Origin of the sequence: Streptomyces sp. NPDC127129 (assembly GCF_042671585.1) — a bacterium.
Classification (GTDB): domain Bacteria; phylum Actinomycetota; class Actinomycetes; order Streptomycetales; family Streptomycetaceae; genus Streptomyces.
Map to the genome: position 1 here is coordinate 573,286 of NZ_JBHXTV010000002.1, position 55,595 is coordinate 628,880.

The window sequence follows — 55,595 nt, forward strand, 5'->3', positions numbered from 1 at the left end:
CGGTTCGACGAGGACGAGCTGGCCGTGGCGCTGCGGTTCCTGAGCGCGCTGAACGACGAACTCGGCGAACTTCGCGTACCCCGTCGCTGAAGCCCGGGCCGCCCCGTCCCCCGTGCCGTCCCGGGGCCGCCCCGTTCCGTCCCGCCGTCTCCACCATGGTTCAATCTCTCTCACTCATTGAGATACTTTGTCTTCGAGATATCTGCGTCCTGTGTGTCCCTGAGAGACCTCGTCCCTGGAGTCCGCATGTCCAGCCCCACACGATGGGCAGGCCGTCTGCTGCCCCTCGTCCTGCTCGTCGTCTGGCTCGCCGTCGGAGGCGGGCTCGGCCCGTACGCCGGCAAGCTCGGTGAGGTGGCCACCAACGATCAGGCCGCCTTCCTCCCCCGCAGCGCCGAGTCGACCCGGGTGATCGAGGCCCAGCGAGCCTTCCGCCAGCAGGAGACGCTCCCCGCGCTCGTCGTCTGGACGGCGCCCGGCGGTGGCTCGATCGGCGCGGAGCAGCGGTCCGCCGCCACCCGCGCGCTGGCCACGCTCGCCGGAGAGCCGGGGGTCGTCGGTACGCCGTCCCCGGCCCTGCCCTCCGAGGACGGGGAGGCGCTGCGCGGAGTCGTCCAGCTCCGCCCGGACCTGGGCGAGGAGTTGGCGCCCACGCTGCGGTCGATCGACCGGGCGGCGTCCTCGGTGCCGGGGACGACCGTCTGGCTCGCCGGCCCCGCCGCCACCCAGGCCGACCTGTCGGACGCCTTCGCCGGCATCGACGGACTGCTGCTCGCGGTCGCCCTGGTCACGGTGCTGCTCATCCTGCTGCTGGTGTACCGCAGCGTGCTGCTCCCTCTGGTCATCATCCTGGGTGCGGTGTTCTCGCTCGCCCTGGCCTGCGCCGTCGTGTACGTCCTCGCCGACCACGATGTCGTCCGCGTGGACGGTCAGGTGCAGGGCATCCTGTCGATCCTGGTCATCGGCGCCGCCACCGACTACGCGCTGCTCCTCGCCGCCCGGTACCGGGAGGAGCTCACCCGCCGCGACGGCGACCGGTACCCCGCCATGCGCGCCGCGCTGCGCCGGTCCGCCGGGCCGATCACGGCCAGCGCGGCCACCGTGGCGCTCGGCCTGCTCGCCCTGCTCTTCAGCGATCTGACGAACAACCGGGCGCTGGGGCCGGTGGGCGCCATCGGCATCGTCTGCGCCGTACTGAGCGCCCTGACCTTCCTGCCCGCCGTCCTCGTCCTGCTCGGCCGCGCCGCGTACTGGCCCGCCCGGCCGCGTCCGTCCGACTCCGGGAGCGGCGACTCCGCGACCGGCGGCCACGGCATCTGGCGACGGGTGGCCGCGCTCGTGGACCGTGCCCCGCGCAAGGTCTGGGCGGGGACGCTCGCCGGGCTCCTCGCCTGCGCCGCCTTCGCACCCACCCTGCAGTCCCAGGGGGTTCCGCTCGACGAGATCTTCGTCAACGACGCCCCCTCCGTCGCCGCGCAGGAGACCCTCGGCCGTCACTTCCCCGGCGGCGCGGGCAATCCGGCGATCGTGATCGCCGACGCCGCCGCGCTGGACGGCGTCACCTCGGCCGCCGAGGGCGTCGACGGCGTGGACTCGGTCACCGCGGTCACCGCCTCCGGCCGGCCGGGGGCCGGTGCGCCGCTCGTCGTCGACGGCCGGGTCCGGATCGACGTCACCCTGTCCGACGCCGCCGACAGCGAGGCCGCCAAGGAGGCCGTCGCCCGGCTCCGTACCGCCGTTCACGCGGTGCCGGGGGCGGACGCGCTCGTCGGCGGGTACACCGCGCAGCGGTACGACACCCAACGGACCGCCGAGCGCGACCGGATGCTCATCGTGCCGGTGGTGCTCGCGATCATCCTGGTCATCCTCGTCGGCCTGCTCCGTTCCCTGCTGATGCCCCTGCTGCTCGTCGCCACGGTGGCCCTGAACTTCGTCGCCACGCTCGGCGTCTCGGCGCTGGTGTTCCAGCACGTGTTCGGCTTCACCGGCACCGACTCCTCGGTCCCGCTCTACGGGTTCGTGTTCCTGGTCGCCCTCGGCGTGGACTACAACATCTTCCTGATGTCCCGGGTCCGGGAGGAGTCACTGCGGCACGGGGTCCGTGAGGGCGTGCTGCGTGGGCTGACCGCGACCGGTGGTGTCATCACCTCCGCCGGTGTCGTCCTGGCCGCCACCTTCGCGGCGCTGGGCGTCATTCCGCTGGCGTTCCTGGTGCAGATCGCCTTCATCGTCGCCTTCGGCGTCCTCCTGGACACCCTCGTCGTCCGCTCCCTGCTGGTGCCGGCCCTCGTGCGGGACCTCGGCCCCGTCGCCTGGTGGCCCGGCGCGCTCAGCCGCCGCCCGGACTCCGCCACCACCGGGTGAGGCCGTACCGCCGCCACCCGGCTCGGGGCGGGGTGGCGGCGGTTTCGGCGGGAACGGGGCGCGAGGAGGGCTCGGACTACTTCGGCATCAGCACCGTGTCGACGATGTAGACCGTGGCGTTGGCGGTGGGCACGTTGCCGCACACGACCTTCGAGGAGTCGTTGACCGTGTACTCCTCCCCCGAACCCGAGGTGGTGAGCGTGCTCTTCTGCAGGGTCGCGAACGAGCCGTTCTCCAGCTGCTGCGGCGTCAGCTTCTGGCCGACGACGTGGTACGTGAGGATGTTGGTGAGCTGCTCCTTGTCGGCGAGGACCTTGTCCAGGTCGGCCTTCGGGATCTTGGCGAAGGCGTCGTTCGTCGGCGCGAAGACCGTGATGTTCTCCGCGTTGTTCAGGGTGTCCACGAGGCCGGCCTGCTTGACGGCGGCGACCAGCGTGGACAGCTCCGGGTTGTTCGCGGCGGCCGTGGCGACCGGGTCCTCGGCCATCCCTTCGAAGGACCCGGCGCCCTCCTTCGGCACCGAGGCACAGGCGGGGCCGAAGGGCTTGTCGGCAGCCGTGCCGTCCGAGGCCGGCTGCGAGGTGGCGGCGTCCGGCGCTGCCGCGGCCTCGCTGTCCGACCCGCCGCCCGCGCAGGCGGAGAGGCCCAGCGGCAGCAGCACGGCAGCGGTGACGGCGACGGCGGCGCGGCGGTAGCTCTGGCTGTTCATGATCGCTCCTGAGTCGTCGGGTCCACCGGTCGGTGGCCCACGCCGGTTATTCGTCACGCGAGCGCCTCCGGATGGCTCCCTCACCCGAATGAGTCATGAGGAACGTTTGTCGCCCTCGGCGGCACGGGGCCGCGCCCGGACGCGTCCGGGACGCGACCCGTCCGGCGGGCCGACGGCTCCGAATGCTCCTCGTACCCGAGTGCTTCTGGAGGCCTTCCCGGTGAGAGAGAACGTGCAGATCGGCAGGGCGCCGTCCCCGGCTCCGGATCTACCCGAGGTGATGGCGCGCGTGGCCCACGGGGACCAGCAGGCGTTCGCGGCGGTCTTCGAGGCGGTCTCCGGGCCGGTCCTCGGCCTTGTCCGCAGGGTGGTGCGGGACCCCGCGCAGTCGGAGGAGGTCGCGCAGGAGGTGCTCGTCGAGGTCTGGCGAACGGCGGCCCGCTACGAGCCCTCCCGGGGGTCGGTGATGACCTGGGTCCTGACGCTCGCGCACCGCAGGGCGGTCGACCGGGTGCGCTCCGAGCAGGCGGCGAGCGACCGGGAGGCACGGGTGGCGCTGCTGGAACACACACCGGCGTACGACGAGGTGGTGGAACAGGTCGAGCTCCGGCTGGAGCGCGAACAGCTCCGGCGCTGTCTGCGCGGTCTGACGGAGCTGCAGCGCCAGTCGGTGACGCTGGCGTACTACCGCGGACTCACCTACCGGGAGGTCGCGGAACTGCTGACCCTGCCGCTGGGAACCGTCAAGACGCGGCTGCGCGACGGCCTCATCCGGCTCCGGGACTGCCTGGGGGTGGGCGCGTGAACGCGATGGATCCGCACACCCTGACCGGCGCCTATGCGCTCGACGCGCTGGACTCCGGGGAGCGCGAGGCCGTGGAGCGGCATCTGACGGGGTGCTCGTCGTGTGCCGAGGAGGTTCAGGAGTTCTCCGAGACGGTGACCAGGCTCGGTCTCGCCGTCGCGGTGACACCGACGGCGTCCCTGCGGACGGGGGTGATGGGCCGGATCGCGACCGTACGCCAGGAGCCGCCGCGGACGTCGGCGGAGCGCTCCCCGCTGGGGCGTCGCGGGCTGCGCCGGCTGTCCCACTGGGCCCTCGCGGCGTGCCTGGCGGGTGCCGCCGGGCTGGGGGGCGTCGCGGTCTGGCAGTACGGGCAGGCGGAGGAGGCGCGGCAGGAGGCCCGCCAGGCGCGCGGGGCGAACGACGCGGTCGCCGCGGTCCTGGCCGCACCGGACGCCCGGATCTCGGCCACCCGCGTCGAGGGGGGTGCCGTGGGTACGGTCGTCGTCTCCCGCTCGCTGGACCGGGCGGTGTTCGCGGCGTCCGGCATGTCGGCGCCGCCGAGCGGAAAGGTCTACCAGCTCTGGTACGACGACGCCGGCACCATGCGACCCGCGGGGCTGATGGACCCGCGCGCCACCACCGAGGCGACCCTGCTGGAGGGTCCCGTGAGCGGGGCGTCGGGCATGGGCATCACCGTGGAACCGGCGGGCGGCTCGCCCCACCCGACCTCGGCCCCGGTGGCCGTCCTCGCCTTCCCGCAGGACTGACCTCCCGGGGATCCAGGGGGCCCGCCGTGCCGTCACCTGGTCTCGTCGGTGGGGCCGACGTGTTCGCCCGGGGTGGCGAGTTCCTCCACCGCGCCCGCGCCGACGACCGCGCCCGTGGACTTCTTCGCGCGGCGCAGCCTGCGCTCCAGCCAGCCGGCGAAGGTGGTGAGCGCGAAGTTCAGGATCACGAAGATGACGGCGACGACGGTGAAGCTGGCGATCGTGTTGGCGCCGTAGTTCGCGCTCATCGGGCGCACGGACGCGAGCAGCTCGGAGAAGCCGAGCATGGCTCCGCCGAGCGCCGTGTCCTTGACGATGACGACGAGCTGGCTGACGAGCGCAGGGAGCATCGCGGTGACCGACTGGGGCAGCAGGACGTACGCCATGGTCTGGCCCTTGCGCATGCCGATCGCCTTCGCGGCGTCCGTCTGGCCGCCGGGCAGGGAGAGGATGCCGGCCCGGACCACCTCGGCGAGGACCGAGGCGTTGTAGAGGACGAGTCCGGTGACGACCGCGTAGAGCGGGCGGCTCTCCGGACTGATGTCGGTGAACTCGGAGTAGGCCGCGTTGGCGAAGAGCATCAGGATGAGCACGGGAATGGCACGGAAGAACTCCACCACCGTGCCGGCCGCGCCCCGCACCCAGCGGTGCTCGGAAAGCCGGCCGATGCCGAGAAGGGCTCCGACGGGCAGTGCGATGACCACGGCGAGCGCGGCGGCGACGAGGGTGTTCTTCAGGGCGGGCAGGAGGAACGTGGTCCACGTGCGGGAGTCCGTGAAGAAGGGGGACCACTTGTCCCATTCCAACTGCCCCTGGTCGACGAGGGTCACCACGACCCACCAGATCACCGCGCCCAGGCCGATCAGGAACAGCACGGTGTAGAGGACGTTGCGGCGCTTCGCGCGCTTCCCGGGGACGTCGAAGAGGACGGTGGGCTTGGCCTTCATCGCTTCACCGCCACCTTCTTGCTCACCCAGCCGAGCAACAGCCCCATGGGCAGCGTGAGGCAGATGAAGCCGACCGCGAAGATCACCGAGATGAGGATGAGCTGGGCCTCGTTCTCGATCATCTCCCGCATGAGCAGGGCGGCTTCGGCGACGCCGATGGCCGCGGCCACGGTGGTGTTCTTGGTGAGGGCGATCAGCACGTTCGCCAGGGGTCCGACGACCGAGCGGAAGGCCTGCGGGAGCACGATCAGGCGCAGCACCTGGGGGAAGTTGAGTCCGATCGCGCGGGCCGCCTCGACCTGACCGAGGGGCACGGTGTTGATGCCGGAGCGCACCGCCTCGCAGACGAAGGCGGACGTGTACGCGGTCAGTCCGAGGACGGCGAGCCGGAAGTTGATGGTGGTGAAGTCCTCCGCACCCATGTTGACCCCGAGCGTCTGGAACAGACCGAGCGAGGTGAAGACGATGATGACCGTCAAGGGAATGTTGCGGACGATGTTCACGTAGGCGGTGCCGAAGCCCCGCATCAGGGGGACGGGGCTGACGCGCATGGCGGCCAGCAACGTCCCCCAGATCAGGGAGCCGATCGCGGAGTAGACGGTGAGCTGCACCGTCACCCAGAAGGCTCCCAGCAGGTCGTACCCTTCGAGGAAGTCGAACACGTGGGCCTGCCGCTCACTTGACGACGACGCCGACCTCCGGCGCGGGCTCGTTCTGGTACTCCGCCGGTCCGAAGTTCTTCTTCACGGCTGCGTCCCAGGATCCGTCGGCGACCATCTTCTCGAGGGCGTCGTTGATCTGCGCCTTGAGCTCGCTGCCCTCCTGGACGCCGATTCCGTAGTTCTCGTTGCTCATCTCGAAGCCACCGAGCTTGAACTTGCCCTCGAACTCCGGCTGCGAGGCGTAGCCGGCGAGAATCGCGTCATCGGTGGTGACCGCGTCGATCACGCCGTTCTCCAGGCCGGTCAGGCACTCCGAGTACCCGCCGTACTCCTGGAGCTGCGCGTCGGGGGCGATCTTGTCCTTGACGTTCTGCGCGGACGTGGAACCGGTGACCGAGCAGAGCTTCTTGTTGTTCAGGTCCTCGGGCTTGGTGATGGAGTTGTCGTCGGCGCGGATCAGCACGTCCTGGTGGGCCAGGAGGTACGGACCGGCGAAGTCGACCTTCTCCTCCCGCTGGTCGTTGATCGAGTACGAGGCCGCGATGAAGTCGACGTCGCCGCGCTCCAGCATCGTCTCGCGGTCGGCGCTCTTGGCCTCCTTCCACTCGATGTCCCCGGGATCGCGGCCGAGCTGCTTGGCCACGTACGTCGCCACGTCGACGTCGAAGCCGGTGTACGTGCCGTCCGGCGTCTTCAGCCCGACGCCGGGCTGGTCGTACTTGATGCCGACGGTGATCTTCTCGTCGTCGCCGCTCGACCCGCTCCCGCTGTCGTCGCTGCAGGCGGCCAGGGAGAAGGAGAGGGCGAGGGCGGCGGCGGCCGCCACGACGGCTTTGGTGCGCTTGCGCGGATTCATGTGATCACCCCTGGGGCTGCTGGGCAGGGCGACCGCGGGTCAGTGGTGAAGGATCTTCGAGAGGAAGTCCTTGGCGCGGTCGCTGCTCGGATTGCTGAAGAACTGGTCGGGTGTGGTCTCCTCCACGATCCTGCCGTCCGCCATGAACACCACACGGTTGGCCGCGGAGCGTGCGAAGCCCATCTCGTGCGTGACGACGACCATGGTCATTCCGTCACGGGCGAGCTGCTGCATGACCTCCAGTACCTCGTTGATCATCTCGGGGTCGAGCGCGGAGGTCGGCTCGTCGAAGAGCATCACCTTCGGCTCCATCGCCAGCGCGCGGGCGATGGCGACGCGCTGCTGCTGGCCGCCGGAGAGCTGCGCGGGGTACTTGTCCGCCTGGGACGCGACCCCGACACGGTCGAGCAGCTCACGGGCCCGCTGCTCGGCGGCCTTCTTGTCCTTCTTACGGACCTTGATCTGGCCGAGGGTGACGTTCTCGAGCACGGTCTTGTGCGCGAAGAGGTTGAACGACTGGAACACCATGCCGACGTCGGCACGGAGCGCGGCGAGCTCACGGCCCTCGGCGGGCAGCGGCTTGCCGTCGATGACGATCTCGCCGGAGTCGATGGTCTCCAGGCGGTTGATGGCCCGGCAGAGGGTCGACTTCCCGCCGCCGGAGGGTCCGATGACCACGACGACCTCGCCACGGCCGACGGTCAGGTCGATGGACTGGAGCACATGGAGTTCGCCGAAGTGTTTGTTCACGTCCTTCAGCACGACGAGCGCGTCGGGCATGGCAGCCTCCTGGTTCGCCGCCCCCACCCTCCTCACGTTCATGCTCCGCCCTCGGCCGATGGACCGCACGCCGGGCGTACGCCGCACGGCCGACCCCCGCACGCGATGAAAACGATTGTCACATCGCCTGAAGGCCGGCAGCGGCGGTGCGCCGGGCCCCTCACCCCCCGGGCGGGGTCTCCTCCGCGAGGACGCGCTGGGCCACGGCGAAGGCCGCGTTGGCCGCCGGCACGCCGCAGTAGACCGCGGTCTGGAGCAGGACGGCCCCGATCTCCTCCGGCGAGAGCCCGTTGCCGCGGGCCGCGCGGACATGCATCGCCAGCTCGTCGAGATGGCCGCGGGCCACCAGCGCCGTCAGGGTCACCAGGCTCCGCTCGCGCCGCGAGAGCGTGGGGTCGGTCCAGATCTCGCCCCAGGCGTAGCGCGCGATGAAGTCCTGGAACGGTGCCGTGAACGCGGTCTGGCCCGCCTGCGCACGGTCCACGTGCGCGTCGCCGAGCACCTGGCGGCGGGCCTCCATGCCCCGCTTCGCGCCGCCGTCCGTGAGGTGGCCGCGCAGCGCGGCGAGTACGGCCTCGGGCCGTTCGGCCGGGGCCAGGTGGGAGGCGCCCGGGAGCTCGGTGAGCGTCGCGCCGGGGATCGCGTCCGCGATCTCCCGCAGATGTGCGGGCGGGGTCGCCGGGTCCTCCCGCCCGGCGACGAGGAGCGTGGGGGCGGTGATCGAGGAGAGCCGGTCCCGCAGGTCGAAGGCGGCGAGGGCGTCGCAGCAGGCGGCGTAGGCCTCGGGGTCCGCGCGGCGGTGGTCGTCGACGAGACGCGCAACGGTGAAGCCCGGGGTGAACCAGCGCGCGGGTGCTCTCTCCGCGAGTGCGGCCAGGCCCTCCCGACGGACGGTCGCCGCGCGGTCGGCCCAGTGCGCGGCGGGCCCGAAGTGCGCGGAGGAGCAGAGCACCGCGAGCCGCTCCACCCGCCGGGGGTGGTGGGCGGCGAGATGCAGACCCACCGCGCCGCCGAGGGAGACTCCGGCGTACGAGAAGCGGTCGGCGCCGAGCGCGTCGGCGAGGTCACGCACGAGACGGGCCAGGTCGGCGACGGTCGCTCCGGGGCCGATGAGCGAGGCGGGTGAGCCGCCGTGGCCGGGCAGGTCCCAGCGGACGATCCGGTGGGTGGCCGACAGTTCGGGCGCGACCGCGTCCCAGAGGGCGGTGGACGTGCCGAGCGAGGGCCCGAGGATCAGCACGGGCGCGCCGGGCGGCCCCTCGACACGGTGGTGCAGTCCCGCGTACGGCGACGGGGTGGCGGTGGTGGTCACGGTCGCTCCAGGGCGCGGTCGGTCAGGGCTCGGGCGGAGCCGGTGTAGCGGGTGGGGTCGGCGAGTTCGTCGAGGTCGAGGCCGGTCTCCGCCGTCTCGGGCAGTCCGGCGAGCAGTCCGGCGAGCAGTTCGGCGAGCAGTTCGGCGAGCGGGAGCCCCTCGGTGCGGGAGCGCCGGGCGAGTTCGGTGAGGAGCTCCTTCGCACGGTCGCGTCCGAGCAGGGGGGCGAGAGCGGCGGAGACCCGCTCGGAGACGATCAGCCCACCGGTGAGGTCGAGGTGGTGACGCATGACGTCGGCGTGGACCCGTAGCCCCGAGGCCAGTTCGGCGGCGTCGCGGGCCGCCCCGCCCACGAGCCGGAGCAGTTCGCGCAGCGGCTCCCACTCGGCGTGCCAGGCGCCCGCGGGCCGCTCGTCCTCGGCGGCCAGCGAGCCGTACAGCGCGGCGGCCAGGTGCGGGGCGCGCCGCGCGGCCGCGGCGACGAGCGTCGCGCGCACGGGGTTCGCCTTGTGCGGCATGGCGGAGGAGCCCCCGCCCGTCCCCTCTGTCACCTCCGCGATCTCGGTCCGGGAGAGGACGAGGACGTCGGCGGCGGTCTTCCCGAGGGCCCCGGCGGTGAAGGCCAGGGCTCCCGCCAGGTCGGCGACCGGGGTGCGCAGGGTGTGCCAGGGCAGCCCGGGCTCGGCGAGGCCGGTCTCCCGCGCGAAGGCGGCCACGAGCCGGCCGGCGCTTTCCGGCACGCCTTCGCCGTACGCGTCGAAGGCGGCCAGCGTCCCGGCGGCGCCTCCGAGTTGGGCGGGCAGCGAGGCCCGTACCGTGCGGAGGCGGTCGCGCGCGTCGAGGACGAGCGCCCGCCAGCCCGCGGCCTTGAGGCCGAAGGTGGTGGGCACGGCGTGCTGGGTGAGGGTGCGGCCCGGCATGGCCGTGTCCCGGTGCGCGGCGGCCAGCGTGCGCAGCGCCCGCTCCGTACGGCCCAGGTCGACCAGGATCAGGTCCAGCGTGCGGCGCGCGACCAGCATCGTCGCGGTGTCCATGATGTCCTGGCTGGTCGCTCCTCGGTGGACGTAGGGACGCCACCGCGCCGGGACCGCGGCGGCGAGGTCCGCGACGAGAGGGATCACGGGGTTGCCGCCGGACCGCGCGCGCAGGGCGATGTCGCGTGCGTCGAAGCGGGCGGTGTCCGCCGCCCCCGCCGTCACCGCCTCGGCGGCCTCGTGAGGTGCCTGCCCGGTGGCGGCCTGGGCGCGGGCGAGAGCCGCCTCCGCGTCGAGGAGCGCACGCAGGAACGCGGTGTCGCCGGTCGCGGCCTCGGCCGGTGAGCCCGCGCGCCCCGGCGCGAGGAGGCCCGCGTCGGTCGGTTCGGACGTCATACGAACTCCAGGAAGACCGTCTCGCCTTCGCCCTGGAGGCGGATGTCGAAGCGGTGGGCACGGGGCGCCGCCGCGGTCGCCTCGTCGAGCCTGGCGATCAGTGTGGCGCGGCGCTCGGGCGGGAGGGCGTCCAGCAGCGCGTCGGCGCCGTCCCGCAGGTACGCCCGGGTGAAGAGGTGGTGCAGCAGGCCGCGGGCGAAGACGCAGACGCTGACGTACGGCAGGCCCGCGTTGCCGGGCGGCAGCGTGGCGAGTGCGTAGTGGCCGTCGGCGTCCGTGGCGACACGGCCGAATCCGGTGAAGTCGGTTCCGTTGCGCCCGAGATGGCCGCCGGTGACGGGGTCGCGGCGCATCGAGCCGGGCGCACCGGTGAGGGAGCCGTCGGGCGCGGCCTGCCAGAAGTCCAGGAGCGCGTCGGGGACGGGGGCGCCCTCGCCGTCGTAGACGTGTCCGTGCAGGACGATCCGGTCGGGGTGGCCGTCGGGCGCCATCCGCTCCCCTTCGGGGAAGGGCAGGGCGTACCCGTAGAACGGGCCGACGGTGTGGGACGGGGTGGGGAGAGGAGTCATCGCGGGTCAGCGCCCTTCTTCGATCCAGGTGGCGGAGGGACCGTCGAGGACGATGTCCCAGGCGTAGCCGAGGGAGAACTCGGGCCGCGACAGCGCGTGGTCGTAGCGGGCGACGAGCCGTTCGCGGGCCGCGCGGTCGGTGACGGAGCGCAGGATCGGGTCGTGGGCGAAGAGCGGGTCGCCGGGGAAGTACATCTGCGTCACGAGCCGCTGGGTGAAGGCCGTACCGAAGACGGAGAAGTGGATGTGGGCGGGGCGCCAGGCGCCCGTGTGGTTGCGCCACGGGTAGGCGCCGGGCCTGACGGTGGTGAAGGTGTAGCGGCCCTCGTCGTCGGTGAGGGTCCGGCCGACGCCGGTGAAGTTCGGGTCGAGCGGCGCCGGGTGCTGGTCGCGCAGATGGGCGTACCGGCCGGAGGCGTTGGCCTGCCACACCTCGATGAGCTGTCCGCGTACGGGGCGGCCCGCCCGGTCGAGGAGGCGTCCGGAGACGGTGATCCGCTCGCCGAGGGGTTCGCCCCCGTGCCGGCGGGTGAGGTCGTTGTCGGTCTCGGCGATGTCGGTGGGGCCGAAGACGGGGCCGGAGAGTTCGACGGTCTCGGGGTCTCCGCCGTCCACGGCGACGAGCGGATGCCGGGGGTGGCGGAGCAGGGAGCTGCGGTACGGGGCGTAGGCGCGGGGCGGGTGGACGCGGGGCGCGGCGCCGGCGGCCAGCTCCTTGTCATAGGCGTTCTGGAGCTCGTCCATCTCGGTGTCGATGTCCGACTGGGTGAGGGCCATGGAGGTTCCCGGAGGTGTCAGCGGGCGGAGGTGTCGGCGGCGGGGGTGCCGGTGGGCGGGGCCTCCCCGGGCGGTACGTCGGCGACGCGGTGGACCGCGGCCGCCGTCCTGGCGAGGACGTCGGCGGGGTCGACGCCGGGTGCGGTCTCGATGAGGACGAGGCCGTCGTCGGTGACGTCGAGGACACCGAGGTCGGTGACGATCCGGTCCACGCAGCCGCGGCCGGTCAGCGGGAGGGTGCACTCCTCCACGATCTTCGGGGTGCCGTCCTTGGCGGTGTGGGTCATCACGACGATGACGGTCCGGGCGCCGTGGACGAGGTCCATCGCTCCGCCGATGCCCGTGACGAGCTTGCCCGGTACGGCCCAGTTGGCGAGGTCGCCGCGGGCGGAGACCTGCATGGCGCCGAGCACGGCGACGTCGATGTGGCCGCCACGGATCATCCCGAAGGAGAGCGCGGAGTCGAAGTAGGAGGCACCGGGCAGGACGGTGACGGTCTCCTTGCCCGCGTTGATGAGATCGGGGTCGACCTCGTCCTCGGTGGGGTACGGGCCGGTGCCGAGGATCCCGTTCTCCGACTCCAGGATCACCTCCACCCCCTCGGGGAGGTGGTTGGGGATCAGGGTCGGGAGTCCGATGCCCAGATTGACGTACTGGCCGTCCCGCAGCTCGCGCGCGGCGCGGGCGGCCATCTGCTCGCGGGTCCAGCTCATCGCGTGGTCCTCCTCTCTATGCGCTTCTCCCCGGCCTGTTCGGGGGTCAGGGCGACGACACGCCGGACGAAGACGCCGGGGAGGTGCACGGCGTCGGGGTCGAGCTCGCCCGGCTCGACCAGTTCCTCGACCTCGGCGATCGTGACCCTTCCGGCCATCGCGGCGAGGGGGTTGAAGTTCCGCGCCGACTTCCGGAAGACGAGGTTGCCGTGGCGGTCGCCGCGCGCGGCGCGGACGAGCGCGAAGTCGGTGCGGATGGCGCGCTCCAGCACGTACGGGACGCCGTCGAACTCCCGTACCTCCTTGGCCGGCGAGGTGAGAGCGACGCCGCCCTCACCGTCGTAGCGCCAGGGCAGGCCGCCGTCGGCGATCTGGGTGCCGACGCCCGCGGGGGTGTAGAAGGCGGGGATCCCGCAGCCGCCGGCCCGGAGCCGCTCGGCGAGAGTGCCCTGCGGGATCAGCTCCACCTCCAGCTCACCGGCGAGGTACTGACGGGCGAACTCCTTGTTGGCGCCGATGTACGAGCCCGTGACACGGGCGATGCGGCCCGCGGAGAGGAGGACGGCCAGGCCGGAGTCCATCGCCCCGCAGTTGTTGGAGACGATGCGCAGTCCGGTGGAGCCGCGCCGGTGGACGGCGTCGATGAGCACGGCGGGCACGCCGCTGAGGCCGAAGCCGCCGACGGCGAGCGAGACCCCGTCGCCCACGTCGGCCACCGCGTCGGCTGCGGTGGGGACGACCTTGTCCATACGGAGAGCCTCCGGAGTCGAGTCGAGAGATCGAGAGATCGAGGAAACGAGGAATGCAGGAATTAGTCAGTGCACTGAGCATCTGGAGCGATGCCGCCATGCTGGCATCGGGCCTCGTATGCGTCAATAGCCTTCGGGTGCGGGGGCGTATCGTTCAGTACACCGACGAACTCAACCGGAGGCAGACGATGGCCGCGGTCGATCTGACGACCCATCCCGGGCACCTGGCCCGACGGCTCCAGCAGGCGCACCACCTGCTGTGGACGATGATGGTCTCGGAGGAGATCACCTCCCCGCAGTTCGGCGTCCTCAACGCGCTGACCGCCGAGCCGGGGCTCGATCAGCGGACGGTGGGCGAGCGCGTGGGCCTGGACCGCTCCACGATCGCCGAGGTCGTCAGCCGGCTCACGCGCCGCGGTCTGCTCGACAAGGTGCGCGACACCGAGGACGGCCGCCGCTACCTGCTGCGCCTGACCGAGGACGGGCGCCGGACCCACCGTCGGCTGACGGTCCGCACGGCGCGGATGAACCAGGTCTTCCTGGCCCCCCTCTCGGCGGAGGAGCAGGCCCAGTTCATGAGCCTGATGCTGCGGGTGTCGGACGCGGCGGAACGCCTGCGGGACCCGTCGGAGGCCACGGACTCCTGACGGCTGTCAGGAAGGGGCGGCGGGACGCCCGTACCGCACGTGGCCCGGCCGGTCAGGCTTCGGGCACGTGGGTGAAGCGGCCCGCCGTGCGGAGGTCCTCCTCGATGCGGGCGGCCGTGGCGCGCAGTTCGGGGAGCACCTCGGCGACACACTCCTCCACCGTGCGGCGGCTGCTGTGCATGGCCACGTTCACGGCGGCCACCACCGCGCCCGCGCGGTCGCGCACCGGCACGGCGATCGAGCGCAGCCCCTGCTCCAGCTCCTCGTCGACGAGGGCGTACCCCTGCTCCCGCACCCGCTCCAGGACGGCGGCGAGCTCTGCGGCCGAGGTGAGGGTGTGCGGGGTGAGGGCCTGCGGCTCGGTCTCCGCCAGCCACGCGGCACGGGCGTCGGACGGCAGGTCGGCGAGCATCACCCGGCCCAGCGAGGTGGCGTGGGCGGGGAAGCGGGTGCCGACGGTGATGTGGACGCTCATGATCCGGCGCGTGGCGACCCGGGCGGTGTACCGGACGTCATGGCCTGCGAGCACCGCGAGGGACGCCGAGTCGTGGACGCGCCGCGAGAGTCCGGCCAGGTGCGGAGCCGCGATCTGCGGGAGCGGAAGTCGCGAGAGGTACGGGTAGCCGAGGGCGAGGACCCTCGGGGTGAGCCGGAACAGGCGCCCCTCGACGCCGACGTACCCGAGATGGTCCAGGGTGATCAGGGCACGCCGTGCGGTCGCCCGGGCGAGCCCGGTGGCCTCGGCGACGGCGCTCAGGGAGAGCGCGGCCCGGCCCTCGCCGAACGCGGTGAGGACCGTGAGTCCCCGGGCGAGCGACTCGATGAAGCCCCGGCCGAGCTCCTGCTTCGAGGCGTGGGTCCAGTCGGCGAGGCCGGGCGGAGGGTCCGCCGGGTCCCGCGGGCGGGAATGCGACCCCGTGGCCGCCTCGCTCCCCCGCCCCGCCAGCAGGGTCTCCCAGTCCGCGACCGCGCTCCGCAGGCGGGGCAGCATCGCCTCGCGCAACGACTCGGCCGTGTGGCGGCTGGTGTGGCTGACCACGCTCGCCACGCAGGCGACCGCGCCGTCCGCGTCCCGTACGGGCAGCGCGAGGGCGACGAGGCCCGGCTCGATGAGCTGGTCGTCCAGGGCCCAGCCGTGCTCACCGGCGCGCGCCGCGACCGCGGCGAACTCCTTCTCGTCCGGCCCGTCGCCGGGCGGGACGGCGGGAAAGCCCGCCGCCCGGGGGTCGGCCGCCCTGCGCGCCCGCCAGCTCGCCCACTCCGCCTCCGTCCAGTCGGCGGCCACCAGCGCTCCCGGGGCGGTCCGTTCGGCCGGGAGCAGGTCGCCGATGCGGAAGCTGAGGGACATCGCGCGCCGACGGGTTGCCTGGTGGACGAAGCGGACGCCGTCGCCGTCCGCGACCGCGAGGGACACCGACTCGTCCAGCGCGTCCGCGAGCGCGTCGGCGGGGCCTCCGAGCAGCCCGGGGAGCCCGAGGGCGGCCAGGTAGGCGTTGCCCAGATCCATCAGCCGGGGCGCGAGGAAGACGTCACGGCCGTCGAGGCGTACGTATCCCATGCGGGCGAGCGTGCCGGTCACCCGGTCGACGGTGGAGCGGGCGAGGCCGGTGATGCGCTCCAGCGCGCTGAGGCTGAGGACCCCGTCGGCGTCGGTGAGCCGGCGCAGCACCATGAGCCCGCGCATCAGCGGCGCGACGGCCTCGGGCGGCACTGTTCCGGTCGATGACATGGACCCTCCCTGACGATCTCGGGGACACCGTAGAGGACGGACGCCGACACGGCGTCCGGCGTCCACGCGGGGCGTTGACAGCCGGGCGCGGCGGGCGCAGACTCGGCCCACTCTTCGGTGAAGTTTATTTCACTATACGAACAAGGAGGCTCGATGCACACCACCGTCGGCATCATCGGCGGCGGCCCCTCCGGGCTGCTCCTCGCCCGTCTGCTGCGCAACGCCGGCATCGACAGCGTGGTCCTGGAGTCCCGCGACCGGGAGTACGTCGAGCAGCGGCAGCGCGCCGGGATCCTCGAGCAGGCCACCGTCGACGCCCTGCGCGCCGCGGGGGCGGGGGCGCGGCTGGACGCCGAGGGGATGGCCCACGACGGCATCGAGCTCCGATTCGACGGCCGCGCCCACCGGGTCGACTTCCCCGCGCTCACCGACGGCCGCCGGGTCTGGGTCTACGCACAGACCGAGGTGGTGAAGGACCTGATCGCCCTTCAACTCGCCGAAGGCGGGCCGCTGCTGTTCGGCGCCGAGGTGCGGTCCGTGGAGGACGTCGACACGGACCGTCCGGCGATCCACTACTCCCACGAGGGCCGCGAGCAGACCCTGACCTGCGACTACGTGGTCGGGTGCGACGGCTTCCACGGGGTCGCGCGCACGGCGGTGCCGGAGGGCGAGCGGACGACGTACGAGCGGACGTACCCGTACTCCTGGCTCGGCATCCTCGCCGAAGCCCCGCCCGTGTACGAGGAGTTGATCTACGCCCACTCCGAGCGGGGCTTCGCGCTCGCCAGCATGCGCTCCCCCGCCGTGAGCCGGCTCTACCTCCAGGTGCCGAACGGCACCGACCCGGCCGACTGGCCGGACGACCGGATCTGGGACGAGCTGGACGCCCGCTTCGCTCTCGGGGACGCGCCCGAGTGGCGGCTCCGGCGTGGCCCGGTCACCCAGAAGTCGGTGCTGCCGATGCGGAGTTCGGTGACGGAACCGATGCGGTACGGCCGGCTGTTCCTCGCCGGGGACGCGGCCCACATCGTCCCGCCGACCGGCGCGAAGGGGCTCAACCTCGCCGCCGCCGACGTGATCGTCCTGGCGCGGGCGTTCGCCCACCGGGCGGCGACGGGCTCGACGCGGCTGCTCGACCGCTACTCCGACGCGTGCCTGCGCCGGGTGTGGCGCGCCGAGCACTTCTCGTACGCCATGACGACCACCCTGCACCGCGATCCGGACCAGTCCGGTTTCGACACCCGGCTCCAGCTCTCCCAGCTGGACCGGATCGCGAGTTCGCCTCACGCCGCGGCGGAACTCGCCCAGAACTACGTGGGGTTGCCGATCGAGGAGGTCGAGGACGCCACGGGGGTCGAGGAGGTCGTGGTCCGCAGCGCCGAGGCGTAGATCTCGTCGGGGTCGAGCCTGCGCAGCTCCTCGGCGATCAGCTCGGCCGTCGTACGGACCTTGAGGGCGAGGACCCGGTTGGGCTGGCCGGGGATGGAGAGCCGGGCGACCGGGCCTTCGGGCCGGTCGATGCGGATCTCGCCGTCGGGGGTGCCGAGGCGCACGGCGGTGACGACCGGCCCGTCCGTGACGACCCGTTCGACCGGGACCCGCAGCCGGTCCTCGAACCAGCGGGCCAGCAGCTCGGCGCTCGGGTTGTCGGCCTCGCTCTCCACGGCTGCGGAGACGACCGTCGCGGCGGCCTGGTCGAGGGCGGCGGCCAGCATCGAGCGCCACGGGGTGAGCCGGGTCCAGGCGAGGTCGGTGTCACCGGGGGCGTAGGAGGCGGCGCGGACGGCCAGCGCGGCGAGGGGGTCCTCGACGGCGTACGCGTCGGTGATGCGGCGCTGCGCGAGTGAGCCGAGCGGGTCCTTGGCGGGGACGTCGGGGGCGTCGACCGGCCACCAGACGACGACGGGGGCATCGGGGAGCAGCAGCGGGAGGACCACGGAGTCGGCGCGGGCGCCGAGTTCGCCGTGCAGGCGGAGCAGGACGGTCTCTCCCGAGCCGGCGTCACCGCCGACGCGCACCTCCGCGTCCAGTCGGTCCTCGTACCGCCGCCGGGGTGAACGGCCGTGCCGCTTGATGACGACGAGCGTGCGCGAGGGATGCTCGCGCGAGGCTTCGTTGGCGGCCTTCAGCGAGTCGTAGGCGTTCTCCTCGTCGGTGACGATCACGAGGGTGAGCACCATGCCGACGGCGGGTGTGCCGACGGCCCTGCGGCCCTCGACGATCGCCTTGTTGATCTTGCTGGAAGTGGTGTCCGTGAGATCGATCTTCATGGCCCGCGCCCGTTCCCTCCGTCGCCCTGCGATCGCTGCGGCCTGTCCCCCCGAGCCTACGCGGGCGGAGGGGCTCCCGCCCCACCCGGCAGGCAGGCAGGGCGATCAGCGGGGTGAGGGCGACGACAAGAAGGCCCCCACCGTGGCGACGAACCCGTCGGGGTCGTCGATCCACGGGTAGTGACCTGCCCCCGGCTGCACGGCGAACGAGGCGCCGGGGAAGAGCGCGGCGAGTTCGGAGACCGGGCCGGGCGGGCTGTTCAGGTCGAACTCCCCGGCGAGCACGAGGACCGGGGCCTCGAAGGCGGCGAGCGCGGCGCGTGTGGACTCCGGGTCGAACGCGCCCTCGGCGGAGAAGCCCGCGACCGCCTCCGCGTTGGCCGGCCGCGCGTCCGCGTGGTGGCGGCGTGCCGCTTCGTCCCAACGGCCCCAGAAGAAGGGGGCGATGGCGTCCCAGTCGGCTCCCCTGCCCTCGTTGAGGGCCTCCAGGGCGGCGTACGCGCCGGGGAACCACGGCTCGCCCTTCCGGAGCAGCGCCGCCGTACGCCGTGTCTCACCGCGGACTTCGACGCCGACGGCCGCCGTTCCGGGGGTGATCAGGGCGAGGCGGCGCACCCGGTGCGGATACCGGGCGGCGTACGTGACGGCGGTGTTCGCGCCGCCGGAGTGGCCGAGCAGGTCGACGCGTTCCAGGCCGAGGTGGACGCGCAGCGCCTCGACGTCGTCGGCGACGCGGTCGCAGCGGTAGGAGGCGGGATCCTCGGGGACGGCGGAGTGCCCCGTCCCGCGCGGGTCGGGAAGGATCAGGCGGCGGTACGCGGAGAGGCCACCGAGGTCGCCGAGGTAGCGGGAGTCCGTGGGACCTCCGGGGACACAGATGACGGGACCGTCGACCGGTTCCGCACGGGCCTCCGCACGGATCTCCGTGCGGCCCTCCGTGCGGTCTTCCGTGCGATGGGCGAGGCGGGTGCCGTCCGGTGCGGCGAAGTAGGCGGGCATGGAGGGGACTCTGCCATCCACAACCGAGTAGTACAACCTGGTTATGACGAGGTATAACCGAGGCATGGAAAGTGAGGAGATCACCGAGGAACAGGCCGCGCGCATGCTCGCCGCCATGAACGAGGTCATCCGGGCGGGTGAGGAGATGCGGCGGCTGCGCGCCGAGATGATCAAGGTGTTCGTCGGCTACGGATGGACGCAGGAGCGCATCGCACGGCTCACGGAGATGAGCCAGCCCGCCGTGTCCAAGCAGGTCAGGGCCAGGTCGCCGGAGGCGCCGATGGCGCTCTCGCTCCGGCAGGACGACGCCCCGTGGCTCGAAGGGCGGCTGTGGGGTCTCGCCGAGGCGATTTCCGAGTCCTGCAGTGAGACCGCCCACTGCACGCCGTACGTCCACGCGTTCGCGCGCGGCCGGAAGCGCTTCACGCCCCGGACCGTCGACGAACTGCGCCGCCTGGTCGAGGAGGACCTCAGGACGCACCCGGACCGGTTCCCCGCCACCCGTCGAACCGCGTACCGGACGGCGTACGACGAGATCAGCCGCGGTCTCGACGTCCCCGCGAAGACCCCCGTGGCCCCGTCCGCCCCCTCCTCGGCCACCCCGTCCATGCGCCGCACCCTCGCCCACCAGCTGCAGCGCGACCGGCTCCGGACCGACGGCTGACCCTGCCCGGCCTGGCGCCCGGGGCCGCCGACGGGAGATCATCTCCGGATGACCACGGAAACGATCACCGCAGCCGCCTCGGGCACCTGGACACTCGGCGACCTCACGGTCAACCGGATCGGTTTCGGCTCGATGCGCCTGCCGCAGACCGGGGAGGCGCTCGTCGAGAACGCCGTCCCCCGCGACCGGGACCAGGCCGTCGCCGTACTGCGCCGGGCCGTCGAACTCGGCGTGAACCACATCGACACCGCCGCGTTCTACTTCTCCCCCCTGCGCTCCGCCAACGAGCTGATCAACCGCGCCCTGGCACCGTACGGGGACGACCTGGTCATCACCACCAAGGTCGGACCCTGCCGGGACGCGGCGGGGCGGTGGGCGACGCACGCCGCGACGGCGCAGGAGCTGCGCGGGCAGGTCGAGGAGAACCTGCGCCAGCTCGGCCGCGACCACCTCGACGTGGTGAACCTGCGGATCCTCGGCACCGACTCGATCGCCGAGCGCTTCGGGGCGCTGGCCGACCTGCGCCAGGCCGGGCTCATCCGCCACCTGGGCCTCTCCAACGTCCACCCGCACCACGTGGTCGAGGCCAAGGAGATCGCCCCGGTGGTCTGCGTGCAGAACCGGTACGGCATAGGGGTGCGGCCGGACCACGACACGTTCGTCCGCGAGTGCGGCGAACAGGGCATCGCGTACGTCCCCTTCTACTCCATCGCCGGAGCGGCGGGGCAGGCGGGCGCCGCCCAGGCCGCGGTGGACGCCGAGGTGCTGGCCGTCGCCCGGGCACACGGGGCGAGCCCGGCGCAGGTGCGCATCGCGTGGACGCTGCACCGGGGTCCGCACATGCTCGCCATTCCCGGCACGGGTGACCCGGGGCACCTGGAGGCCAACATCGCCGCGGGAGCACTGCGCCTCACGGAGGACGAACTGGCCACTCTGGACGCCCTGCACCGGCGCGGCGAGGCGTAGGCACCGAGGCGGTACGGCGGTGCTGCCACGCACCGCCGCACCACCTCGGTGACCGTACGTTCAGGCGCGCCCCGCGGCCTTCTGGCTGCGACGGGACAGCGAGTCGACGACCACGGCGGCCAGCAGGACCGCGCCGGTGATCATGAACTGGACGGCGTTGCTGACGCCCATGATGTTCATGCCCGACTGGATCGACCCGATCACCAGCGCGCCGAGCAGCGCGGACCAGACCGAACCGCGCCCGCCGAACAGGCTGGTGCCGCCGATGACCGCTGCGGCGATGACGTTCATCAGCAGGTTGCCGCCACCGGAGGTCTGGCTCGCGGACTGGATCTGCCCGGCGAGGAAGAGGCCGCCGACCGCCGCCATGGTGCCGGAGATCGAGAAGACGGTCATCCGGATGAACGGCACGCTGATGCCGGCCCGGCGCGCGCCCTCGATGTTGCCGCCGACGGCGAAGACCTGCCGGCCGTACGTACTGCGGCGCAGCACGAAGTCGATGACGACCAGGACGATCAGGAAGATCAGGAGCGCCAGCGGCAGCCCCTGGTACTGGTTGAGGATGTAGGCCGCGGCGAAGGCGATCGCGGCGATGACGACCGTGCGGATCACGATCTCGGCGATCGGCCGGAACGGCACCCTGGCCTTCTGACGGCGCCTGGCGTCGAGGAGGGAGGCCGCCAGGAACAGCCCCACGCCGACGGCGGCCGTCAGGTAGGAGGCCGCCGAGGAGTGGAAGATCTTCGAGTAGAGCTCGGAGACGATGCTCTCGCTCGGGATGTTGACCGTTCCACTGGTGCCGAGCACCTGGAGCATGAGTCCGTTCCAGGCCAGATTGCCGGCGAGCGTGACGACGAACGCGGGCACGCCGACCTTGGCGAAGAAGAAGCCCTGGATGAGTCCGACGGCGGCTCCGCCCGCGACGGCGACCAGGAGCGCCAGCCACTCGTTCATGCCGTTCAGGACGTTGAGTACGGCGAAGATCGCGGCGCACAGGCCGCTGACCGAGCCGACGGAGAGGTCGATCTCGCCGAGCAGCAGGACGAAGACGATCCCGATGGCGATCATGCCCGTGCCGACGATCTGCTGGCTCAGGTCGGACAGGTTCTGCGCCGAGAGGAACGCGCTGTCCAGGGAGCCGAAGACGGTCCAGATGATGATCACGGCGATGACCACCGGCAGGGAGCCCAGCTCACCGCTGCGCAGTTTGCGCTTGAACTCCCCGAGGTAGCCCTTGATGCCCTCTTCCCGGACGATCAGCCGCGCGTCCACGGCGGGCATGGCGTCATGGGCCGGTTCCTGGCCCGCCGCGTCACCGGATCCGGGTGTGGAGGGGTCGTGGCGGCCTCGGTCGCGCTTCATCGCTCCTCCTCCCGCTTCCGGGCCTGGCGGCGGGTCACGGCGCTGTCGCTGGCGCCGGTGATGGCGGAGATGATCTCCTCGGTGGTGGTGGAGCGTTTGTCGAAGAAGCCGTTGTTCCGGCCCAGGCGCAGCACGGCGATCCGGTCCGCGACCGCCATCACGTCCACCATGTTGTGGCTGATCAGGATGGTGCCGAGCCCCTGCTCTCGGAGCCGCTCGACGAGGTCGAGGACCTCGGCGGTCTGCTCCACGCCCAGCGCGGCGGTGGGCTCGTCCAGGATGACGACCTTCGGTGCGCCGATCAGGGAACGGGCGATCGCCACGGTCTGGCGCTGGCCGCCGGAGAGCGAGGCCACGGGGATCCGGACACTGGGGATACGGATGGAGAGCGTGTCCAGCAGTTCGCGCGAGCGCTGTTCCATGCGGACCTCGTCCAGCACACCCCACTTCTTCAGCTCACGGCCGAGGAAGAGGTTGCCGACGACGTCCAGGTTGTCGCAGAGCGCCAAGTCCTGGTAGACGGTGGCGATGCCGAGGGTCTGGGCGTCGTGGGGCCGGTGGATGGAGACCGGCCTGCCCTCCCAGGCGATGACTCCGCCGTCCGGCGGGTTCACCCCGGCGATCGCCTTGACGGCGGTCGACTTGCCGGCGCCGTTGTCGCCCACGAGGGCGACGACCTCTCCGGAGTGAACCTCCAGGTCGAACTCCGATAGGGCCTGGACGGCTCCGAACCGCTTGGAGATTCCCCGAAGACTGAGCACTGGTGTTCCGAGCACCGTCAACCGCCTCCTGCCGGGACCCCGTTGGACACACTCGTGATCCTGTCCGGCCGGTACGGCTCGCGCCGCGGGCGACCTCGCGGTCGCCGCGCGCCGCGGGCTCCCTACTCCAGACCGGCCTCCGCGCAGGCGGCCGCGTACGCGGGCGTGCAGATCTCGTCGACCGTGTACAGGCCGTCCTTGACGACCGTGTCGTCGATGTTGTTCTTGTCGACCACGATCGGTGTCAGCAGATTGGCCGGAACCTTCTCACCGCTGCCGCTGGTGACGGTCGTCGGCACCAGGGACGCGGGCAGCTCCTTGCCCTCGGCCAGGTTGACGGCCATGGTGGCGGCGATGTCGGCCTCCGGCTTGTACGGCTTCATGATCGTGATGGTCTGAGTGCCGAGCAGGATCCGCTGGATGGCGTCGAGTTGAGCGTCCTGCCCGGTCAACGGCACGTTGATGCCGGACGCCTTGAGCGCGGTGGCGATGCCGGCGGCAAGACCGTCGTTGGCCGAGTACACGCCGACGATGTTGTCCTTGCCCAGCGCACTGATCGCGCCCGACATCTGCTGGTTGGCGTTGTTGGGGTCCCAGTTCGGCGTGTCGTACTCCTTGCCGATGTCGACCTTGCCGTCGAGGACCGAGTGCGCACCGGCCTTGAACTCGGCGGCGTTGGGGTCCGTGGGAGACCCGTTGTGCATGACGATCTGGCCGCTGTCGGCCTTGTCGCCGAGCGCCTTCAGAAGTGCCTGACCCTGCAACTCGCCGACCTTGAAGTTGTCGTACGAGACGTAGGCGTCGACGGGCCCCTGCGCGAGCCGGTCGTACGCGACGACCTTCACGCCCGCGTCCTTGGCCTTCTGCACGGACGACTGGATCGACTTGGAATCCACGGCGTCCAGGATCAGCACCTGATCGCCCTTGGCGAGTGCGGTGTTGACCTGCTGCTGCTGAGTGGTGGCGCTCTCGGCCGCGTTGTAGTAGTCGATCTGGGCGTCGGGCGCCAGTTCCTTGATCTTCTCTTCGATGTACGGCCGGTCGAACTTCTCGTAGCGCGTGGTCTTGCTCTCGGGGAGCAGCAGGCCGATCTTGATGTCGTCCTGCTGCGCGGCGCCGGGCTGGGCGCTGCTGACGGAGACCGCTCCCAAGGAGAGGGCCGCGGCTCCGACAAGGGCTATCGCGCCACGCAATGTGCGGGTCATCGGGGGCTCCTTCCGTACGCCCCCTTCCCTTCACCAGGTGAACGCGGGAGTCGAAGGGGTGTACTTATGGCCTTAATACGACATTAGCCGCAACTGGAGGACCGGCAAGCGGGTGACCGTGCCGGGCGCCGCCTCGGGGGCAGCTGGCCTGCGACGATCGAGGCGAGCGCGAGCCCGAACCCCAGCAGCTGGACCGGGCCCTGTGTCTGGCCGAGCAGCGCGGCGCCGAGCACGGCCGCGACCAGCGGCGAGAGCAGGACGAGCACCGCGACGGAGGTGACGGGCAGGGTCGTCAGGCCGCGGAACCAGAGGACAAAGGCGAGCAGACCGCCGACGCCGCCGAGCCACAGGTAGCCGAGGGCGGCCGGCCCGTCGACGGCGGGGGGCGCGCCTTCGACGAGGAAGGTGAGGGGCAGCAGGAACAGACCTCCCGCCGTGAGTTGCCATCCGGCGAAGGCGGCGGGCCCAGCCTCGGCGGGGCGGCCCCAGCGCTTGGTGAGCGTCACGCCGAGGGCCATCGTGACCGCACTGCCGAGGCCCGCCAGGATCCCGACGAGGTCGAACGCCGCGGCGGGCCCGATCACCACCAGCCCCACACCGGCCACGCCGACCACGCCCCACGCGACTCGCCAGGCGCTGAGACGCTCGCGGAGTACGGCCACGGCGAGACCCGCGACGGCCAGCGGCTGGGCCGCGGCCAGGGTGGCGGCCACGCCGCCAGGCAGGCGTTCGGCCGCGACGGTCAGCAGCGGGAAGAGCAGCCCGATGTTGAGCACACCGAGCAGCGCGGCCTTCCCCCACCACGCCCCGCGCGGCAGCGTCCGGCCGATCGCCAGCGCGATCAGACCGGCGGGCAGCGCGCGCAGGAGACCGGCGAACAGCGGATGTCCGGGCGAGAGCAGTTCGGTGGTGACGACGTAGAAGGTGCCCCAGGATGCGGGGGCGAGCGCCGTCAGGAGCGTGCGGGAGAGATGCCCCCGCAGGTGCCCCCCGTGCGCGGCTGGAGTGGTCATGTCCGGAAGTCTCGGCCCCCGGCGATCGATGAGTCCAACACATGTTTGTCAGCGGATCGATCGTGATTCACGATGGATCCGTGGATCTCCAGCAGATGCGGTACGTCGTCGCCGTCGCCGAGACGAACAGCTTCACCCGGGCCGCGGAGCGGTGTCTGGTCGTCCAGTCCGCGCTCAGCCACCAGATCGCGCGCCTGGAACGGGAGCTGGGCGCGCGGCTCTTCGACCGCACGAGCCGCCGGGTCCGGCTGACCCTGGCGGGTGCGGCGTTCCTCCCCGCCGCACGCCAGTGTCTGGACGCCGCCGAGCGTGCGGCCGCCGAGGTCGCGGCGGCGGTCGGAGAGGTACGGGGACGGCTCGCCGTCGGACTGATCCCCACCGTCGGCGCGGTCGACGTCCCCGGCGCGCTGCGCGACCTCCGACGGCGGTACCCGCAGGTGCGCATCGGCCTGCGGGTGGGGGCGAGCGAGGACCTCGCCGAGCAGGTCCGGCAGGGCACTCTCGACGTGGCCTTCCTCGGCCTTCCGACGACGGCGCGGCCGCAGGGCGTCGCCGCCCGTGAGCTGGCGCGCGGCCGGCTCGTCGCCGTGGTGGCACCCGACCATCCCCTCGCCGGCGAGCCGGCGACCGACCTCCGGACGCTCGCGTCGGAGGTGTTCGTGGACCTGCCGGCGGGGACGGCCGGGCGCCTCCAGTCCGACCAGGCCTTCTCGGCCGCCGGACTCCACCGGGACGTCGCCTTCGAGGTCAGCACCGCGGACCTCCTCATGGCCCGGCTCGTCGCCCAGGGGCTCGCCGTCGCCCTGCTCCCGGCCGCCTTCGTGCCCCAGCTCCCGGGCGTCACGGCGGTCGAGGTGACCGACGCGCCGACGCGCGTGGAGTACGTGGTCTGGAGCCGCACCGGACGCACTCCCGCGGCGACCGCGTTCCTGGCGCTTCTCGGCGTCCCGGACCCGGACCCTGATCCCGTCGCGGGACCGGTCAGGAATCGAGAAGCGCCCGCTCCGGGCCGCACGTAGCGTGGCTGTCGTGGGCGGACGAGGGCCGCGGAGCGGCCCTCCGGACAACGGTTCCGACTCCCACGAGCCACCGGGTCCCAGGGGACCCCCGACCCCAGGAGTGACCATGAGCGCCTCTTCCACGCAGGGCGTCAAGACCGTGCTGCACCCCGTCTCCGACCTCGCGAAGGCCAAGGCGGTGTACGCCGCGCTGCTCGGCACCGACCCCCAGGTCGACGGGGAGTACTACGTCGGATTCGAGGCCGGGGGCCAGCACATCGGGCTGGTTCCGAGCGGTGGACCGCAGGGCATGACCTCGCCCGTGGCGTACTGGCACGTACCGGACATCGAGGCGAAGATCGCCGAGGTCACGGCCGCCGGTGCCACCGTCAAGGAGCCGGCGCACGACGTCGGCGGCGGCCGTCTGGTGGCCACCGTCACCGACACCGACGGCAACGTCCTCGGGCTCGTCCAGGACCGGTGAGCGCCGGCGCCCCGGCCGCGGGCGTTGCCGCCGGGGCGCCGACGACGTAGAACGACGACGTAGCACCACGACGTAGCACCAGAAGCGACGCCGAAGCACCCGAGACGTACCCGCTCAGAGAGGGAGACACGATCAGCATGGCCACGAGGAAGGGCGCGCGGCCGACGGCGCCGCACGGTGCCGACAGCCACGACGTGATCCGCGTGCACGGCGCGCGCGAGAACAACCTCAAGGACGTCAGCATCGAAATCCCCAAGCGCCGGCTGACGGTGTTCACCGGGGTCTCCGGCTCGGGCAAGAGCTCGCTGGTGTTCAACACCATCGCCGCGGAGTCGCAGCGGCTGATCAACGAGACGTACAGCACCTTCGTCCAGGGCTTCATGCCGACGCTCGCCCGCCCCGAGGTGGACGTGCTGGACGGTCTGACGACCGTGATCACGGTCGACCAGCAGCGGATGGGTGCCGATCCGCGCTCGACCGTCGGCACCGCCACGGACGCCAACGCGATGCTGCGCATCCTCTTCAGTCGGCTCGGCAAGCCGCACATCGGGCCGCCCAGCGCGTACTCCTTCAACACCGCCTCGGTCCGGGCGAGCGGGGGCATCACCGTCGATCGCGGCGCCGCGAAGACGAAGACCGTGAAGGCGACGTTCCAGCGCACCGGCGGCATGTGCACGCACTGCGAAGGCCGGGGCAAGGTCTCCGACATCGACCTCACGCAGCTCTACGACGACTCCAAGTCGCTCTCCGAGGGCGCGTTCACCATCCCCGGCTGGAAGTCGGACAGCCAGTGGACCGTGCAGCTCTACGCGCAGTCCGGCTTCGTCGACCCGGACAAGCCGATCCGCAGGTTCACCAAGAAGGAGATGCAGGCCTTCCTCTACGGAGAGCCGACCAAGATCAAGGTCAACGGCATCAACCTCACCTACGAGGGACTGATCCCCAAGATCCAGAAGTCGTTCCTGTCGAAGGACAAGGAGTCGATGCAGCCGCACATCCGGGCCTTCGTGGAGCGCGCGGTCACCTTCACCACCTGCCCCGAGTGCGACGGCACCCGGCTCAGCGAGGGCGCGCGGTCGTCGAAGATCAAGCGGATCTCGATCGCCGACGCCTGCGCGATGGAGATCCGGGACCTCGCCGAATGGGTCCGCGGACTCAAGGAGCCGTCGGTGGCACCGCTGCTCGCCTCGCTGCAGCGGACGCTCGACTCGTTCGTCGAGATCGGCCTCGGCTATCTGTCGCTCGACCGGCCCGCCGGCACGCTCTCGGGCGGTGAGGCCCAGCGCGTGAAGATGATCCGTCACCTCGGATCCTCGCTCACGGACGTCACCTACGTCTTCGACGAGCCCACCATCGGGCTCCACCCCCATGACATCCAGCGGATGAACGATCTGCTGCTGCGGCTGCGCGACAAGGGCAACACCGTCCTCGTCGTCGAGCACAAGCCCGAGGCGATCGCGATCGCCGACCATGTGGTGGACCTCGGTCCCGGCGCCGGCACGGCGGGCGGCACCGTCTGCTTCGAGGGCACGGTCGACGAGCTGCGGGACGGCGACACGATCACCGGCCGTCATCTCGACGACCGGGCCTCGCTCAAGGAGTCGGTGCGCACGCCCACCGGCACACTGGAGATCCGCGGCGCGACGGCGAACAACCTGCGGGACGTCGACGTCGACATCCCGCTCGGCGCGCTGGTCGTCGTCACGGGTGTCGCCGGCTCGGGCAAGAGCTCCCTCGTGCACGGGTCGATCCCGGCCGGTGAGCCCGTCGTGTCCGTCGACCAGACGCCGATCCGGGGCTCGCGGCGGAGCAACCCGGCGACGTACTCGGGCCTGCTCGACCCGATCCGCAAGGCGTTCGCGAAGGCCAACGGCGTCAAGCCGGCGCTGTTCAGCGCCAACTCCGAGGGTGCCTGCCCCACCTGCAACGGCGCCGGGGTCATCTACACCGACCTCGCGATGATGGCAGGCGTCGCCACCCCCTGCGAGGACTGCGAGGGGAAGCGGTTCCAGGCGGAGGTGCTCGAATACCACCTCGGCGGCCGGGACATCAGCGAGGTGCTCGCGATGTCGGTGTCGGAGGCCGAGGAGTTCTTCGGCTCCGGCGACGCGGCCACGCCGGCCGCACACAAGATCCTGGAGCGGCTCACCGACGTCGGGCTCGGCTACCTCACGCTCGGCCAGCCGCTGACCACCCTCTCCGGCGGCGAGCGGCAGCGGCTCAAGCTGGCCACCCACATGGGCGACAAGGGCGGCGTCTACGTCCTCGACGAGCCCACCACCGGCCTCCACCTCGCCGACGTGGAGCAGCTGCTCGGCCTGCTCGACCGGCTCGTCGACTCGGGCAAGTCGGTCATCGTCATCGAGCACCACCAGGCCGTCATGGCGCACGCCGACTGGATCATCGACCTCGGCCCCGGCGCCGGCCACGACGGAGGCAAGATCGTCTTCGAGGGCACGCCCGCGAAGCTCGTCGCCGACCGCTCCACCCTCACCGGCGAGCACCTCGCGGCGTACGTCGGGGCCTGAGCGGGACTCCACGGACACGAGCCCCGTCGCCGCCGGGAGGGCGGTGACGGGGCTCGTGTCGCGTCGGCGCGTCCGCGTTCGCGTCCGCGCGTCAGCGGCGGCTGCGGACGAGGAGGTAGAGGAAGTACGGCGTCCCGATGACGGCGGTCACCATGCCCGCGCCGAGCTGGGCCGGGGCGATCACCGTACGGCCCAACAGGTCCGCCGTGCAGACGAGTACGGCGCCCAGGAGGACGGCGACCGGGACCACGCGCACGTGCTGCCTGCCCACGAGGGCGCGGGCCGCGTGCGGGGCGACGAGGCCCACGAAGCCGATCGTTCCCGCGGCGGCGACGGCGGTGGCGCTGAGCAGGACGCTCAGGACGAGGAAGCCGAGGCGTCCGCGCTCCACACCGAGGCCCAGGAGCCGCGGGGTGTCCTCGTCGAGCGACAGGAGGTCGAGTTCGGTGCGCCGCAGGACGGCGACGACGACACCCACGGTCAGCACGGCCGCCAGCGGCACCACGTCCGGCAGGGTCCGCCCGTAGGTGGAACCGGACAGCCATGTGAGGGCCTTGGTCGCGTTGAACGGGTCGGTGAGGACGATGAGCAGGGCGATCAGCGCGGCCGAACCGGTGGCGACGCCGAAGCCGACCAGGACGAGCCTGTTCTGCTGGAAGCCGCCGCGCGCGGCGAGCCCGAAGACCACCACCGAACTGATCGCGGCGCCCACGAAGGCGGCACCCACCACGCTCCACGAACTCGCGAGCGGAACGGTCGTGACGAGGAGTACGGCGCCGAGCGCGGCGCCGCCGGAGACGCCCAGGGTCGCGGGCTCGGCGAGCGGGTTGCGGGTGACGGCCTGGACGACCGTTCCGGCCAGGGCGAGTGCCGCGCCGGCGAGGAGCGCCGCGAGGACCCGGGGCACCCGGCTGTCCAGGATGAAGGAGATGGTCTGACCCGCCCTGCCCTGCGCCCAGTTCGTCACGTCGCCGAGGAGCAGCTTGCTGTCGCCCAGCAGGACGGCGGCAATCGTCACGCCCACCAGCACCGCCACCAGTACGGCGGTGGTGGTCAGGAAGACGGCCCGGCTCCGGATGCGCAGGCGGTCGGCCGCGGCGGCTCCGGCGGTGTCCCGGGCCCGGGTCGCCATCACGATCAGGAAGACGGCGCCGACCAGGCTGGTGACGACGCCCGTGGGCACGGCGACCGCCGTGTCCGCCGGCACGACGGCGCGCAGCAGCACGTCCGAGCCCATGACGAGGGCGGCGCCGACGAGACCGGCCACCGGAAGTGCGGCCCGCGCGCGGGAGAAGCCGCGGTAGCGGCGGACGAGCGGACGGACGAGGGCGGGGGCGCACAGACCGACGAAGCCGATGGGGCCGGCGAGCGTGACGGCCGCCGCGGAGAGCAGCGCCGCGAGGACGACCGCCGTGACGCGGGTGGAGCGCACGGGCACGCCGAGGCCACGGGCCGCGTCGTCGCCGAGCGCCAGCGCATCGACCCTGCGGGCGATGAGCAGCAGCCCTGCGACGCCCAGGAGTCCGATCGGCGCCATCTGGAGCACCCCGTCGAACCCGTTCTGGGAGATGCTGCCCTGGTTCCAGTCGAAGAGGCCCTCGGTCTGCTGGGGGAACAGCAGGAGCAGCCCGTCGGTGATGGCGGTCAGGCCGAGCATGAGGGCGCTGCCCGCGAGCACCAGCCGCACGGTGCCCGCGCCCAGACCGGAGAGTCCGAGGACGACGGCCGCCGCGGCGAGTCCGCCGACGAAGGCGACGCCGGACGAGGCGAGCAGCGGCAGCGAGACTCCGCTGACGGCGGCCACTCCGAGGGCCAGGTAGGAGCCCGCGTTCACGGCGAGGGTGTCGGGCGAGGCGAGCACGTTGCGGCTGACGGCCTGGAGGGCGGCGCCCGCCATGCCGAGGACGGCGCCGACGAGCAGTCCGGCGGCCATCCTCGGCAGGCGCGAGGCGATGACGACGGACGCGTCGGACGGGTCGGCACGGCCGGTGAGGGCCTTCCAGACCTCGGGCGCGCCGACGGAGGCCGTGCCCTGGGTGATGTCGACGAGCGCGAAGCCCGCGACGAGGAGGACCAGTGCGGCCGTCACCGCGGCCGCGCCCGTACGGGACACGGCCGCCGACGGAAGGGTGGCGGAGGAAGGTGCGGTGACGGCCATGGGGGTTACTTCGTCAGCGCCTTGACGACGGAGTCGACGTACTGGTTCATCGACTCGGTCCCGCCGAACATCCAGATGCCGTCGGGCAGCCGGTGGGTGTCGCCCTTCTTCACGAACGACAGCGAGGTCCACACCTTGTCCTTCTTCAGGACCCCGTCGAACGGGGTGCTGCTCGGGTCGCCGTTGTTGCTGATGTACGCGAAGTGCGTGCCCTCGCCGAGCTTGGTGAGGCCTTCGACGTCGGTGGTGCCGAGGCCGTAGGCCGGGTCGCCCTCCACCGTCCAGGCGTTCTTCAGGCCGAGCTTCTCGTTGACGGCGCCGATGAGCGAGCCGCTGGTGAAGGGGCGGATCGAGACCTGGTTGGAGACGACGTAGCCGTCGGCGAAGGCGTACGGCTTGCCGGCCAGTCCGGCGTCGGCCAGGGCCTTCTTGCCCTCGGCGAGCTTCGCCTCGAACTCCGTCTTCAGCTTGCCGGCCTTCTCGGTGGTGCCGGTGGCCTGGGCGATGAGGTCGAGGTTCTTCGTCATCTGGCCGATCGGGTCGGCGGCGTCGGCGGCCTTGACCTCCAGGACCGGAGCGATCTTCCGGAGCTGCTTCACGGCGGCCGGCGGCAGGTCGTTGGTGGCGACGATGAGGTCGGGCTTCAGGCCGGCGACGGTCTCCACGCTCGGCTCGCCGCGCGTGCCGATGTCCTTGGGGTCGTTCTTCAGCGGGACGGCGGTGTCCCACGTCTTGTAGCCCTTGACGTCGGCGACGCCGACGGCGTCGACGCCCAGGGAGATCAGGGTCTCGACGACGTTCCACTCGGTGCCGACGACCTTCTTGGCGGGTCCGTCGAGGGTCACCTTCACACCGGTGGAGTCGGTGAGGGTGATGGGCTCCGCGGACTTCTTCGCGTCGTCCTTGGCGGGCTCGGTGGTCCCGCAGGCGGTCAGGGTGAGCGCCGCCGTGGTGGCGACCGCGGCGGTGAGGAGGAGGCGTCTCATGAGGTGGTGCTGAGCCTTTCGCTTCGCGTGTGATGGCGGCCGATGGCGCGGGTGCGCAGCCGGCCTGTCGTGGGGTCGGTGTCGACCTCGATACGGATGCCGTACGTGTCCGTCAGCCGCGGTGCGGTCAGGACGTCTTCGGGGCGGCCCTCGGCGATGATCCGTCCCGCCCGGAGCAGAACGATCCGGTCGGCGACGGCCGCGGCCTGGTCGAGGTCGTGCAGGACGACGCCGACGGCGATGCCGTGGTCGTCGGCCAGGTCGCGGATCAGGTCGAGGAGTTCGATCTGGTACCGCAGGTCGAGATAGGTCGTCGGCTCGTCGAGGAGCAGGACGCCGGTCTCCTGGGCGAGGCAGCCGGCGAGCCAGACCCGCTGGAGCTGGCCTCCGGAGAGGAACTCGGCGCCGCGGTCGGCGAACTCCTCGACGCCCGTCATGACGAGCGCGCGGTCCACCGCCACGCTGCCGCCCGGGTCCGCCTTGCCCCAGCGGCCACGGTAGGGGTACCGGCCGAACTCGACGACGTCCCGTACCGTCAGACCGCTCGGTGTGGGGCGACCCTGCGTCAGCAGGGCCACGTGCCGCGAGAACTCGCGGGGCGTCAGGGCGAGGCCGTCCGTGTCGGCATCGATGGTCAGCGTGGCGCTCCGGGGCCGCTGCAGACGGGCGATCGTCCGCAGGAGCGTCGACTTGCCGCTTCCGTTCGGCCCGACGAGCACGGTCACTTCGCCGGGTCGCAGCGTCACGGACGCGTCGTGCACGACGTCGACACCGTCGTAGGCGACGGTGACCTCTCGGGCCGACAGGGCATGACCGCGCACGGCCGTGGCCTGCGGGCTTTCTTCACCAACTCTCACGCCATGCAGGTTAGCCTAACCTAATTAAGCCTGAACACCGGGTGCCCACGGCTTGGACGGACAAGCCGGGCAAGGCCGGTCATCTTCGGTCGGAAAACCGGTCAGTTCCGGCTATTTCCGATCCCAAGGGGAGAACGGGCAGGGCAGGGCCGTCTGTGAGGCGAGGGCGCGTACCGCGTCCGCTTCGGAACAGATGGAGATCGACTCAGATGACGGCGCCCTTCGAGGGACCGGGATCGTCGCGGCGTTGACGAGCGTGGTGATCCCCGGGCTCACCGCTGCGGTGCACCTGTCGGGGCCGCGGGGCCGGCGGGCGACTGCTCAGCAGGTGTTCAGACCGTCGAGCGCCGCGCCGAACGCGGGGACGTGGGTGTCGGCCCCGGGGAGAGCGAGGGCGTCCCGGAACTGCTGCCGGGCCTCGGCACGCCGGCCGGCCGCCGCGTAGCTCTGGCCCAGCCGGATACGGACATCCATCTCCAGCCAGGTGCTGGTGCGCTCGGTGAGCGTGGACAGGGCCTCCCGGTGGAGGTCCACGGCCCGGTTCAGGTGGCCCCTGCCGTGTTCCACGGTTCCGAGGCGGGTGAGGGTGACCGTGCGCAGTTCCTCCTCGCCCGCGTCACGGGCCAGTTCGGCGGCCCGCCCCACCAGGCTCGCCGCTTCCGCGTGGCGGCCGAGGGCCAGCTGGGCGTCGGCGGCGAAGCAGAGGAACCGGGCGATCAGTCCGGGGCGGCCGTTCTTCTCCGCGAAGGCGAGCGCGGCGTCGTAGTGCTCGAAGGCCTGCTCGTGCCGCCCCTGCCGGCCGTGGATCCCGCCCAGGTTGCAGACCACCATCCCGGCCAGCCAGTTGTCGTCGAGCCCGGTCGCCAGCTCCGCCGCCTGGTTCAGGTGGGCGACGGCCTCCTCGGTGTGCCCGAGGGGCCACTCCACGATGCCGAGACCGGCGATCGCCCGCGCACGGTCCAGCGGATCGCCGTCGCTCCCGGCGCGGTGCAGCGCGTCGGCGAACCAGGCGCGCGCCTGCCGCAGCCTCCCTCCGTGGATGTCGGTGACGCCGAGGCAGTTGCGCAGGGAGGCGGGCATCCGCCGGTCGGTGCTCATCTCCGCGTACGGCAGGACGAGTTCGAGCGCCGCACGGGACTCGTGGGAGCGGCCCTGGCGGACCAGGTGGTCGACCAGGCTCTCGGCGATCCAGCAGGCGTGGTCGTACTCACCGGCGGCCACCGCGTACGCCACGACGTCGACCAGCTCGGCGCCGGCGGCCTCCAGCCAGGCGGCCGCGGCCCGCCAGTCGCCGAAGGGTGTGCCCAGGCCGGCGGGGCCGGTCGGGAAACCGCCGGGGCCCCATTCTCCGGCGCCGCGTCCCGCGGCGACGTAGAGCCGCAGGACCGCCGCGCGGTCGGCGGCGGCCTCCTCGGGTGCCGCCTCGGCGAGCCGCCGGGCGTGGGCCCTGACGAGGTCGTGCGGCCGGTAGCGGTCGGGGCGCGGCTGCTGGAGCAGGCTCGCGTCGACGAGCCGCTCCATGAGGTCCTCGGCCGCCTCGCGGGAGCAGCCCAGCATCACGGCCGGGGTCAGCCCGTCGAAGGCGTAGGTCGGAGCCGTCCCCACCGTGCGGAAGGCGCGCCGCAGTTCGGGCGGGAGCTGGTCGTACGAGAGCCGGAACGCCGCCTCCACGCTGCGGTCCCCCGCCCTCAGCTCGTCGAGGCCGTGCTCGTCGTCCGGCATCCGGCCCGCGAGGTGGGCCATCGTCCAGGCGGGGCGGTGCTGCAGCCGGGCGCCGGTGATCCGCAGGGCCAGCGGCAGTCCGCCGCAGCGGCGGGCGAGTTCGCGTGCTGCCTGCGGTTCGCTGTCCGCGCGTTCCTCGCCCAGGAGCTGCCGGAGCAGTTCGACCGCCGCTGCCGTGCCGAGCGGCTCGACGGTGAGGTGCAGGTCGGCGTCGAGGTCGGGCAGCCGCCCTCGCCCGGCCACCAGGACGCGGCTGCCGGGCCCGGCGGGCAGCAGGGGCCGCACCTGCTCGGCGCTGCGGGCGTCGTCGACGACCAGGAGCAGCCGCAGCGCGCTCGTCGCCGCACGCCAGGCCCCGACCAGGTCGTCCAGGTCGTCGGGAAGGGAGTCGGCGTCGCTCCCGACGGCGCGCAGCAGCCGGCGCAGCGCACGGCGCGGACCGACGCTCTCCTGGGCCCCGTCGTGCGTGCGCAGATCCACGAAGAGGCAGCCGTCCGGGTACTGGCCGTGGAGCGTCCAGCCCGCGCGGACGACCAGCGCGGTCTTGCCGACCCCCGCCGTTCCGTCCAGGGCCGCCACGGACACGGCTCCGTCCGGCACCGGGGCGGTGAGCAGGGCGAGTTCGGACTCGCGGCCGACGAGGCACGCGGTGTCGCCCGGCAGGTCGACACGGGGCCGGCGCGGGCGCGCGGCGGCGGCCACGGCCGAGGGCGGGCCCGCGGCGCCGACGTCGGCGCCGGCACTGGCACCGGCGCCGAGCAGCAGTGCGTCGTCCCGGCGCAGGACGCCTTGGTGGATCCTCCGGAGCTCCTCGCCGGGCTCCAGTCCCAGTTCTTCGAGGAGCCGGTGGCGCATCTCCCGGTAGAAGGCGAGGGCTTCCGCCTGCCGGCCGCTGCCGTACAGCGCCCGCATGCGCAGCGCGGCGAGGGCCTCGTCGTACGGCTGGGAGACGGCCGAGGCCGCGAGGCCGTCCAGCGCGTCGGCGAAACGGCCGAGGAGGACCAGGCACTCCGCGCGCTCCTGCTGCAGCGCGCGCCGGTGCTGGGCGAGGCGTTGACGCTCCGCCTCGGCGAAGGGCCCCGGCAGCCCGGCCAGCGGTTCGCCGCGGAACAGCTCCAGGGCCCGGGAGTACAGCTCCAGAGCGGTGTCGAGGCTGCCCGCGGCCTTCGCGCGCCGGCCCTCGGCCGTGCGCTCGGTCAGCTCGGCCACGTCGGTCCCCGCCGCACCGGCGGCGAAGCGGTAGCCCCCGCGCTCTCCCCGGATAACGGACCGCGCGGTCGCGGTGCCGGATGCATCCAGCACCTTCCGCAGGGGGTAGACATAACTCGGCAGGACCCGGTGGCCCGTCCCCGGCGGCTCGGTTCCCCACACGTCGTCGAGCAGCTGCTGACGCGTGATCAGGGTCCCGTCCCGTAAGGCCAGCGCGGCGAGGACCGCCTGTCGCCGCACGGGACCGATGTCGAGCGGCGCCTCGCCCCGGCGGACACCGACCGGTCCCAGCAGGTCGATCCGCAGCCGTGCCGCCGGATCCACGTCCGTCCCCGATTCCCCCATGCCCCCGTGGCCTCCCCCGTCGTCGCCCGCTCGCGTGACCGTCCGGCTCGCATCAGCAGGATTTCATCGCCGTTCCAGCGTCTCGCGAGAGGGTCTGCCACGTCATCAAGAGAGGACCACCATGTCGAACGTCGATCGCTCGCCCGGCACTCCGCCCACCCGCCGTGGTACGCGGTGGGAGCGCTTCCGGGTCACCCACCCGTTCTCCCCCGCGGACCTGGCGGGCCTGTGGGGAGCGATCATCGGGGTCGTTGCGCTCGCCCTGCTGCTCGGCTGGGCACTGGAGATGGCGGGCGGCGTGGTGATCGTCGCGGCCCTGCCGTTCGTCATCTCCTGGTTCGAACAGCGGCGCACCGCCTTCCAGTTCGACGCGGCGGGTGTGCGCGTCGGCAACGTGCTGCTTCCCTGGACGGACGTCACGCAGCTCGCCGTGGCCACGCCGCCGGACGACCCGCACGCCCTGATCGGTGTGCGGCTCCGCCCCGGCGCCGCCCTGCCGCCCGGCGCCGTGGTTCCCCCACGGAACCCGGCGATGCCCGCGCCCATCCATGTCGCCGTGCAGCGGCCCAAGTTCAGTCTGTCCAAGCTGGTCCGCAAGGCGCGCAGCCACGCCCCTTCGCACGTCCAGATCGTGATCGTCGAGCCGTCGGGCGAACGCGCCGCGGTCTAGGGGCTCCCCGGACCGGCCCCCCGAACGGGGGATGGGGGGCCGAAGGGCCGGTGTCCGCCGTGACGGCGGACACCGGCCAGGGGGTGGAGACGGGTCAGGGGAAGGAGACGACGGTCGAGGGGATGGTGTCGCTGCCGGCCGTGGGCGCTCCGATGTCGTTGATGACGTGGTCGAAGTGGCCGTTGCCGCCGAGCGAGACCGTGAGCAGGCTGTGGAACTTCACGCCCGGCTTCACGGGTGCCTTGAAGCCGTGTGCCTGCCGGATCGTCGGGTCGACGTTGTAGTAGCAGTAGCTGCCGAGGCCCCAGCCCTCATGGGTGTTCACCGAGTCGTCGACGCGGTAGGCGGCGTAGCCCTTGGTGGCGCCGTTCTGGATGGCCGCCTGGTTGGGGGCGTCGTACGCCTTCTCGTTCTGGAAGAAGATCGTGCGGCCCCTCTCTCCGTACCACTCCACGTCGTACTTGTTGAAGTGCTCGACGAAGAGTCCGGTCGCGAGCACGTCGTCCCCGTTGACGCGGACGCCGTAGTCGGCCCGGTTGGTCTCCCAGCCGACGCCCTCGCCGTGGTCGGCGCGCCAGACCCAGGTGTGGTCGATGATCGTGTCGTCGCTGTTGACGACCATGCTGGTGGTCGCCCTGCCCGCGCCCGCGCCGCCGATGCGGAGGTAGACGTCCTGCACGGTGGTCGGGTTGCCGGCGTGGTCGGCCGAGGCTCCGTCGGGGCCGACCTCCAGCAGCGTCGTCGAGTTGACGGGGCCGGCGTCGACGAGGAAGCCGGCCAGGCGGACGCCGTCGACGTCACCGACGCGCAGCGCGGTCACGCCGTTGTCCGGGATGATCGTCGCCAGCCCGAGGCCCAGGACGACGGTGTTCGCCCGGTTGATCTCGATGGTGCGGTCGACGTGGTAGACGCCGGGGGTGAAGAGCAGGTGCAGGCCCTGGGCGACGGCCGCGTTGATCGTGGCGGCGGTGGCGCCCGGCTTGACGACGTAGAACCTGCTCAGCGGGATGGACTCGCCCTGCGGGGTGCCGTTCGCCCACGTGGTGCCGCGGGCGTTGACCCGCTTGGCGGGCGCGAAGACCTTGAACTCACCGCCCTCCCAGAAGAGGAAGGGCTTCTCGCGGGAGACCGGCGTGGTGTCGAGAGTGGTGTAGCGGGGCTCGGGGAAGCCGGTGGCCGGGGCGCCCTCGACACCGGAGAAGACCTGGTTCCAGACGGAGTTCGACCAGCCGCCGATGGAGCTGTCGCGTGTGTACCACTGCTGCTGGGAGTAGTTGCCGATCTGTCCGTCGACCTTGCTGTCGGCGATGTAGCCGCCGCTGGCCCAGCCGTAGCCGTTGGGAGCGAGGTTGAGGCCGCCCCTGACGTGCATCCGGCGGAAGGAGGCCGCCTGCGAGACCGCCCACCGGTTGGTGCCGTTGACCGGGTTGAGGGCGAGGTTCTCGGCGGAGCGCCAGAAGTTCTGGGTGGCGTTGCCGTTGAACCAGCCCGCGTCGACGGTCACGTCGCCGTTGATCGTCGTGTCGTCGGGACGCAGGCCGAGGCCGGCGATCTGGGTGTAGAAGCCGACTTGCGCGTTGAGCCCGTTGTATGTGCCGGGCTTGAAGAGGAAGGCGTGCCGGCCGGGGCCGAACTGCGCCGACTCCTGCTGCCGGAAGACCTCGTCGAGCTTGGCCTGGATGCCGGGCGTGGACGGGTCGAAGACGTGCACGTTCGGCCCGAGGTCGCCGCCGCCGGGGAGCGTCGGGCCGCCGTCGGTGCCGTACACCTGGAACTCCCAGAGCGAGTAGCCGTATCCGGTGGCGCGGGTGACGCCCTGGAGGCGTACGTAGCGTGCCGTGCCGGAGACGGGGACGGTCTCCGTGCCGCCGGCCCCGGCCGTCGTGGCGTACGTGGACGTCCAGTCGGTGCCGTTGGTGGACAGCTCGATGCGGTAGGCCTTGGCGTAGGCCGCCTCCCAGCGCAGTTCCACCCGGTCGAGCGCGGTGGGTGCGCCGAGGTCGACCTGGAGCCACTGGTTGTCGGAGAAGGCGCTGGACCAGCGGGTGCCGAGGTCGCCGTCGACGGCCGCGGCGGCGGCGGTGCCGGTCTGCTCCACGCTGGAGGCGGTGACGGGCTTGCCCTGCGAGACGGGTGCGGCGGCCGCCTGTGCCCCGCCTGCCGGGGTCAGGGCGAGCAGTGCGGCGGCGAGGGCCGTGGCCACGGCCGCGGCGACACCGCGCCGGGGCCGTCCGTGGGGCGGGTGTTGCCCAAGAGGAGACATGCGGGCTCCTTGGCGGGAACGGGGATGGGGGAGAGCGCTCTCGCACACCCTGCCCGGCACGGTTTCTGACGGTCAATAACTTTGACCGGACTTTTCTTTCGACTTGCCTTAAGCCTCGGATAACGCGTGGAACCGGGTCTCGGACGCACGACGGCAGGGCTTCCGCACCCCCCTCGTGGGAGCGGAAACCCTGCCGTCGGCCGCGCGGCCACCGGTGTCCGGTCGCCCGTCAGCCGGTGAGGTCCCGGTGGGCACGGATGATGTCCGCGTACCTGCGGCCGCTGCCCTTCACGGTCCGCCGCTGGGTGGCGTAGTCGACGTGGACGAGGCCGAAGCGCTTGTCGTAGCCGTAGGCCCACTCGAAGTTGTCCAGCAGGGACCATGCGTAGTACCCGGCGAGCGGCGCTCCCTTGCGCACGGCGCGGGCGCAGGCAGCCACGTGTTCCTCCAGATACGCGGTCCGCTCGGGGTCGTCGACCGTCCCGTCCGGGCCGACGGTGTCGGCGAAGGCGGAGCCGTTCTCGGTGACGTACAGACGGCGGGCGCCGTAGTCGTCGGTGAGCCGCAGCAGGACGGCTTCGAGACCGCCGCCGTCGATCTGCCAGTCCATCCCGGTGCGGGGCACGTCGGGCAGGCGGACCTCGCTGGCGTACGGGACGGGTCCGTCGGGGTCGTCCGCGACGGTGACCGGGAAGTAGTAGTTGACGCCGTGCCAGTCGAGCGGGGCGGCGATGAGGTCGAGGTCGCCCGGGCGTTCGGGGAGCTCGACGCCGTACACCTGGCGCATGTCGGCGGGGAAGCCCCGGCCGTACACCGGGTCGAGCCACCAGCGGTTGGTGTGGCCGTCCGCGCGGGACGAGGCCGCCACGTCCTCGGGCCGGGTGGAGGCGGGCGCCACGGTGGAGTGGTTGGTGACGATGCCGACCTGGGCGTCGGGCACGGCGGCCCGGACGGCCCGGACGGCGAGGCCGTGGCCGAGGAGGAGGTGGTAGGAGGCGCGGACGGCGGCGGTGAGGTCGGTCAGACCGGGCGCCATACGCCCTTCGAGGTGGCCGATCCAGGCCGAGCAGAGCGGCTCGTTGAGCGTGGCCCACTGGCCGACCCGGTCACCGAGACGGGCGGCGACCACACCCGCGTACCGGGCGAAGTGTTCGGCGGTCTCCCGCTCGGCCCAGCCGCCCCGCTCCTGGAGCGCCTGGGGCAGGTCCCAGTGGTAGAGGGTGACCGAGGGTGTGATCCCGGCGTCCAGCAGGCCGTCGACGAGCCGGTCGTAGAAGTCGAGGCCCGGCACGTTCAGGGGGCCGTCGCCGGCCGGGAAGACCCGCGGCCAGGCGATCGAGAGCCGGTACGCGTCGGCGCCGAGCCGGCCCATCAGGGCGATGTCCTCGGGCCAGCGGTGGTAGTGGTCGCAGGCGACGTCGCCGTGGTCGCCGTTGTCGACGGCGCCGGGCGTACGGGAGAACGTGTCCCAGATGGACGGGCCGCGGCCGTCCTCGGCCACGGCGCCCTCGATCTGGTAGGCGGAGGTCGCGGTGCCCCAGGAGAAGCCGGCGGGGAAGGCGTCCAGGTCGAGCGTGCGGGCGTCGGTGGGTTCGGACACGAAGGACCTCTCTGACATCGGTGGGTGGAAGAGCGTCACTTGACCGCACCCGCGGTGAGGCCGGCGACGAGATAGCGCTGGAGGAGGAGGAAGCCGGCGACGACGGGCACGCTCACGACGAGGGAGGCGGCCATCACCTGGTTCCAGTACACGTCGTTCTGGGTGGCGTAGCCCCGGAGGCCGACGGCGAGCGTGCGGGTGGTGTCGTTGGTCATCACGGAGGCGAAGAGGACCTCGCCCCAGGCCGTCATGAACGCGTAGACGGCGACGGCGACGATGCCGGGCACGGCGGCGGGGACGACCACCCGGAACAGGGCGCCGACGGGGCCGCAGCCGTCGACCTTGGCCGCCTCGTCGAGGTCCCTGGGGATCGAGTCGAAGTAGCCGATCAGCATCCAGATGGAGAACGGCAGCGAGAACGTGAGGTAGGTGAGGATCAGACCGCCGCGCGAGCCGAAGAGCGCGATCCCCGTGGCGTTGCCGATGTTGACGTAGATGAGGAAGAGCGGCAGCAGGAAGAGGATGCCGGGGAACATCTGGGTCGACAGCACGGTCACGGTGAAGACCCGCTTCCCGCGGAAGCCGTAGCGGCTGACCGCGTACGCGGCGAAGACCGCGACCACGACGGAGCACACGGTCGCCGCGCCCGCCACGATCAGGGAGTTCACGAAGTAGTCGGCGAGCGGGACGGTGTGCCAGATGTCGATGTACGGGCGGACGGTCAGCTCCGAGGGGAGCCACCGGAACTTCTCCGAGACGTCCGCCAGCGGCTTGAGGGAGCTGGAGACCATCACGTACACCGGCAGCAGGACGAATCCGGTGAGCAGGGTGAGGACGATCCGCCGGGTCCACAGGAAGGAGCGGGGTGCGGCCATCGGGGAACGCGGTGTCCGCCGCCGGGTGGGCTCAGTCATCGCCGGCCCTCCTTCCTCTGCCGGTGATCAGCAGGTAGACGCCCGTGACGAGCAGGAGGAAGAGCAGCAGCAGGACGGACATCGCCGAGCCGGCGCCGAAGTTCCAGGTCTGGAACGAGGACTGGTAGATGTGCAGGGAGATCAGGTCGGCGGCTTCGGGGGCGGCCTTGCCGAAGAGCACGAACGGTGTGTTGAAGTCGTTGAAGGTCCACAGGAACAGCACGAGCACGAGCACCTGGTTGACCGGCCGCAGGGAGGCGAGGGTGATGTGCCGGATCTGCTTCCACACCCCGGCGCCGTCCAGCGCGGCCGCCTCGTACAGCTCGCGGGGGATGTTCTGCAGGCCGGCCATCACGGTGAGGAAGGCGAACGGCCAGCCCTTCCAGACGGAGACGACGAGCAGGGCCCAGAAGCTGTTGTCGCCGATGAGCCAGAAGGCGGGGCGGTCCCCGATGCCCAGCTGGTCGTGGAGCACGTGGTTGATCAGGCCGTTGTCGTGCTGGAACATGAACGCCCAGGTGATGACGGCGGCGTAGACCGGCAGGGCGTACGGGACGAGGAAGAGCGCGCGCAGCAGCCCCCGGCCGCGGAAGGACTCCTGGAGGAGGACGGCCGCGGCGGTGCCGAGGAGCCAGCACAGGCCGACGGACGTGACGGTGAACAGGCAGGTCGTCACGAAGGACTTCAGCAGGGCCTGCCCCACCGGGGCGTCGAAGTCGACCGAGAGCGCGTAGTTCTCGAATCCGGCCCAGGGCGCGTCGGCCCAGTTGCGGACGGTGAACTGGGTGAGCTCCTTGAAGCTCATGGCGATGCCGATCACCATCGGCACGAGGTGGACGAGGAGTTCGAGGGCCAGGGCGGGCAGGAGCAGCAGGTACGGCAGCCCGATGCGGCGCAGCCGCCCGGAGCGGCGGCGCGGGGAGCGCGCCGCTCCGGGCGGGGCCTTCCGCACCGCCCGTGCCTCCGGGGGCGTGACGGTTGAGGTCATGAGTGGTCCCGTGCCTACTTCTTGGGCATCTGCTGCTGGGCCTTTTCGAGCGCGGCCTTCACCGACGCGTCGGTGACGGGGCGGCCGGCCGCGGCGTCGGCGAACAGCTCCTTGACCGCGGTGCCGACGACGGTCTCGAACTGGGACTCCTCGGGAACCTGCGGCAGGGCGGAGGCGCTGGTGGCGAGCGTGTCGCGGATGACGGTGAGCGACGGGGTGGAGAAGGCGGGGTCCTGCTGCGCGGTCTTGACCGGCGGGACGGAACCGTAGGCCTTGTTGAGGATCTTCTGCTCCTCGTCGCCGGTCATGAACGTCACGAACTTCATGGCGCCGTCGATGTTCTTCGTGTTCTTGAAGACGGCCATGTTGATGCCGGCGACCATGGAGTTGACGGCCGTTCCCGTGCCCGGCGCGCCGGAGAGGACCGGCGCGGGGGCGACGCCCCACTCGTCCTCCTTCATCCCCTGCGAGGCGAACGTCTGCGAGGGGGTCTGCCACAGGACCATGGCGGTCCTGTCCTTGGCGAAGTCGCTCAGGGACTGGTTCTGGGCGTACTCCGCGTTGCCGGGAGCGACGATCTTGTGCGCGGCCATCAGGTCGACGTACTGCTTGACCGCGGCGACGGCTCCGTCGGAGGTGAAATCGGCCTTGCCGTCGGCGGTGAAGAAGTCGGCGCCGTGCTGCTTGCCGAGCACGAAGACCTGGTGGATGTTGTTCGAGAGGTTGGCGCCCTCGACGCCGATGGCCCACTTGCCGTCCTTGCTCAGGCGCTTGCCGGTGGCGACCAGTTCGTCCCAGGTGGCCGGGGGCTTGTCGACGCCGGCGTCCTTGAACATCTGCTTGTTGTAGTAGAGGGCGTACGCCATGGAGTACAGGGGGACGGCGGCCGGGTCCTGGCCGGGGGTGCCCGTGGAGCCGAGCGCGGAGTCGACGAAGCGGTCCTTGCCGCCGATCTTCTTCCAGTTCTCGGCGTCCCAGGGCAGCAGGGCGCCGGTGGACTGCAGGGAGGCGCTCCAGGTGTTGCCTATGTTGAGGACGTCGGGGCCCTGGCCGGAGGTGGTCGCGGTGAGGATCCGGTTGAGCAGGTCCGACCAGGGCACGACCTCCAGCTTCACCTTGATGCCGGTCTCCCGCTCGAACCGGTCGAGTTCGGGCTGCAGGACCTTCTTGTCGACCTCGATGCTGGAGCCCTGGTTGGAGGCCCAGTACGTCAGCGTCTTCGGCTGGGAGTTGGAGCCGGAACCGTCGGAGGTGCCGCCTCCGCAGGCGGCGGCGGTGAGGACGAGGGAGAGGGTGACGGCACCGGTGACCGCGGCTCTGATTCTGCGCATGGCTCCTCAAGACCCTTTCGGGGAGTGACGGAGTGCGAGGAGGCGGGGCCGGCGCGACGTCCCACGCCCGCCCTGTGCACCCCCCGGCTTAATTTAGGACGTGAGTTAAATACCGAGAGAAGGTCGCGTCAAGGGCCCTGGCAGGGGTATCTTGCGAGGAGAGACTTCACGAACAGGGGGCAGGGTGCGAGCGAAGAGCAGTCGTACGGTGCGTGACCTGCGGCGGGAGAACCGCACCGCGGTTCTGCAACGATTGTATTTCGACGGGCCGCAGAGCCGCCTGACGCTCGGCCCGGCCACCGGGCTGAGTTCCGGGTCCGTCAGCAACGTCGTCGGCGAACTCCTGGCCGAGGGCCTGGTGGAGGAGGCCGGCAGCGTCGACTCCGCCGGCGGCCGGCCCCGCACCCTGCTGCGCGTGAGCCCGGCCAGCGGCTGCATGATCGGCATCGACGTCGGCGAGACCCGCATCAGGGTCGAGCTCTTCGACCTCGCTCTGACCGAGCTGGCCCGCGTGGAGAGTCCGCTGGCGGCGGACGGCACCGGCCCGCACGGCGGGTACGACGTCGGCGTCGTGGTCGGCCACGTGCGCGACGGCATCGCCGCGGTGCTGCGCGCGGCGGACGTGCCGCCGGAGCGGCTGCTCGGCGTCGGCATCGGCGTCCCGGGCATCGTCGCCCACGCACCCGAGGACGGCGCCGTCGTGCACGGCCAGACCGTCGGCTGGGACGCCGTACCCCTGGAGCGGCTGCTCCGGGAGACCGGCGCGGTGCCCGCGAGCGTGCCGTACTACATCGACAACGGCTCCAAGACGCTCGGCCAGGCCGAGATGTGGTTCGGGGCCGGACGCGGCACCGCCAGCGCCGTCGTCGTCCTCTTCGGCTCCGGTGTCGGAGCCTGCGTGATCGGCGAGGGGATGGGCACCGGCCGGGCGATCGAGTGGGGCCACCTCACGGTCCGCGTGCGCGGGCGCCGTTGCCGCTGCGGCTCCCAGGGCTGTCTGGAGGCGTACGCCGGAGCCGAGGCGCTCCTCGACCGCTGGCGGGAGGCGGGCGGCAGGCCGCCCGCGGGGGCGGACGAGGAGACCGCCCTGACGTCGATGATCGCCGCCGCCTATCCCCCGCACGGCGCGGAGAGGAAGCCCGACGCGACGGCCCTCGCCGTTCTGGAGGAGACCGCCGAGTACCTGGGCGCGGGCTTCGCCGACCTGATCAACCTGTTCCAGCCCGAGCGGATCCTCGTCGGCGGCTGGGCCGGCCTCCAGCTCGGCTCCCGCTTCCTGGAGACGGTCAAGCCGCACGCCGCGGCCTTCGCCCTGCGCTACCCGGCCAGCCGGACCCGTATCGAGCTGGGCACGCTCGGCCCGGACGCCGTCACGGTGGGGGCGGCGATCCTGCCTCTCGAAGCGTTCTTCGCCCGGGGCGGCCGCCACAGCGAGGCCCCGCCGGAGGAGCCGGTTCCCGCCTGGGAGCCCGCACTGCGGCACCGCGCGACGTCCTGAGGGCCGGTCACCGGACCGGCCGGCCGACCCTCACGCGCGAGGGCCCCCGGCGGTCGGGCCGGGCCCGGCGGCGCACGTCGTCGGCGCGCCGCCGGCCCCGTACGCCCGGACGCCTCACCGGTCCGGCGTGATCCAGCGCAGCAGGGCGACGTGGATGGTGTCGTCGAGCCCGCACAGTGCCTCGATGGCGCCGAGGTCACCGGGGAGGGGCGCGATGCCCGCCGTGGTGAGCGCGGCGTGCAGTTCGAGCCGGCGGCGGTCGGCCGGCGGCAGCGGGAAGGACAGACGGCTCTCCGGCGCCGGGGCGGGCAGGACGTAGTCACCGAACTCCATGACCCCGCGGGTCATGTGCGTCTCCTCGGGCTCGTCGGCCATCAGCATGGCGGGGAACCGGTACGGGTCGAGATCCAGCAGCTCAGCGGTGCCAGTGGCGAAACCCTGAAACCCGGTCATGAGTGCCTCCTCAGTTCGTGGTGCAACTGAGGAGGACGACTACGAAAGCACCGGAAGCAGTTGCGGTCCGCCCCGCACTCCACCCGAATGCCCCCAACTCCATCTCGTCACACAAGAGATGAACCGACGGACGCCACGGCCCGAGAAGCCCGGCGGGCTCACAGCATCACGTGCTTGACCTGGGTGTAGTCGAGCAGGCCCGCCAGCGAGAGGTCGCTGCCGTGGCCCGAGTGCTTGACACCTCCGTGGGGCATCTCGGAGACGGTGGTGCCATGGGTGTTCACCCAGACGATGCCGGTGTGCAGGGCGCGGGTCGCGCGCATCGCGCGGTCGTGGTCGGCGGTCCACACACTGGCCGCGAGTCCGAACCGGACGTCGTCGGCCAGGCGCAGCGCCTCCGCCTCGTCCGCGAACGGCTGCACGGTCACGACGGGCCCGAAGATCTCCTCCTGCACGATCTCGTCCTCCTGGCGCACGCCGGCGACGACCGTGGGCTCGTGGAAGAACCCGGGACCGGGCGGCCGGGTACCCCCGGCCACGATCTCGGCGTGCGCCGGGAGCCGTTCCAGCAGCGCCTGCACCGAGGCGAGTTGGGCGGCGCTGTTGAGGGGGCCGACGTCGACACCCGGCTCGTCCGGGGGGCCGGTACGCAGTTTCCCGGCCTCCGCCGCGAAGGCGGTGAGGAACGCGTCGTGGACCCGGTGATGGACCAGCAGCCGGGTGGGCGCGGTGCAGTCCTGACCGGCGTTGTAGTAGGCGACGGCGGCGAGGGCGGCGGCGGTCGCCGCGACGTCCACGTCGTCGTGGACGAGGACCGGGGCGTTGCCGCCGAGCTCCAGGTGGACCCGCTTCAGGTCGGCGGCCGCCGCGGCCGCGATCTCCCGGCCCGCCCGCACGCTGCCGGTGACGGCGATCAGGGCGACGTCGGGGTGGGCCGTGAGCGCGCGACCGGTGTCGCGGTCGCCGCAGACCACGTTGAGCACGCCCGGCGGCAGGTGCTCCGCCGCGACGCGGGCGAGCAGAGCGGACGACGAGGGGGTGGTGTCGGCGGGCTTGAGCACGGTCGTGTTGCCGGCGGCGATCGCCGGTGCGACCTTCCACACGGCCATCATCAGCGGGTAGTTCCACGGGGTGATCTGGGCGCAGACCCCGACCGGTTCGCGGCGCAGGAGCGAGGTGCGGCCCTCGGTGTACTCGGCGGCGGCGACACCGGGCAGGTTCCGGGCTGCCCCGGCGAAGAAGCGGAGGGTGTCGATGATCGCGGGCAGCTCCTCCGTCCTGAACTGGTGGCGAGGTTTGCCGGTGTCCCCGGTCTCGGCGGCCGTGAACGCGTCCGCGTGTGCCTCGACGGCGTCGGCGATACCGAGCAGGGCGCGCTGCCGTACGGCGGGTGTGGTCGTGGACCAGTGCCGGTAGGCGGCCGCGGCGGCCGCGCAGGCCGCGTCGGTGTCGGCGCGGCCCGAACGCGGGGCGTGGCTGTGCACGCGGCCGGTGGCGGGGTCGACCAGCTCCATCGTCGCGCCTGAGGCCGCGGGCCGGTCCGTGCCCGCGATGTGGTTCCGCACGGTGTCAGCCACGGCGCAGCGCCTCCCTGGCCGCGTCGCGTCCGGTGCGGACGGCGCCTTCCATGTAGCCGGCCACCCACTGGTCGGATCCGCAGACGTAGAAGGGGGGTTCGTGGGTTCCGTGCAGGGGGCCGACTGCCGTGACGTCGCCCGGGGTCCACTGGGTGACGTACCCCTGGGTCCACGGATCGGTGCCCCACATCCGCACGTAGCTCGCGAGCGGCCGGTGCGCCGCGTCACCGTAGAGGCGGGCGATGTCGGCCAGGAGTTCTCCGGTCCGCAGTGCGCTGGGCATGCCGAGCAGGACGCCGAGCCTTTCGGGGGGTACGAGGGCGGAGAGGATGCCGTCGCTCTGCGGCCAGGTGCTGCCGAGGACCCCTTCGCACTCGGAGAGGCCGCTGCGGCCCCGGTCGCGCCAGAACGGCCGGTCGTACGCGGCGACGAACTTGGCGGCGAGCGCCTGGCGTTGGCGGTGCAGGGAGGCGAGGCGCTCCTCGGAGACGCCGGTGACGGCGACCGACCGGAGCGGGCCGACGGGCAGCGCGCTGACGACGGCGCCGGCGGTGAGGATCTCACCTCCGGCCAGCCGTACGGAGCAGCGGCCGAGCCCCCGTACGGCGACCGCCTCCACGGGCGCGCCCGTGCGGATCCGCCCGCCGAGGGCGGCGGCCATGCGCAGGGCCACCGTCGCGGACCCCTCGGCGACCCGCAGGCCTTCCCAGGCCTCGTAGTCGTAGTGCTCGGACCCGTCTCCGGAGACGGGTACGGCGGCGTGCTTGCGCAGGGCGGCGAGGAGTGATGTGCGCTCGTACGAACCGTCGGCGAGGGCGAGTTGGCCGATCTCCCACAGTCGTACGACGGCCGGGGTCGCTCCCTCGGCGCGCAGCCAGCCGGCGACGGAGAGCCGGTCGAGGGCGGCGGCGTCCGGGTGGACCCAGGGGTCGTCCGGGTCGACGGTGCGGGCGAGGGCGCGGAAGGCGGCGGTGACCTTCCGGTGGCAGGCGTCGTCGCCGGGGCCGAACCAGTGGGGCGGGTCGCCGGCGGAGATGTCTTCGGGGGTCGCGCGGGTGAGGGCGCCGGGCTCGGCGACATAGCTGGGGGTCAGGGTGAGGCCGAGTTCGGCGGCCAGGGTCGTGTACGCGGTGTGGGCCCGGCCGACGACCTCTCCGCCGAGCTGGACCAGCCGGCCGTCGGGGAGTTCGGTCTGTTCGACGCGTCCGCCCACCCGGTCGCGGGCCTCGACGACGAGGACGTCGGCTCCGCCTGCGGCGAGGTCGCGTGCGGCGGTGAGGCCGGCCAGGCCGGCGCCGAGCACGATGACGTCGTGGTTCATGGGGGTGTTCCTTCGGTCGGTGCCGCTTCAGTCCAGGACGAGGCAGTGCTCGGGCTTCCAGCCGACCTCGACGTGTTCGCCGCCGCTCCAGCGGTCCTCCATGCGGGAGCGGTCGGTGTTCTGCTCCAGCACGGACACCGTGACGCCGGGGGCCAGTTCGATCAGGTAGGTGGTCGTAGGGCCGCAGTAGACCGTCTCCCGGACGACCCCGCTGACGCGGGCCATGTCGGGTTCCAGGTCGGAGAGCCAGATCTTCTCGGGGCGGATCGACAGGCTGACCCTGCTGCCGTCGGCGACGGCCGGACGGTCGCCGACGGGGAGCTCGGGCCCGTCGTCGAGGACGACACGGCCGGAGCGGTAGGTGCCGGGGACGAGGTTGGAGGTGCCCATGAAGGAGGCGGTGAAGCTGCTCGTGGGCCGCTCGTACACGTCCTCGGGCGTGCCGCACTGCTCGACGCGCCCGTCGTTCATCACGGCGAGGCGGTCGGACATGGTCAGCGCCTCGTCCTGGTCGTGCGTGACGAAGACGAAGGTGATGCCGACCTCCCGCTGGATCTGCTTGAGCTCGACCTGCATGTGACGGCGGAGTTTGAGGTCGAGGGCGGCCAGCGGCTCGTCGAGCAGGAGCACGTGGGGCCGGTTGACCAGGGCACGGGCGAGCGCGACGCGCTGCTTCTGGCCGCCGGAGAGGGTGGGCGGCTTGCGGGCCGCCAGGTGTCCGAGCTGGACGAGGTCGAGCATGTCGGCGACGCGGTGGCGGATCTCGGCGCGGCCGACGCCCCGGCGCTTCAGGCCGAAGGCCACGTTGTCCGCGAGCGAGAGGTGGTCGAAGAGGGCGTAGCTCTGGAAGACGGTGTTGACGTTGCGCTTGTCGGGCGGCAGCCCGGTGACGTCCTGGCCGTCGAGGAGGACGCTGCCCTCGGTGGGATCGGCGAAGCCTCCGATCATCCGCAGCAGGGTGGTCTTTCCGCAGCCGGACGGGCCGAGGAGGGAGAAGAACTCACCCGGGGCGATGTCGAGTTCCACGTCGCGTACGGCGAAGGTGCCGTCGCCGGAGGGGTACTGCTTGCTGACGTGGTCGAGCCGCACGGCGGGGGTCGGGACGCCGGAGTTCGGGGCGTCGGGGTTCAGGACGTCGGAGGTCGGGGCGTCGGGGTTCGGGTGCGCGGAGGTCGGGTTCATGGATGTCACTTCCCGGAGAGCAGGTCGAGGCCGCCGCGTCGCCCGAACAGGCGCGGGATGGCGAGTGCGAGGACGATGAGGCCGATGGACCCGGCCAGCATCAGCGTGCCGACGGCGTTGATGGTCGGCTGCACGCCGAACCTGATCGCCGAGTAGATGCGTACGGACAGCGGCTGCGGGTCGACGCCGGTGGTGAAGTAGGCGAGGACGAAGTCGTCGAAGACGAGGGCGAAGATCAGCACCGCCGACGCGAGGATGCTCGGGAGCAGTGCGGGCAGGGTGACCAGGCGCAAGGCCTGCCGGCGTGTGGCCCCGAGGTCCATCGCGGCCTCCTCGACCTCCGGATTGAGCGCGGCGATGCGGGAGCGGAGGATGACCGTCACGTACGAGATCGAGAAGGTGATCTCGGCGAGCATCACGGTCGTCGTGGACAGGGTGATGCCCAGGCCCTTGAAGAGGAGCATCGCGGCGACGCCGGTCACGATCTCCGGTGTGATCAGCGGGACGAGCATCACCAGGCCGGCGAAGGAGCCGAGACGGCTGCGGCCGCGCACGAGGCCCAGCGCCAGGGCGACGCCGAGGACGAGCGATCCGGCCATGGCGACCAGCGAGACCCGCAGGCTCATGCCGAGCGAGGAGAGCAGCACGTCGTCGTGGACGAACGCCGCGTACCAGCGGAGGCTGACGTCCTCGAAGACCGTGAGGGACTTCTGCGAGTTGAAGGAGAAGAGGACGACGACGCCGACGGGGAGGTAGAGGAGCGCGAAGAAGACGGCGGTGACCGCGAGGGCGAACCGGGGCCGCCGTTCGGCGCCGCGCCGGCGGCGCTGCCGGGCGCTCATCGGACGGCCTCCGTCTCGTCCTTGCGGGTGCGCCGCAGGTACCCGAGCATCCCGAGGAACAGGACCGCCATGAGGAGCATGGTGAGGGCGGAGCCGAGCGGCCAGTTCTGGCCCTGGAAGAACTTGTCCTGGATCAGGTTGCCGATCATGATCTGGTCGGGACCTCCCATGAGCTGGGCGCTGACGAAGTCCCCCATGGCGGGCAGGAAGACGAGGACGCAGCCGGCGGCCGCTCCCTGCCGGGTGGCGGGGACGGTGACGAAGAAGAAGGTGCGCAGTGGGCCGCCGTAGAGGTCGCGGCCCGCCTCGATGAGCGAGGTGTCCATGCGCTCCATCGCCGCGTAGAGCGGGATGATCATGAAGACGACGAATCCGTAGACGAGTCCGGCGACGACGCCCGCACCGGTCTGGAGGATCTTGGTGCCGTCGTCGGCGAGACCGACCGCGCGCAGGCCCTTCAGGAGCGGTCCGTCGTCGGAGAGGACGACGGACCAGCCGTACATCCGCACCAGGTAGTTGGCGAAGAACGGGACGACGATCGCGGCGATCAGCAGGTTCTTGAACCGGCCGCCGCGCAGCGCGATGGCGTAGGCGACCGGGTAGGCCACGGCCAGGCAGATCAGACAGGTGATCAGCGCGTAGCCGAGGGAGCGCAACAGGACCGTGCTGTAGGCCGGATCGGCCAGTGCGGCGATGTTCCCGACATCGAAGCCGAAGCGCGGATTGCCCAGCGGGTCGGTGGAACCGAGCGAGAGGGTGGCCACCAGAAGGAGGGAGGCGACGAGGAAGCCCGTCATCCAGAGGGTGCCGGGGAGCATGAGCCAGGTCCACAGCCGGGGCTGCCTCCCGGCCGCCGCCGCTGATCGCTTGCCAGGTGCCATGTCAGCCGGCCTTCACGTCGGTCCAGGCGGCGTCGCGGGCCCGTTCGGCCTCCGTGTCGCCGTTGCGGAAGAAGAGGTCGGCCTTGAGGTCGTCGGCGGTCACCGAGCACTGGGGGAACGGTTCGACGAGCGCGGCGTACGTGTCCTCGGTGCCACGGACCGGCATCGGATAGCCGATGTACTCGATGTTCTTCTTCACGTTCTCCGGGCGGAGCATGTAGTCGATGAAGAGCATCGCGGTCCCCGGATGCCGGGCGTCGGAGGGTATGGCGTAGCAGTCGGAGTTGACCGGGGCGCCCTCGCGGGCGACCTCGAAGCCGAAGACGGCCGGGTCCTCGGCCTGGGCGAGCATGGCGGCCATGTCACCGCTCCACGCCTGGGTCATGTCGGCGTTGCCGTTGAGCAGGTTGTTGTAGCTGTCGCTGGAGAAGCCGCGCAGACGGGGGCGGAGCGAGCGCAGGGTGTCGGTGACGCGGGAGAGCTCGTCACGGTCGCCGGTGGTGAGGTCGAGGCCGAGCTTGAGCGCGCCCAGGCCGAGCACCTCGTCGCGGTCGTCGAGGACGAAGACCTTGCCCTTGGCCTTGTCGTTCCACAGGTCGTTCCATGATCCGGTGAGGTCCCCGAGCCGGTCCCGGCGCCAGCCGATGCCGGTCTTGTACATGGTGAAGGGCACCGTGTGCGCGGAGCGGGGGTCGTACCAGGGGTCGGCGAAGTAGTCGTAGCCGCCGAACACGGCCTCGGCGTTGCGGAGCCGGGAGTGGTCGATCCTGCGCAGCCGGCCGCCCGCGACGAGGCGCTCGGCCCACTTCGCGGTGGGGAAGATGATGTCGTAGCGGTTTCCGGCGTTGAGTTTGGCCGCCATGCCCTCCATGGAGTCGTAGTTCGACTGGACGACCTTGACGCCGTACTCGTCCTGGAACCCTTCGAAGACGGTGGGGTCGACGAAGTCGGCCCAGTTGAAGTAGACGAGATCGCCGTCGACCTTGGCGTCGACGGGGGTTTCGGAGCGCGCCTTGCCCGCCGGGTCGTCGGCGGAGGTGAAGCCGCAGCCGGCGGCGGTGAGGGCGACGGCGGCGGCGGTGCCGGCGCGGAGGAAGGAGCGACGGGTCGGGGGGAGTGCCTCGGGGGACATGGGGTCCTCTCCGTAGGGCCGCTGGGGGACGGCGGGAACGAGCGTGCGTCGGGGCTCGGTCGTGGGGTGGGTGGGGCACGGTCACCGGCGGAGCGGGGTGGGAGGTGGGGAGGTGCGGCCGGCGAGAGCGTGCGCGAAGGCACAGGGGCGTGGGCGGGGGCGTGGGCCCTGCCGGGGCGTGGGGCCCGGCGGTGCGTTCGGCCCGCTGGGGGGTGACCCTGTGCGGACGTACGGCCCGGTCGTGGCGGCGTGCGGCGCCGGTCGTGGCGGTCCGCGGCGCCGGTCCTGGCGGCGGGCCGGCCGGCCGGGGTGCGCGTCGGCACGCGGGCGGGTGCCCGGTGAGGTCCTGCGCCCGGTGAGGGCGGGTACGCCTCGGCCGTCGGGCTTCCTCGACGGAGGCCGGGGGTGGCCCGTCTACGGCGCGGCGCCGTCGAGGTCGGCCCGGACGCGGTCGGCGAACCAGCCGACCGCCGACTCGCGGCGCGACAGCGGTCCGGGTTCGAACCCGGGCGTGGAGAGCCCCTTCTGGACACGGGCGACCAGCTCGGCGTCCTCGTCGTTGGTGATCCAGCCGATGTGGATGTTCAGGCGCCGGGCGAGGCGGGTGCGCAGACCGGTACCGCGGCGGGTGTAGAAGGCTCCGGGCACGGCCACGCGGTCCACCGCCGTGGGGATCGCGGTCCAGGCCAGCACGTGGTCGGGGTAGAAGTCGATGAGGGTGTTCGGGTAGATGACCGCGTACCGCCAGATCCTGCGGTCGGCCTCGGCGAGGCCGGGCATGGGCGCGGCAACGCGCTGGTAGAGGCGTTCGGCCCAGTTCGAGGACGGCTTGTCGCGCAGCGGCGAGGCGAAGAGGGCGTAGGACTCCTCGGTCTCGTGGGTGTAGCCCTGGTAGTCGAGCAGCCGCATGAGGCCGGGGTGGGCCACCGGAACGTGGTACCCCTCCAGGTAGTTGTCGACCGCCACCTTCCAGTTGGCGTTCTGCACCTCCGCACCGGCCAGGTCGTGGATACGGGCGCGGCCCACCGGCACCAGGTCGGCTCCGGCGTAGTGGCCGACCGCCGCTTCGAGGCCCGCGCAGCTCTGCGCCAGCGGTACGGCGTCGAGGTCGAGGTTGACGAAGACGAATCCGAGGAAGGACTCGACGCGGGCGGGGAACAGGCCGAGCTTCGGCTTGTCGAGGCAGGGGATCTGCCGTGCCTCCGGGGCGCCGACCAGGCTTCCGTCGAGGCGGTACGTCCAGCCGTGGTACGGGCAGCGGATCGCCTTGCCGGCCGGTTCGGGGGCGGTGACCAGGCGCGTACCGCGGTGGCGGCAGACGTTGAGGTGGGCGGCGAGACCACCCTCCTCGGTGCGGACCACCAGGACCTCCCGGTCCGCGACGGTGGCGGCGAGGCGGGCCCCCGGGTCCGGCAGGTCGGACTCGTGACAGACGAGCTGCCAGGACCTGCCGAACACGTGCCGCGTCTCCGCGGCGGCGATGGCGGGATCGGTGTAGTAACGCGCCGGAAGCGCCGGGGCCACCGGCGTCTCGGTGGCGGCCGGTGCTCCGGTGCTTGCCGGCGCTCCGGTGGCCATTGGTGCTCCGGTGGCCGCTGGTGCTCCGGTGACTGTCGGTGCTTGAGCGACTTCGGGTTTCTCGGGGGCTCTGGAGTGCATCGGTGACTCCTCCGTGCCGCCGGCGCGGCGATCGGTATGGGCGTGCGATGTCGGTACGACCGAGCTGCGGACAGGCGGCCGGGGCGGGAAGCCGGGACCGGGCTGACCGATTGGACAGCCAGAGTGCTGGCTCGTTTCCGTCGGGTCAAGACTTGTTCACTGACCGATCGGTCAGCTAGCGTAATTCTTGCCTGACCGATCGGTCAGCAAACGTGTTCTCGTGTCGCCGCCCCGGTGCTGCTCCTCATTCGCCCAGTTCACGGGCGTGGAAGCAGTCGGGCGGCCCGCCGGGCAGGCCCGGGCCCCGCATCCCTCGCGGTCCCGAACCCCTCCCCGTGATCCATCCGATCCCCTCGATCCCCCGAAATCCGGCCGTCTCGCCAGGCCGGCGTCCACGCACATCGAGCCATCGGGCCTCCCCGTACCGAAGGCTCTTCGCGAGGCGCCGGACCGGCAGGACGGCACCCAACCTCCGGAGGCATGCATGAGCGGTCGTCGGCGTCTGGACTGGCTCGGGCTCACCCCCGAACCGGAGCGAGAACTCCCCACCGCGGTGGCCGCCCTGCGCGCCTCCGTACCCGGCGCGCCGACGCGGCGGGCGGAGGACCTGGCGGCGGCGGAACGGCGCCGCGTCGAACGGCTGGTCCTGCGCGGAAGCCGGCACAGCTGGCTCCGCTACCTCGCCGAGGTCACCTCCCTGGTGACCGGCGTGGCCACCGGGTCCCGGCCGGGCGATCCCGCGGCGGCCCTGCTCGCCGGCGAGGTCGTCCTCGACCACCACCGCATGCTCATCGGCCTTCCGGGGCCGGGATATGGCCGCACGGCGGGCGACCGCGCCGCCCTGGAAGGGGCCGTACGGACCCTGCGCGGCCGCACCCGTGCCTCTCCCCCGAGCGGCACGGACGCCCCCACCCGCCCCTCGCACATCCACACCGGCCCCCAGGCCCCCACCCGGACAGGAGGCAGCAGCCGATGACCACGATCCGACTCCCGGCGGCGAACCCGCCGGGCACCGTCCT

Annotated in this window: 50 protein-coding genes (2 of these 50 only partly in view); 15 read left to right on the forward strand and 35 right to left on the reverse strand. The window is 72.1% G+C overall.

Features of this window, described 5'->3' with window-relative positions:
* Both ACFVGW_RS05815 and ACFVGW_RS05820 read left to right on the forward strand, forming a co-directional pair.
* A protein-coding gene (locus ACFVGW_RS05815; protein ID WP_383294023.1) for a MarR family winged helix-turn-helix transcriptional regulator crosses the window boundary here: on the forward strand, positions 1-90 show its end. The gene continues 405 nt to the left of window position 1, outside the view; only the last 90 of its 495 coding nucleotides appear in the window; its start codon lies off the left edge, out of view; its stop codon occupies positions 88-90.
* A gap of 156 nt (positions 91-246) precedes the next feature.
* Complete coding sequence (locus tag ACFVGW_RS05820) at positions 247-2,364, forward strand: MMPL family transporter (protein ID WP_385850956.1); 2,118 nt, start codon at positions 247-249, stop codon at positions 2,362-2,364.
* A 76-nt stretch (positions 2,365-2,440) separates the two neighbouring features.
* On the opposite strand, the gene ACFVGW_RS05825 is transcribed toward ACFVGW_RS05820, so the two are convergent.
* The gene (locus ACFVGW_RS05825) at positions 2,441-3,073 is read right to left on the reverse strand and encodes a fasciclin domain-containing protein (protein WP_385850957.1); all 633 of its coding nucleotides are present in this window, start codon (positions 3,071-3,073) and stop codon (positions 2,441-2,443) included.
* A gap of 220 nt (positions 3,074-3,293) precedes the next feature.
* Here ACFVGW_RS05825 and ACFVGW_RS05830 point away from each other — a divergent pair, with 220 nt between their 5' ends.
* Both ACFVGW_RS05830 and ACFVGW_RS05835 read left to right on the forward strand, forming a co-directional pair.
* A complete protein-coding gene (locus tag ACFVGW_RS05830; RefSeq protein ID WP_385850958.1) occupies positions 3,294-3,878 on the forward strand; it encodes a sigma-70 family RNA polymerase sigma factor in 585 nt (194 codons plus the stop codon).
* Positions 3,875-4,627 carry an anti-sigma factor domain-containing protein gene (locus ACFVGW_RS05835; RefSeq protein ID WP_385850959.1) on the forward strand — a complete coding sequence of 251 codons (753 nt, stop codon included), beginning with the start codon at positions 3,875-3,877 and terminating at the stop codon, positions 4,625-4,627. The genes ACFVGW_RS05830 and ACFVGW_RS05835 overlap by 4 nt, the downstream gene beginning before the upstream one ends.
* Positions 4,628-4,659: 32 nt before the next feature.
* Here the strand turns inward: ACFVGW_RS05835 and ACFVGW_RS05840 are convergent, their stop codons facing one another.
* The 10 genes from ACFVGW_RS05840 to ACFVGW_RS05885 all read right to left on the reverse strand — a co-directional run bounded on the left by ACFVGW_RS05840 (position 4,660) and on the right by ACFVGW_RS05885 (position 13,362).
* On the reverse strand, positions 4,660-5,574 hold the full coding sequence (locus tag ACFVGW_RS05840; RefSeq protein ID WP_385850960.1) for an amino acid ABC transporter permease: 915 nt from the start codon (positions 5,572-5,574) through the stop codon (positions 4,660-4,662).
* The gene (locus ACFVGW_RS05845) at positions 5,571-6,236 is read right to left on the reverse strand and encodes an amino acid ABC transporter permease (RefSeq protein WP_260225129.1); all 666 of its coding nucleotides are present in this window, start codon (positions 6,234-6,236) and stop codon (positions 5,571-5,573) included. The genes ACFVGW_RS05840 and ACFVGW_RS05845 overlap by 4 nt, the downstream gene beginning before the upstream one ends.
* Positions 6,237-6,249: 13 nt before the next feature.
* Positions 6,250-7,092, reverse strand: a complete 843-nt coding sequence (locus ACFVGW_RS05850) for a glutamate ABC transporter substrate-binding protein (RefSeq protein WP_385850961.1) — start codon at positions 7,090-7,092, stop codon at positions 6,250-6,252.
* Between the two features lie 39 nt (positions 7,093-7,131).
* Positions 7,132-7,872 (reverse strand): amino acid ABC transporter ATP-binding protein, encoded by a 741-nt coding sequence (locus ACFVGW_RS05855; RefSeq protein WP_385850962.1) that lies wholly within the window; start codon positions 7,870-7,872, stop codon positions 7,132-7,134.
* Between the two features lie 160 nt (positions 7,873-8,032).
* Positions 8,033-9,184, reverse strand: a complete 1,152-nt coding sequence (pcaD, locus tag ACFVGW_RS05860) for a 3-oxoadipate enol-lactonase (protein WP_385850963.1) — start codon at positions 9,182-9,184, stop codon at positions 8,033-8,035.
* The gene (gene pcaB, locus ACFVGW_RS05865; protein ID WP_385850964.1) at positions 9,181-10,554 is read right to left on the reverse strand and encodes a 3-carboxy-cis,cis-muconate cycloisomerase; all 1,374 of its coding nucleotides are present in this window, start codon (positions 10,552-10,554) and stop codon (positions 9,181-9,183) included. The genes pcaD and pcaB overlap by 4 nt, the downstream gene beginning before the upstream one ends.
* Positions 10,551-11,123, reverse strand: a complete 573-nt coding sequence (gene pcaG, locus ACFVGW_RS05870; RefSeq protein ID WP_385850965.1) for a protocatechuate 3,4-dioxygenase subunit alpha — start codon at positions 11,121-11,123, stop codon at positions 10,551-10,553. Before pcaG ends, pcaB begins: the two co-directional genes overlap by 4 nt.
* 6 nt (positions 11,124-11,129) lie before the next feature.
* A complete protein-coding gene (pcaH, locus tag ACFVGW_RS05875; RefSeq protein ID WP_385850966.1) occupies positions 11,130-11,900 on the reverse strand; it encodes a protocatechuate 3,4-dioxygenase subunit beta in 771 nt (256 codons plus the stop codon).
* A gap of 17 nt (positions 11,901-11,917) precedes the next feature.
* The gene (locus tag ACFVGW_RS05880) at positions 11,918-12,613 is read right to left on the reverse strand and encodes a CoA transferase subunit B (protein ID WP_385850967.1); all 696 of its coding nucleotides are present in this window, start codon (positions 12,611-12,613) and stop codon (positions 11,918-11,920) included.
* Positions 12,610-13,362, reverse strand: a complete 753-nt coding sequence (locus ACFVGW_RS05885; protein ID WP_385850968.1) for a CoA transferase subunit A — start codon at positions 13,360-13,362, stop codon at positions 12,610-12,612. Before ACFVGW_RS05885 ends, ACFVGW_RS05880 begins: the two co-directional genes overlap by 4 nt.
* 188 nt (positions 13,363-13,550) lie before the next feature.
* Between ACFVGW_RS05885 and ACFVGW_RS05890 the strand changes: the two genes are divergently transcribed.
* Complete coding sequence (locus tag ACFVGW_RS05890) at positions 13,551-14,009, forward strand: MarR family winged helix-turn-helix transcriptional regulator (protein WP_385850969.1); 459 nt, start codon at positions 13,551-13,553, stop codon at positions 14,007-14,009.
* A gap of 52 nt (positions 14,010-14,061) precedes the next feature.
* On the opposite strand, the gene ACFVGW_RS05895 is transcribed toward ACFVGW_RS05890, so the two are convergent.
* A complete protein-coding gene (locus tag ACFVGW_RS05895; protein WP_385850970.1) occupies positions 14,062-15,738 on the reverse strand; it encodes an IclR family transcriptional regulator C-terminal domain-containing protein in 1,677 nt (558 codons plus the stop codon).
* Positions 15,739-15,891: 153 nt separating this feature from the next.
* Here ACFVGW_RS05895 and ACFVGW_RS05900 point away from each other — a divergent pair, with 153 nt between their 5' ends.
* The gene (locus tag ACFVGW_RS05900) at positions 15,892-17,127 is read left to right on the forward strand and encodes a 4-hydroxybenzoate 3-monooxygenase (RefSeq protein ID WP_385850971.1); all 1,236 of its coding nucleotides are present in this window, start codon (positions 15,892-15,894) and stop codon (positions 17,125-17,127) included.
* Here ACFVGW_RS05900 and opcA read toward each other — a convergent pair.
* Together opcA and ACFVGW_RS05910 are read right to left on the reverse strand one after the other, a co-directional pair.
* Entirely contained in the window at positions 17,049-18,008 is a 960-nt protein-coding gene (opcA, locus tag ACFVGW_RS05905) for a glucose-6-phosphate dehydrogenase assembly protein OpcA (protein ID WP_383220470.1), read from the reverse strand. The genes ACFVGW_RS05900 and opcA overlap by 79 nt on opposite strands.
* A 105-nt stretch (positions 18,009-18,113) precedes the next feature.
* On the reverse strand, positions 18,114-19,007 hold the full coding sequence (locus ACFVGW_RS05910; protein ID WP_385850972.1) for an alpha/beta fold hydrolase: 894 nt from the start codon (positions 19,005-19,007) through the stop codon (positions 18,114-18,116).
* A gap of 64 nt (positions 19,008-19,071) precedes the next feature.
* Between ACFVGW_RS05910 and ACFVGW_RS05915 the strand changes: the two genes are divergently transcribed.
* Both ACFVGW_RS05915 and ACFVGW_RS05920 read left to right on the forward strand, forming a co-directional pair.
* Positions 19,072-19,671, forward strand: a complete 600-nt coding sequence (locus tag ACFVGW_RS05915; protein WP_385850973.1) for a sigma-70 family RNA polymerase sigma factor — start codon at positions 19,072-19,074, stop codon at positions 19,669-19,671.
* Positions 19,672-19,719: 48 nt separating this feature from the next.
* On the forward strand, positions 19,720-20,637 hold the full coding sequence (locus ACFVGW_RS05920) for an oxidoreductase (protein ID WP_385850974.1): 918 nt from the start codon (positions 19,720-19,722) through the stop codon (positions 20,635-20,637).
* 60 nt (positions 20,638-20,697) lie between these two features.
* Here the strand turns inward: ACFVGW_RS05920 and ACFVGW_RS05925 are convergent, their stop codons facing one another.
* The 4 genes from ACFVGW_RS05925 to ACFVGW_RS05940 form a co-directional block, all read right to left on the reverse strand.
* The gene (locus tag ACFVGW_RS05925; RefSeq protein ID WP_385850975.1) at positions 20,698-21,999 is read right to left on the reverse strand and encodes a sugar ABC transporter permease; all 1,302 of its coding nucleotides are present in this window, start codon (positions 21,997-21,999) and stop codon (positions 20,698-20,700) included.
* Entirely contained in the window at positions 21,996-22,775 is a 780-nt protein-coding gene (locus ACFVGW_RS05930; protein WP_383220465.1) for an ATP-binding cassette domain-containing protein, read from the reverse strand. Before ACFVGW_RS05930 ends, ACFVGW_RS05925 begins: the two co-directional genes overlap by 4 nt.
* A gap of 107 nt (positions 22,776-22,882) precedes the next feature.
* Positions 22,883-23,965 (reverse strand): sugar ABC transporter substrate-binding protein, encoded by a 1,083-nt coding sequence (locus ACFVGW_RS05935; protein WP_383220464.1) that lies wholly within the window; start codon positions 23,963-23,965, stop codon positions 22,883-22,885.
* An 83-nt stretch (positions 23,966-24,048) separates the two neighbouring features.
* Positions 24,049-24,978 (reverse strand): EamA family transporter, encoded by a 930-nt coding sequence (locus ACFVGW_RS05940; RefSeq protein WP_385850976.1) that lies wholly within the window; start codon positions 24,976-24,978, stop codon positions 24,049-24,051.
* An 80-nt stretch (positions 24,979-25,058) separates the two neighbouring features.
* Between ACFVGW_RS05940 and ACFVGW_RS05945 the strand changes: the two genes are divergently transcribed.
* The 3 genes from ACFVGW_RS05945 (at position 25,059) to ACFVGW_RS05955 (ending at position 28,988) form a co-directional block, all read left to right on the forward strand.
* On the forward strand, positions 25,059-25,997 hold the full coding sequence (locus ACFVGW_RS05945; protein ID WP_385850977.1) for a LysR family transcriptional regulator: 939 nt from the start codon (positions 25,059-25,061) through the stop codon (positions 25,995-25,997).
* 106 nt (positions 25,998-26,103) lie between these two features.
* Positions 26,104-26,460, forward strand: coding sequence for a VOC family protein (locus ACFVGW_RS05950; RefSeq protein WP_352189957.1), 357 nt, complete (start codon positions 26,104-26,106; stop codon positions 26,458-26,460).
* A gap of 131 nt (positions 26,461-26,591) precedes the next feature.
* On the forward strand, positions 26,592-28,988 hold the full coding sequence (locus tag ACFVGW_RS05955; RefSeq protein ID WP_385851019.1) for an ATP-binding cassette domain-containing protein: 2,397 nt from the start codon (positions 26,592-26,594) through the stop codon (positions 28,986-28,988).
* Positions 28,989-29,079: 91 nt separating this feature from the next.
* Here ACFVGW_RS05955 and ACFVGW_RS05960 read toward each other — a convergent pair whose 3' ends face one another.
* From ACFVGW_RS05960 to ACFVGW_RS05975, 4 genes are all read right to left on the reverse strand, one after another.
* On the reverse strand, positions 29,080-31,146 hold the full coding sequence (locus ACFVGW_RS05960; protein WP_385850978.1) for an iron ABC transporter permease: 2,067 nt from the start codon (positions 31,144-31,146) through the stop codon (positions 29,080-29,082).
* 5 nt (positions 31,147-31,151) lie between these two features.
* Positions 31,152-32,132 (reverse strand): iron-siderophore ABC transporter substrate-binding protein, encoded by a 981-nt coding sequence (locus ACFVGW_RS05965; protein WP_385850979.1) that lies wholly within the window; start codon positions 32,130-32,132, stop codon positions 31,152-31,154.
* Positions 32,129-32,989 (reverse strand): ABC transporter ATP-binding protein, encoded by an 861-nt coding sequence (locus ACFVGW_RS05970; RefSeq protein WP_385850980.1) that lies wholly within the window; start codon positions 32,987-32,989, stop codon positions 32,129-32,131. Before ACFVGW_RS05970 ends, ACFVGW_RS05965 begins: the two co-directional genes overlap by 4 nt.
* 321 nt (positions 32,990-33,310) lie before the next feature.
* Entirely contained in the window at positions 33,311-36,265 is a 2,955-nt protein-coding gene (locus tag ACFVGW_RS05975; RefSeq protein WP_385850981.1) for a BTAD domain-containing putative transcriptional regulator, read from the reverse strand.
* 121 nt (positions 36,266-36,386) lie between these two features.
* Between ACFVGW_RS05975 and ACFVGW_RS05980 the strand changes: the two genes are divergently transcribed.
* Positions 36,387-36,935, forward strand: coding sequence for a hypothetical protein (locus ACFVGW_RS05980; RefSeq protein ID WP_385850982.1), 549 nt, complete (start codon positions 36,387-36,389; stop codon positions 36,933-36,935).
* A 94-nt stretch (positions 36,936-37,029) separates the two neighbouring features.
* Here the strand turns inward: ACFVGW_RS05980 and ACFVGW_RS05985 are convergent, their stop codons facing one another.
* The 5 genes from ACFVGW_RS05985 to ACFVGW_RS06005 all read right to left on the reverse strand — a co-directional run bounded on the left by ACFVGW_RS05985 (position 37,030) and on the right by ACFVGW_RS06005 (position 44,031).
* Positions 37,030-39,198, reverse strand: a complete 2,169-nt coding sequence (locus ACFVGW_RS05985; protein WP_385850983.1) for a discoidin domain-containing protein — start codon at positions 39,196-39,198, stop codon at positions 37,030-37,032.
* A 229-nt stretch (positions 39,199-39,427) separates the two neighbouring features.
* A complete protein-coding gene (locus ACFVGW_RS05990) occupies positions 39,428-40,816 on the reverse strand; it encodes a GH1 family beta-glucosidase (protein ID WP_385850984.1) in 1,389 nt (462 codons plus the stop codon).
* A gap of 17 nt (positions 40,817-40,833) precedes the next feature.
* Entirely contained in the window at positions 40,834-41,712 is an 879-nt protein-coding gene (locus tag ACFVGW_RS05995; RefSeq protein ID WP_385850985.1) for a carbohydrate ABC transporter permease, read from the reverse strand.
* The gene (locus ACFVGW_RS06000) at positions 41,705-42,700 is read right to left on the reverse strand and encodes a carbohydrate ABC transporter permease (RefSeq protein ID WP_385850986.1); all 996 of its coding nucleotides are present in this window, start codon (positions 42,698-42,700) and stop codon (positions 41,705-41,707) included. Before ACFVGW_RS06000 ends, ACFVGW_RS05995 begins: the two co-directional genes overlap by 8 nt.
* A gap of 14 nt (positions 42,701-42,714) precedes the next feature.
* On the reverse strand, positions 42,715-44,031 hold the full coding sequence (locus ACFVGW_RS06005; RefSeq protein WP_385850987.1) for an extracellular solute-binding protein: 1,317 nt from the start codon (positions 44,029-44,031) through the stop codon (positions 42,715-42,717).
* A 184-nt stretch (positions 44,032-44,215) separates the two neighbouring features.
* On the opposite strand from ACFVGW_RS06005, the gene ACFVGW_RS06010 reads away from it, so the two are divergent.
* Positions 44,216-45,529 (forward strand): ROK family protein, encoded by a 1,314-nt coding sequence (locus ACFVGW_RS06010; RefSeq protein ID WP_383220452.1) that lies wholly within the window; start codon positions 44,216-44,218, stop codon positions 45,527-45,529.
* Positions 45,530-45,643: 114 nt separating this feature from the next.
* Here ACFVGW_RS06010 and ACFVGW_RS06015 read toward each other — a convergent pair whose 3' ends face one another.
* From ACFVGW_RS06015 to ACFVGW_RS06050, 8 genes are all read right to left on the reverse strand, one after another.
* Positions 45,644-45,982, reverse strand: a complete 339-nt coding sequence (locus tag ACFVGW_RS06015; RefSeq protein ID WP_385850988.1) for a hypothetical protein — start codon at positions 45,980-45,982, stop codon at positions 45,644-45,646.
* Positions 45,983-46,140: 158 nt separating this feature from the next.
* Complete coding sequence (locus ACFVGW_RS06020) at positions 46,141-47,559, reverse strand: aminobutyraldehyde dehydrogenase (protein ID WP_385850989.1); 1,419 nt, start codon at positions 47,557-47,559, stop codon at positions 46,141-46,143.
* Positions 47,552-48,880, reverse strand: coding sequence for a flavin monoamine oxidase family protein (locus ACFVGW_RS06025; RefSeq protein ID WP_385850990.1), 1,329 nt, complete (start codon positions 48,878-48,880; stop codon positions 47,552-47,554). The genes ACFVGW_RS06020 and ACFVGW_RS06025 overlap by 8 nt, the downstream gene beginning before the upstream one ends.
* A gap of 27 nt (positions 48,881-48,907) precedes the next feature.
* The gene (locus ACFVGW_RS06030) at positions 48,908-50,062 is read right to left on the reverse strand and encodes an ABC transporter ATP-binding protein (RefSeq protein ID WP_385850991.1); all 1,155 of its coding nucleotides are present in this window, start codon (positions 50,060-50,062) and stop codon (positions 48,908-48,910) included.
* Between the two features lie 5 nt (positions 50,063-50,067).
* Positions 50,068-50,904 (reverse strand): ABC transporter permease, encoded by an 837-nt coding sequence (locus tag ACFVGW_RS06035; protein ID WP_352189621.1) that lies wholly within the window; start codon positions 50,902-50,904, stop codon positions 50,068-50,070.
* Positions 50,901-51,785, reverse strand: a complete 885-nt coding sequence (locus ACFVGW_RS06040; protein WP_385850992.1) for an ABC transporter permease — start codon at positions 51,783-51,785, stop codon at positions 50,901-50,903. The genes ACFVGW_RS06035 and ACFVGW_RS06040 overlap by 4 nt, the downstream gene beginning before the upstream one ends.
* Position 51,786: 1 nt before the next feature.
* The gene (locus ACFVGW_RS06045; protein ID WP_385850993.1) at positions 51,787-52,917 is read right to left on the reverse strand and encodes a spermidine/putrescine ABC transporter substrate-binding protein; all 1,131 of its coding nucleotides are present in this window, start codon (positions 52,915-52,917) and stop codon (positions 51,787-51,789) included.
* Positions 52,918-53,331: 414 nt separating this feature from the next.
* Positions 53,332-54,495, reverse strand: a complete 1,164-nt coding sequence (locus ACFVGW_RS06050) for an aromatic ring-hydroxylating dioxygenase subunit alpha (RefSeq protein ID WP_385850994.1) — start codon at positions 54,493-54,495, stop codon at positions 53,332-53,334.
* A 565-nt stretch (positions 54,496-55,060) separates the two neighbouring features.
* Here ACFVGW_RS06050 and ACFVGW_RS06055 point away from each other — a divergent pair.
* The gene (locus tag ACFVGW_RS06055; RefSeq protein ID WP_385850995.1) at positions 55,061-55,552 is read left to right on the forward strand and encodes a hypothetical protein; all 492 of its coding nucleotides are present in this window, start codon (positions 55,061-55,063) and stop codon (positions 55,550-55,552) included.
* Positions 55,549-55,595, forward strand: the beginning of a protein-coding gene (locus ACFVGW_RS06060) for an NADH-ubiquinone oxidoreductase-F iron-sulfur binding region domain-containing protein (protein ID WP_385850996.1). Its footprint extends 1,297 nt past the window's final position; only the first 47 of its 1,344 coding nucleotides appear in the window; its start codon is at positions 55,549-55,551; its stop codon lies beyond the right edge, outside the window. Before ACFVGW_RS06055 ends, ACFVGW_RS06060 begins: the two co-directional genes overlap by 4 nt.

Excerpts from the sequence above, each read along its gene's own strand:
- ACFVGW_RS06035 (WP_352189621.1), bottom strand. The coding sequence starts at position 50,904 with ATGAGCGCCCGGCAGCGCCGCCGGCGCGGCGCCGAACGGCGGCCCCGG.
- ACFVGW_RS05935 (WP_383220464.1), bottom strand. The coding sequence starts at position 23,965 with ATGACCCGCACATTGCGTGGCGCGATAGCCCTTGTCGGAGCCGCGGCC.
- ACFVGW_RS06050 (WP_385850994.1), bottom strand. The coding sequence starts at position 54,495 with ATGGCCACCGGAGCGCCGGCAAGCACCGGAGCACCGGCCGCCACCGAG.
- opcA (WP_383220470.1), bottom strand. The coding sequence starts at position 18,008 with ATGAAGATCGATCTCACGGACACCACTTCCAGCAAGATCAACAAGGCG.
- ACFVGW_RS05880 (WP_385850967.1), bottom strand. The coding sequence starts at position 12,613 with ATGAGCTGGACCCGCGAGCAGATGGCCGCCCGCGCCGCGCGCGAGCTG.
- ACFVGW_RS05920 (WP_385850974.1), top strand. The coding sequence starts at position 19,720 with ATGACCACGGAAACGATCACCGCAGCCGCCTCGGGCACCTGGACACTC.
- ACFVGW_RS05855 (WP_385850962.1), bottom strand. The coding sequence starts at position 7,872 with ATGCCCGACGCGCTCGTCGTGCTGAAGGACGTGAACAAACACTTCGGC.
- ACFVGW_RS05985 (WP_385850983.1), bottom strand. The coding sequence starts at position 39,198 with ATGTCTCCTCTTGGGCAACACCCGCCCCACGGACGGCCCCGGCGCGGT.
- ACFVGW_RS05975 (WP_385850981.1), bottom strand. The coding sequence starts at position 36,265 with ATGGGGGAATCGGGGACGGACGTGGATCCGGCGGCACGGCTGCGGATC.
- ACFVGW_RS05900 (WP_385850971.1), top strand. The coding sequence starts at position 15,892 with ATGCACACCACCGTCGGCATCATCGGCGGCGGCCCCTCCGGGCTGCTC.
- ACFVGW_RS06055 (WP_385850995.1), top strand. The coding sequence starts at position 55,061 with ATGAGCGGTCGTCGGCGTCTGGACTGGCTCGGGCTCACCCCCGAACCG.
- pcaB (WP_385850964.1), bottom strand. The coding sequence starts at position 10,554 with ATGACGTCCGAACCGACCGACGCGGGCCTCCTCGCGCCGGGGCGCGCG.
- ACFVGW_RS05990 (WP_385850984.1), bottom strand. The coding sequence starts at position 40,816 with ATGTCAGAGAGGTCCTTCGTGTCCGAACCCACCGACGCCCGCACGCTC.
- ACFVGW_RS05890 (WP_385850969.1), top strand. The coding sequence starts at position 13,551 with ATGGCCGCGGTCGATCTGACGACCCATCCCGGGCACCTGGCCCGACGG.
- ACFVGW_RS05895 (WP_385850970.1), bottom strand. The coding sequence starts at position 15,738 with ATGTCATCGACCGGAACAGTGCCGCCCGAGGCCGTCGCGCCGCTGATG.
- pcaH (WP_385850966.1), bottom strand. The coding sequence starts at position 11,900 with ATGGCCCTCACCCAGTCGGACATCGACACCGAGATGGACGAGCTCCAG.
- pcaG (WP_385850965.1), bottom strand. The coding sequence starts at position 11,123 with ATGACTCCTCTCCCCACCCCGTCCCACACCGTCGGCCCGTTCTACGGG.
- ACFVGW_RS06030 (WP_385850991.1), bottom strand. The coding sequence starts at position 50,062 with ATGAACCCGACCTCCGCGCACCCGAACCCCGACGCCCCGACCTCCGAC.
- ACFVGW_RS05965 (WP_385850979.1), bottom strand. The coding sequence starts at position 32,132 with ATGAGACGCCTCCTCCTCACCGCCGCGGTCGCCACCACGGCGGCGCTC.
- ACFVGW_RS05850 (WP_385850961.1), bottom strand. The coding sequence starts at position 7,092 with ATGAATCCGCGCAAGCGCACCAAAGCCGTCGTGGCGGCCGCCGCCGCC.
- ACFVGW_RS05915 (WP_385850973.1), top strand. The coding sequence starts at position 19,072 with ATGGAAAGTGAGGAGATCACCGAGGAACAGGCCGCGCGCATGCTCGCC.
- ACFVGW_RS06005 (WP_385850987.1), bottom strand. The coding sequence starts at position 44,031 with ATGCGCAGAATCAGAGCCGCGGTCACCGGTGCCGTCACCCTCTCCCTC.
- ACFVGW_RS05820 (WP_385850956.1), top strand. The coding sequence starts at position 247 with ATGTCCAGCCCCACACGATGGGCAGGCCGTCTGCTGCCCCTCGTCCTG.
- ACFVGW_RS05885 (WP_385850968.1), bottom strand. The coding sequence starts at position 13,362 with ATGGACAAGGTCGTCCCCACCGCAGCCGACGCGGTGGCCGACGTGGGC.
- ACFVGW_RS05910 (WP_385850972.1), bottom strand. The coding sequence starts at position 19,007 with ATGCCCGCCTACTTCGCCGCACCGGACGGCACCCGCCTCGCCCATCGC.
- ACFVGW_RS05950 (WP_352189957.1), top strand. The coding sequence starts at position 26,104 with ATGAGCGCCTCTTCCACGCAGGGCGTCAAGACCGTGCTGCACCCCGTC.
- ACFVGW_RS05995 (WP_385850985.1), bottom strand. The coding sequence starts at position 41,712 with ATGACTGAGCCCACCCGGCGGCGGACACCGCGTTCCCCGATGGCCGCA.
- ACFVGW_RS05840 (WP_385850960.1), bottom strand. The coding sequence starts at position 5,574 with ATGAAGGCCAAGCCCACCGTCCTCTTCGACGTCCCCGGGAAGCGCGCG.
- ACFVGW_RS06025 (WP_385850990.1), bottom strand. The coding sequence starts at position 48,880 with ATGAACCACGACGTCATCGTGCTCGGCGCCGGCCTGGCCGGCCTCACC.
- ACFVGW_RS06000 (WP_385850986.1), bottom strand. The coding sequence starts at position 42,700 with ATGACCTCAACCGTCACGCCCCCGGAGGCACGGGCGGTGCGGAAGGCC.
- ACFVGW_RS06015 (WP_385850988.1), bottom strand. The coding sequence starts at position 45,982 with ATGACCGGGTTTCAGGGTTTCGCCACTGGCACCGCTGAGCTGCTGGAT.
- ACFVGW_RS06045 (WP_385850993.1), bottom strand. The coding sequence starts at position 52,917 with ATGTCCCCCGAGGCACTCCCCCCGACCCGTCGCTCCTTCCTCCGCGCC.
- ACFVGW_RS05925 (WP_385850975.1), bottom strand. The coding sequence starts at position 21,999 with ATGAAGCGCGACCGAGGCCGCCACGACCCCTCCACACCCGGATCCGGT.
- ACFVGW_RS05940 (WP_385850976.1), bottom strand. The coding sequence starts at position 24,978 with ATGACCACTCCAGCCGCGCACGGGGGGCACCTGCGGGGGCATCTCTCC.
- ACFVGW_RS05980 (WP_385850982.1), top strand. The coding sequence starts at position 36,387 with ATGTCGAACGTCGATCGCTCGCCCGGCACTCCGCCCACCCGCCGTGGT.
- ACFVGW_RS06040 (WP_385850992.1), bottom strand. The coding sequence starts at position 51,785 with ATGGCACCTGGCAAGCGATCAGCGGCGGCGGCCGGGAGGCAGCCCCGG.
- ACFVGW_RS05960 (WP_385850978.1), bottom strand. The coding sequence starts at position 31,146 with ATGGCCGTCACCGCACCTTCCTCCGCCACCCTTCCGTCGGCGGCCGTG.
- ACFVGW_RS05825 (WP_385850957.1), bottom strand. The coding sequence starts at position 3,073 with ATGAACAGCCAGAGCTACCGCCGCGCCGCCGTCGCCGTCACCGCTGCC.